The following is a 57,671-nucleotide window of genomic DNA, read 5'->3' on the forward strand; positions in this document are numbered from 1 at the left end:
AACCTGTAAAACAACTGGAAGCAAAACCTATAGAAGCAGTGAAAGAAGTGGTGCCGCAGGCGGCAGTAAAGAAGCCTGCTGCAAAACAACAGTGGAGCGAACAGGAAATGCTGGATGTAGTAGAAAAAATAAAAGCTGAAAAGGCTAGAACAGGAAGTAAGGCAACATGTATCCGCCTGCATCAATCGAGCAATAGTAATATCAGTAATGGCTTTTCCATTGCCAGCTACTTGCAGATGAATAATTTTTCCATTGCAGGCAGGTTAACTACAGCAAAAGCCACAACAGGTGTAGGTATTGATTTCACTGCTGATTGTATAGTAGTAACAATAGGAAATGTAGCACGTTAGAATTTCATGCTACTGCAGCAATTCATCTATCGCTTTTTGGTAATTATTAAATTGAAATGATGTGATCGCCTGCTTCATATTAGCCGCAATCTGTTCATTACACAAGTTACCAATGCTGCCTTCGTGCGTATGTTCCAGCTGGGTCGAATAAGTAAATTCTCCACCTTCTATTGCCAGTCCTACTTGTTTGTATGCATCCCTGAAAGGCACACCCTGCATCACCAGTTTATTTACTTCTTCTACGCTGAATAAATACTGATATTTTTTATCCTCCAACAGGTTTTGCTTCACCTCCATATTACTGATCATCAAACCTGCCATTTCTATACAATTGCGAAGTGTAGTGAACGCAGGAAACAAATGCTCTTTCAGCAATTGCAGATCGCGATGATAACCGGATGGAAGATTGGTTGTCATCATCATGATCTCGTTTGGTAAAGCCTTCAGCCTGTTGCAATGACTTCTTATCAGTTCAAACACATCAGGGTTCTTTTTGTGCGGCATGATAGATGAGCCGGTAGTAAGTTCAGCAGGGAAAGAGATAAGATCAAAGTTCTGGTTGAGGTACAGGCAAGCATCCATAGATAAACGTGCAATGGTATCGGCAACATTTGCCAAAGCACTTGCTACAATGCGTTCTGCTTTTCCTCTTCCCATTTGCGCATACACTACATTGTAGTTGAGGTCTGCAAAACCTAGTAATTGAGTGGTAAATGTTCTGTTGATAGGAAACGAAGAACCATAACCAGCAGCAGAGCCAAGTGGATTTTTATTCACCACATCATATGCTGCTTTGATTGTGATGATATCATCAACCAAACCTTCTGCATAAGCGCCAAGCCATAAACCAAATGATGATGGCATTGCAAGTTGCAGGTGCGTGTAACCTGGTAATAGATGTGCTTTCAGTTCTTCGCTTCTTGTATTCAGCAGGTGAAAAAATTCTTCAATAGCGACAACAGTTTTTTCTATTTCAGCGCGTAAAAAAAGTTTTATATCAACCAGCACCTGGTCGTTACGGCTGCGTGCAGAATGTATCTTTTTCCCTACATCACCCAGCTCTTGCGTAAGCTGGTATTCCACCTGCGAATGAACATCTTCAATACCTTCCTGTATAGCAAAAGAACCAGCCAACACCTGCTCATAAATTTTCCTTAGTTCTGCTACTAACTGATCCGCCTCTTCATTGGTAAGTAATCCAACTGTAGCAAGCATTTTCGCATGTGCAATATTTCCCAGTACATCGTATGGTGCCAGTTGCAGGTCAAAGTCACGATCGTTGCCTACAGTAAAACGTTCTACTTGTTTGGCAACATCAGAAGCACCGGCAGTATCTTTTTGCCACAGTTTCATATTCGTTCAGGTTGGTTTTTGTAAATGAGATGAAGTATGCTTAATCACTACAGCACCTTCTCCAGCATTTTTATATATCCTTCTATACCGTCTTTTATTTCGTGCAGGTAAATGAATTCATCAGCTGTATGACTACGTGCACTATCACCTGGTCCACACTTAAGCGAAGGAAAAGGCATAAGCGCTTTATCGCTGCTGGTAGGTGAGCCATAACAAGTTTTACCTAATGCTATTCCTGCCTGTACTATAGGATGTGTAACATCAATAGCAGTAGAACGCAGGCGCATACTTCTCGGCCTGATCTCGCTTTGTACATGCTGGCTGATAATGCCAAAAACTTCTTCGTGTGTATACGCATCTGTTACCCGCACATCCACTACATACCTGCACTGCGATGGAACTATATTGTGTGCCTTGTTCTCTGTTTCTATCACCGTCACATTCATCTTCACTGGTCCCATCCATTCACTAATTTTTTCAAACTTGTAACTGCTGAACCATTCAATATCTTTCATTGCTTTATACAGTGCATTGTCTCCTTCTTCTCTTGCTGCATGACCAGCACGGCCATGTGCAATGCAGTCAAGCACCATCAAGCCTTTTTCTGCAACTGCAAGGTTCATCAAAGTAGGTTCGCCTACTATGGCAAATGCAGGTTCATTATCACCCATTGTTGCTTTGAAATCTTTATTCCCTAAAAGTGCTTCAATACCATTATAACCACTTATTTCCTCTTCGGCTGTAGCTGCTAGCAACAGGTTGTGAGAAAGGTTCGGGTGATCATAAAAATGAAGGAAAGCAGCGATTAAACTAACCAGGCAACCACCTGCATCGTTGCTGCCTAATCCATACAGCTTTTCATTTTCTACAGCAGGTTCAAAGGGATCCTTCGTGTATTGTTTATTTGGATGCACCGTATCGTGGTGAGAGTTGAGCAGTATAGTAGGCTTTGCAGGATCAAAATATTTATTGACAGCCCATACATTGTTCAGGTTGCGGTTTGAAGCAATCCCATGCTGCTCAAGAAATGATGCAATAGCGTCAGCAGTAGCTTCTTCATATTTAGAATAAGAAGGAATACTGATGAGTTGCTTCAGCAAGAGAACAGCTTGTTCATATAGTTGTTCAATGGTCATTATGCAGTTATCAAAGTGCCTGTTGTATTATCAGAAGTATTTGCCACAAGATCATTCGCATCTCCTATCAACACTTCCTGTACACCTGCGTCTATGGCTGCAAATGCATTTTCAAGTTTTGGAAGAATGCCTTCAAAAAGTTTCTGCTCATCCAGCAATTGTTGATACTTCTGCTTGTTGATGTGCGTGATAACAGAGGTCTCATCATCTACATTTTCAAGCACACCTTTCTTTTCAAAACAATACAGCAATCGCACATCATATTCTTTAGAAAGTGCCACAGCAAGTGATGAAGCTATGGTATCAGCATTAGTGTTGAGTATATGTCCCTCACCATCGTGCGTAAGTGGAGCGAACACAGGAGTTAGCCCTATATCTACAAACAGTGTTACCCATTCAAAGTGAACATCGTCGGCTGTTACATCGCCTACCCATCCAAAATCAACTTCTTTTACCGGTCGCTTTTTCGCAGGAATAATATTGGCATCAGCACCTGTAAGACCGATAGCATTTACACCTTTGGCTTGCAGTGCAGCAGTGATCTTTTTGTTCACCAATCCTCCATACACCATGGTTACAAGATCAATGGTTGCATCATCTGTTATCCTTCTGCCATCAACGTAGTTGGGCTGAATATCTAATTGCTCACCAATCTTGGTTGCTATTTTACCACCACCATGAATGAGAATACTAGCCGCATGTACACCAGCAGAATGTTGCGACTTTAGAACCGATGCATATAGTTCAAGGAAATGATCTAGCCTGGCTGCATCATCTATGATGTTGCCACCAATTTTTATGATGAATAATTTTCTTCTTGCTGCTTCAGTTTGCTTTTCCATATTTCTGCTGTGGGCTAATGTTGATAGTGTAAGTGGTAAAAATTACCTGCTTAATATTTCGCTTATTACAGCCTGTGCTGCCCATACACGGTTGCTTGCCTGCTGCGTTACAATGCTGTTGCTGCTATCCAATACTTCATCGCTCAGCTCTACATTTCGGCGAACAGGAAGGCAATGCATTACACGTGCATTATTGGTAAGTTGTAAATGTTCTTCAGTAAGCATCCAGCGCGGATCATTCTCATAAATCTTTCCATAATCGTTGAAGGTGCTCCAATTCTTTACGTATACAAAATCAGCTCCTTCAAGCGCTTTCTTTTGATCGTGCATGATTGTAGCTCCCTTGGTAAACTGTTCATCCAGTTCGTAATCTTCAGGATGCGCAATCACAAAGTCTACCTTACCCCACGCTGTCATCCATTGCGAAAATGAATTGGCAACACATTGCGGCAATGGCTTTACATGCGGCGCCCATGTTAGTACCACTTTAGGCCGGTTAGCAATAGATGCTTCAGCCGCTCCGTGCATTTGCTCTTGTATAGTGATAACATCAGTAAGTGACTGCAATGGATGAAGAGTGGCACTTTCTAAACTTATAACAGGTACACCTGCATACTTTATAAATTGGCTGATGAACATTTCGCTGTAGTCATCTTCCCTGTTTTTAAGTGAAGGAAAAGTACGTATAGCCAGTATGTCAAAATAATTCCCAAGTATGGGTGCAGCGTCTTTTACATGCTCAACAGTACTGCCACTCATTATGGCGCCTTCTTCAAATTCAAGTGCCCAACCTTCTTTATCTACATTAAAAACGATCGGTTCCATGCCCAAGTTTTGCGCCGCTACCTGTGTGCTTAATCGTGTTCGCAAACTTGGATTTAAAAACAACAAGCCAATGCGTTTGTTAGCACCCAGCTGCTTATCGGCAAAAGGGTTGGCTTTGTAATGAAGTGCCTTTTGTACCAGCGCTTCTATATCTGTTACATCGTGTACAGAAAGAAAGTTGTTCTTAATAATGTTTGACATGTAGTGGTAGTAAAGAAGCTTTTGATTTAGGAAATGTGTGCTGCGGGTGTGGGTTGAAGTGAAGCAATGGCTGTTTTTAATCCTTCTAGAAACTGGTCAGCTTCATTTCTTGTAAGTGCAAGTGAAGGCAATAATCTTATGACGTTTGGCTTTGCTTCACCCGTAAATATATGTTGTTGTTGAAGGAGTATTTTCTTCAGATCTTTTATCTCTTCTGGTACATCAAATCCAATCATCAAACCTTTACCTCTTACATTTTGTATGGCTGGTATTTGCCTAAGTTGATCCAGCAGGTAATCACCGGTTTCTATTGCATTTGAAATCAAATCTTCCTGTGCTATCACTTCTAGTACAGCCAGCGCAGCCGCACATGCTAAATGGTTTCCACCAAAGGTGGTACCGAGCAGAAAGTGCTTTGGTTGTATGTGCGGGGCTATTAGAATACCTCCAATCGGAAATCCATTGCCCATGCCCTTTGCCATGCTATATACATCAGCCTGCACACCGGCAAGATCGTGTGCAAAAAAAGAACCGCTACGACCAAAACCATCCTGCACACTATCGGCTATAAATACTGCATTGTATTGATCGCACAACCTTCTTATTGCTTGTAAGAATTCATCTGTTGCTACCACTATTCCTCCTACACCCTGGATGGCTTCCAGTATAACAGCACATACTTCTTGTCCATGCTCAGCAAAGCATTGCTCTAGTGCAGTTACATCATTGTAAGGAAGAAAAATAATGTTGTCGGTTTCATTGATAGGAGCCACTATGTTCTTGTTGTCGGTAGCGGCTACAGCAAGCGATGTACGACCATGAAATGCTTTGGTAAAAGCAATGGCTTTTCTCTTGCTAGTATAAAAAGATGCAAGCTTCAGTGCATTTTCATTTGCTTCTGCACCACTATTCACCAGGAACAACTGGTAGTCATTTTTACCGGAAACTTCAGCCAGCTTATCAGCCAGTTGTTGTTGTATGGGAATTTTTATGGAATTGGAATAAAAAGCAATTTTATGTAGCTGCTCCTCTATCCGCTTCACCCAGTGTGGATGCGTGTGGCCGATGCTGATCACTGCATGACCACCATACATGTCAAGATACTGTTCATTATTTTCATCCCAGACAAAAGAGCCTTGCGCTTTTGTGATGGTGATGTTGTTGAGCGGGTATACGTCGAAGAGAGTCATTGGTGGAATTGTATAAGTTGTGAGTTGTAGGTTGATAGTTGTAAGTAGGAATCAATGGCAGTCTTTATTTATAGGTGATATAAGCATTGCTTTTATCTCATTTTATTATTGGTTAAGCAGGTCTTATAATTATGCATCTCTACTATAGACTCATAACTTGTTACCTACTACTTCCAACTTGCTAAAAGAAATTCGCCTTTAATCGCAATCCTGCTTTTTCATCTAATCCAAACATCAGGTTCATGTTTTGGACAGCCTGTCCTGAAGCTCCTTTTAATAAATTATCTATGATAGAATGCACAACGAGTTTTGTTCCTACTTTCTCTAATTGAATAAAGCATTTGTTGGTGTTTACCACTTGCTTTAAAAAAATAGGCTCATTGCTGACAAACGTGAATGGATGCTCTGCATAATATTCTTCAAACAGTTCATGCACCTCTTGCTGAGTAAGAGGGCAGTTGAGTTGTGAGCTGATAAAGATGCCTCTTGTAAAATCACCTCTCCATGGAACAAAGCTGATGTCAACATCTTGCTTTACCTGCAGCTGGTGAAGTGACTGGCTGATCTCTCCAAGATGCTGGTGCGAAAGCGTTTTATAAGCCTGTACATTATTTGCTCTCCAGCTAAAATGGCTGGTAGCAGATAATCCTTGTCCTGCACCAGTGGAGCCGGTTATGCCTGTAGTGTATACCTCTGTTACCAATCCTGCTTTAGCCAAAGGCAACAACCCAAGTTGTATAGCTGTAGCAAAACAACCCGGATTGGCTACATTGGTTGCTGATATTATTTCTTGTTTATTCAATTCAGGAAGGCCATATACAAAACTCCTTTCTTCATTGAATGCTGCGTTTGCACTAAGCCTGAAATCATTTGAAAGATCAATGATCCTGGCACTTTTAAATGCATCAATATTTTCCTGCAAAAACTTCTTCGCATCACCATGACCCAGGCAAAGAAATACTACATCTACATTATCAGTAAAGGTGGAAGAAAATGCAACAGATGTTTCACCAACCAGGTCGCCATGCACAGCATGTACAGCTTTGCCTGCATTGCTTTTACTATGTACATAAGTAAGTTCAGCATTAGGATGATTGATCAATAGCCTGATCAATTCCCCTCCGGTATAGCCGGCACCACCTATGATACCTACCTTAATCTTTTGCATCTAAACTATCTTTTACCTGGTAATAAATCGATGTCTGGTTGCCAAAGATCTTGCTGAAGCCTCTTACGTCTTCACCTGTCCAGCCATTGTTCATTTCACCATAGCTACCAAACTGGCTGTTCATCAGGTCATAGTCAGATTCTATTCCAAGCACCACAAAGCGATAAGGCATCAAGCGAACAAATACATCGCCCGTTACATGTAATTGTGCGTGCTCAAAAAATGCTTCTATATCTCTCATTACCGGGTCAAGTATCTGGCCTTCGTGCAACCAGTTGCCATAGAACAAAGCAAGTTGATCTTTCCAGTTCAATTGCCATTTGGTAAGCACATGCTTCTCTAACGTGTGGTGAGCTTTGATGATTATCATAGGTGCAGCAGCTTCAAAACCTACACGACCTTTGATGCCTATTATAGTATCACCCACGTGTACATCTCTGCCTATACCATAAGGTGCTGCTATACTTTGCAAATATTGTATAGCATGAACAGGTTGTTCAAATTCCTGGTCATCCACACCTTTCAGCTCACCTTTTACAAAGTGTAGTTTAATATCTTGTTCCGTGCTGGCAGTTACCTGCGTAGGCCATGCTTCTTCAGGCAACATGCCATTGGATTTCAGCGTTTCTTTTCCACCAACACTTGTGCCCCACAAGCCTTTGTTGATAGAGTACATCGACTTCTCGAAGTTCATTTCCACATTACGGCTCTTCAGGTATTCTATCTCTTCTTCACGGCTTAGTTTCAGGTCGCGGATAGGCGTGATGATCTTAATGCCGGGGATCATAATGTTGAAGATCATATCGAAGCGTACCTGGTCGTTGCCGGCACCAGTGCTTCCGTGTGCTACGGCATCTGCCTGCATCGTTTCTACATGATCTGAAATATGCAGTGCCTGTATCAGTCGCTCTGCACTTACACTCAGTGGGTAAGTATTATTTTTTAAAACATTGCCAAATACCAGGTACTTGATAATGGTATTGTAATAGCTTTCTACCGCATCAACAGCAGTATGTGTTTTTACGCCCAGGTCATAGGCATGCGTTTCTATTTGCTTCAGTTCATCTTTGGTGAAGCCACCCGTATTTACAATGATGCTATGCACATCATAGCCAGTTTCGGTTAAGTACTTCACGCAAAATGAAGTATCTAAACCACCACTAAAACCAAGGACAACAGAAGGTGATGGAGTTGACATTTTATCGATTAAGATTTTTTAGTGTAAAAGGCCAAGCAAAAAGTTGAACAAAGATATTTTTCCTGGCTTACGATTGCCAGTAGGATCTTTTTTGCGCAAAGCCTTCAATAGGCGGCTCTGCTTTATTTTCATGAAACGCTCATACAGCTTAGAGTGCTTCTTAAAATCAGCTGCGGTTTCTTCTGGCTCATAATGATCTTTAGGATCGTACAACATACCGGTGCACAGGCAGTTCTTCCTGTCTTTGCTCATCAGTATGTCGTAGTTCACACAAGCTTTACAGCCTTTCCAGAATTCCTCGTCGTCTGTTAGCTCAGAATAGGTAACGGGTTCATAGCCTAACTCGCTGTTGATCTTCATAACAGCAAGCCCGGTAGTAAGACCGAATATTTTTGCCTCAGGATATTTTTCGCGTGAAAGATCGAAGATGCGTTTTTTGATGCTTTTAGCTACGCCGCTCTTCCTGAAAGCAGGACTAACAATTAAACCACTGTTAGCCACAAACTTCTCATGGCCCCACGCCTCTATATAGCAGAAGCCAACCCAGGTACCGTCTGCGGTATGTGCTATCACGGCTTTGCCCTCAGTCATTTTCATGGCTACATAATCCGGGCTGCGTTTTGCAATACCAGTACCACGTGCTTTTGCCGAAGCTTCCATTTCGTCTGTAATGGTACTTGCGTAATGCACATCGCCACTATTGGCTACCCTTATTATAATTTCCTGCTCCACTTATGTCTAGATATAATAATTAGAAAGAAAGGTTAGAAAGCAGGTGCAATAAACCTGCCAATGGGAATGATGGGTTTTCCCTCTATCAGATACGTGGTCGTCGGATCAGGTAAAAGAAATTTTCGTTAGCCATTGTAGTTAAACGGCCAGCCAGCGTAGGGTGACTGATGATAGCGTGATATGTAAGATTGTGGTTCAACGTATCAATGAAAATTACCTGTTGTAGTAATGGGTGTAAAAGTAAGTGGTTGTAAAAACAATGAAGTTTAAATTTTTTTAAAATTCTGTTGATGAGTGTCTTTCATATATAGAAGTAGGAGATCTGCATCGAGGTAAAGGGATGTAGAACGTTCGGATATCTTTTGCTACAAAAGCAAACAGCAGGCTTTTAACCTGCTGCTACTTTTTTGCTTATTGGTTATATGGCTATTGCATTATTCTTATCTGCCTGTTTGCTCCCCTAGGTATCATATTCATAGGAAACGGCGTCTGCTGTTGCTGCCCTTTAAAAGCTCGCAGGTTGTAGGTAAACGACAACATGAAATAGCGCTGCAATACCTGTGTTCTTACATCCTCAATATAGTTCTGGTTCACATTGCGGGTAATGCTCTTGTTTTGGTTCAGCAGGTCAAACACCGTCAGTTTTATTTCGCCTTGCTTGTTCTTCAGGAACATCCTGCCGATGCTGGCGGTCCACAAAGGAATGGTTTGGTTGAAACCTTCGCTTTGGCCGCGGTTGATAGTATAATCAAAATCACTGGTTACTACCCAACCATTCTTAGTAGTGTATGTAGGCTCTACTGAAAATATCTGGGTGAAGAAATCGCCATTCGTTTGCTGTTGCCTTTCGGTGGCAGCTGTCTGGCTATAGCGGGCCATGGTAAAAGTAGATGTGCTTGCAAAATTCAGGTCGAGGCGCTCTTTCAGGTTGAGCGTGTAGCGTACCGTTTCACCAATCACGTAATTCCTGGTAAAACTTCTCACGTTATTTATCAGGTTCACGTCGCGGCTGTGTGCCAGGTTGGTGGTCAGGTTAATGTTTGAGCGTGGCTTTTTCACCGGGAAACCATAGTTGATAAAGCCAGAGATGTTGTAGGCGCCATCGATATTAACCGGGCGTGTAAACTGTGCCAGCGGTGCCAATACTACATCCTGGCTAATGATAACAGGCGCATTGGTGCTGTTGATATAGTAGGCATTACCAATCTTATTATTGATAAAACTTCCGTTGATGCTCGCTACAAAGTTCTTGAACGTAAAGATGTCGATATTGGTGAAGAACAGGCTAAGGCTGTGCTGGAACTCCTGCTCCAGCGCCGCATTACCGGTAGTGATGTTCAGTGGGTTGCTGTTGTCGATCACTTCCTGCAACTGGTTGATGCCTGGTTGGCGGGTGCTGCCCCTGTAGTTGATCCGAAGGTTCTTCGTTCTGTTCTTACTATACTGCAGCATTACAGTTGGGAAGAAATTGTTGAACGTTTGGCTGAGTGTAGTGCCCCTAGTAAGGTTGTCGCTTTCTAAAGTAGCACGTTGAACAGCCATACCTAAAGTGTAATTCCACTCTTTGCTTACCTGCCTGCGGTAGTTTATGCCAATCCTGTGCGAGTTGTTACTATTCTCAAATGAGTTGGTGAGGATACTGTCCAAGCGGTCGTATTTGCCAGACCCTTCGTTCATGCGCCTGGTTTCCTGCTGCGAATTGTTGTTGTTGAAACTCGCATTGTAGCTCATTTCTAGATGGCCTTTTGTGCCTATTGGTTCGGTAAATGAAACATTAGCGCCCAAGGCTCTGCCATTCCTGTCTATGGTGCTCACTTGGTCAATAGTGTCGCGGCGGGCGCCTGCGCCAAAATAGGTGGTGGTATAGTTAAGGGTGTGCCTGTCGGTGTGGCTGTTGTTGAAGGCCTGTGTCAGGTTTAGTGACAGCGACCGACCTCTTTTACCAAAGCGGCGACGGTACAAGATGCTGTTGTTGAAGTTGTAGCCATTAATCTGGCTATTGTTCAAGCTCTGTGCTTCATTTTGATTTATGGTTTTGCCACGTGTAGAGAATGTACGCGATTCTCTAAAGTTGTCGCTTTCCTGCAAGCTGATCGATGGCCTGATCAGCAGCGAGTTCATCGAGTCCAGCTTCTGGTCGATCTCGAAGTTGAAGCGGTGGTTTAGGTTCTTGTTATTCGAAAAACTGGTGTTGTTTCTAAATATGGATGAGTCGTTGGGGGTGAAGTTTTCGGTAAATCGTTCCTGGCTGTTCAGTGTATTCATACTATTCACAAAATAGCTTCCGCTTACAGACGTCTTTTTGCTCCAGGCGTCGTTGTAGTTAAGTCCAGCCGCCCACGTGGTAGCTATACCAGGTGAAGTTCCGCCAATAAAATTTCCAATATTGGCCATACTACGACCCAATTGCATGCCGCCGCCACGGTTTCCACCACCGCCGCCGCCACCAGAATTCATAGTTCCTAAAATATCCTGGATACTAAAGTTTTGGTTGTTGGTATTGTTGCCCTGTCCAATAAAAGAGATCTGCTGGCTGCCATTGAATTTGTTGAAGTTCAAATTGGCAGCATAACGATCATTGTCACCGGCACCTACGGTTGCTTTTCCAAACATGCCTTTGCGGCGGTCTTTGCGGGTTACAATGTTTATGGTTTTTTCGCGGTTACCATCATCAAAGCCACTAAAGGCACTCTGATCGCTTTGCGCATCATATACCTGTATCTTATCAATCATGTCGGTGGGCAGGTTGCGCGTGGCGGTTTTTGGATCATCGCCAAAAAAGCGTTTTCCATCTACCAGTACCCGGCGCACATTTTCGCCCTGTGCCTTCACCGTACCATCTTTTTCTACTTCCACCCCTGGCAATTTTTTCAGCAGGTCTTCGGCTGTAGCATTGGGTTTGGTTTTAAAATGACCTGCATTGAACTCTGTGGTATCACCTTTAATAGTTATGGGAGAGGTTTTTACCGTTACCTCCTGCAGCTCAATCGGCAGTGGAGCCAGGTGTAGCACACCAGCATTGAATCCTGTTTTTTCTTTAGTTACTACAAAAGGACGTCGTACTTCTTTATACCCCTGGAAGCTGATAAGCAGCTGGTAACTTCCAAAAGGGATATTTTCTACTGCAAAACTACCATCAGCTTTACTTAGTCCGTAAACGACCAAAGCAGAATCAGCCGCATCGAGTATGGAAATGGTGGCGTCTTTCAATTCCTGGTTGCTGACTGAGTCAATCAACCGGCCAGAAACCGATCCGGAGCTGCGCGATTGGCCAAACGAAACAAGGCTGAAAAAAGCAAAAACGAAAAGAAGGGTAGAGTGTTTCATGTAATATGTCGTAAGCAGCAAAGAAAACCTGTTACTTCATCTGAGAGGTAGATTTTCTATAAAAAAGGCAAAATAGCCGGAGAAGAGGGTGAGAACTAATTAATTATAAAGGCAGCTCTACTTTTTCAACCAGTTTCTCGTCAATTACCTGTTATTTTATTCAATCCTAAATTTTTGCATGCCTCTCATTCATTTAACCACTTTCATAGAAGCGCCTGTTGATCTTGTATTCGATTTAAGTAGAAGTGTTGACCTGCATACCGCCTCGATGAAGGATACCGATGAAGTAGCAATTGGTGGCACAACCACAGGCTTACTTAAAAAGGGTGACCATGTAGTGTGGCAGGCGAAGCACTTGTTCAAGCGGAGGCAATTGGAGATCTCTATTACTGAAATGCGTACAAGCAGCATGTTTATAGACGAAATGACAAGAGGCGATTTCAAGTTCATGAAACACGAGCACCATTTTAAAGAGGTGCAGAATGGAACCATCATGATCGACCTATTTTCTTTTGAATCACCTTTTGGTGGTCTTGGAAAGCTGTTGAACTATCTTTTTCTGACCCGCTATATGCGCCAATTGCTTGTGCAGCGCAACACTCATATAAAACAATATGCAGAAGGGAACGGATGGAAGGCAATATTGAAAGCACCTGCAAATATCAAAGGCGCTGTAAACGAGAAATGAACATGATGAAATTACTCTCACTGGTAATCTGCTTGTTCCTGCTGTTATCATGTAGTAGAAAAACTGTAGAATCAGGCAAGGCTTCTTATTATGCAGATAAGTTTAATGGCAGGCCAACCGCCAGTGGCGAAATCTTTAGGCAATCTAAAAGAACAGCAGCACATCGCACCTTACCTTTTGGCACCCGCGTAATCGTGGTAAACCAGTCAAATGGAAAAAGAGTAAAAGTTCGCATCAACGATCGTGGACCTTTTGTAAGTGGTAGGATAATAGACTTAAGCCGCAAAGCAGCCAGGAAGCTTGGCATGATACAACAAGGTGTTGTTCCTGTTGAAATTAAGTATCGGTATAAAAATTGATAACAATAATCAGCAGTAAAAAAAGGCCCCCACAGACGTGGTAGGCCGAGTAGATAAACCCCCAATAAAATTTTTACTGTAAAACAGTGTAGATGCAATATATGGAGCGTCCGCTGTACAAGTTTTTCCAATTTTGTCCATAAAACATTCTGTTCTAGCAATACATCTTTAAACGAATTTCATGGCGCTTCATGAAGTCAGGGAGCTAGTCTCCAGGAAATTTGGAAAGAAAGTTAGCAGCCATTACGATGTACTGCAACTGCAGGAGGCCATTGTAGCCGAATGCGGTAAACGGATCTCTTCGCAAACGATAAAACGTTTTTTCGGTTTAATCAAGTCAGACTCCAAACCCGACCCTGCTACTTTAGATACTTTAGCTGCCTATCTCCATTTTTCTTCATATAATGACCTGGAGAACTGGCGGCAGGTAGCCAAAACCAATGGACAGGAGACGCATGCAGATCAATGGGCAGGCGAAATAGTGCTGCAGATTATAAAAGATATAAAGCCCGAGCACCTGCACGAAAAGGGGCTGATGCAGATTATCAAGAACCTGTTTATATTAATTGAACGGCACCCGGAGTTGCCGTCAATCATTTACCCGCGGCTTGCCGCTTCAGAGTTTGGACGGCGCTACTTCTTCGACCAGTTCATACATTATGATGCGCTGGCTTTCCATTATGGAAATGGACTGGAACACTACCTGATGTACGAAACCAGCCGTGAGCACAGGGTGCTTGCGTACAACCAGCTTGTATTGCGCGGCTTTCTTACCGGCAATTTTGAGGCATGCCGGTATTATTTCACCAAACTTTCTTCGTTTTCAACTGTGGAAATTGAGCGTTTCCACCCGTTTATTGTGGGGAGATATTACGCCACTAAATTATATATGAACGCCATAGAAGGCGATAATGTAGTGGAGTATGTAAATGAACAGTTAGAGAAGTTATTAGAAGTAGATCGGCCTGCTCATGATCACTTCAATGGCTACCCTTGTGCAGAGGTGGTGTTTGGAGAAGCATTGATACTCACAGGCCATTTCAAACACGCCTACCAGTTGCTAAACAAAAAAAGGATTAGGCACTACAACCACCCACCATCCGTTGACCCTGCACACAAAACGCACCTTGAAGTTTTGCGGCTAGTTGGTGCAGTTTTTTCAGATTCTTTAACAGAAGATAAGATAGATGGGGAGTTGCAATGGATTCAGGGGCTACCGGTTTATTTCCTTGGTGTAAACTATATAAACTGGTTGGTGCACCTGGTAAAGTTAAAGGCAGGGAAGAACCCACGACAGAATTTTAAAAAGGTACACGACTACATTTCCCATCTTGGATTTATAATGCCACCTGCCTTCACTGGTATATTAAACTACAGGTGATGGCTAAGGAGTTCGATCAATTTAGAAAAAGCTTTTTATCAGGCAGAATTTCAGTGACAATAACTTAATAAACGCTATAAATAGTTATATGTTAAGGGCTTATTAATGACATCGTTCTCGGGAACGATTGCGTAAATAAAGGCTTTTACGTCATAAAAATTGAAAGAAAATAATGATAGCATTGTTATCGGATTAGGCTTAAAAAATTGCTTGCTGTTCTGTAGATAAACCTGTTTTTATCTTATTTCAACTCTACTAACTCCAGGTAGTTTATTATTCAAGCCGGGTGTTTTCACCTCCAGATAAAGAATCAACTGTTTTATTAATTCGAACTCAAAATTGCTTGTTATGCTCAAAAGGATTTTCCTTGCGATTCTATTGGTGCAGCTAAGCGTTCTTTTTGCTAGTGCGCAAACTCTGCGTATCACTGGTCAAATTGTAGACGATAGTACCAAAGCCCCAATTTCCAATGTATCAGTCGTAGTTACCGAAACCAAGAAAGGTGTAAGTACAGACGCTGAAGGAAGATTTACCCTTACTGTTACGGGAAGATCATCCGCAACTTTATTGATCTCATCAGTTGGCTACAGACCAGTTACCATCACTACCGATGGAAGAACACCTGTGAATGTATCGCTGATGAAAGAACAAACACAACTGGATGAGGTTGTAGTTGTTGGTTATCAAACTGTTCGCCGCCGCGACCTTACAGGTTCGGTTTCTTCGGTTTCATCCCGCCAGCTCCGCGACATCCCGGTTAACTCCGCTGCCGACGCGCTTGCCGGCCGACTTGCTGGTGTACAGATCACCAGTTCAGAAGGTTCGCCAAATGCTGAAGCTGTAATACGTGTTCGTGGTGGTGGTTCTATCACCCAAAATGCATCTCCTATTTACATCATTGATGGAGTACAGGTAGAAGATGGTTTGAATGTGATTTCTCCACAAGACATTGAATCTGTAGACGTTTTGAAAGATGCGTCTACTACCGCTATTTATGGTGCCCGTGGTGCCAATGGTGTTGTTATCATCACCACTAAAGGCGGTCGTAACACACGTACCTCAATCAATTACAATGGTTTTACTGGTGTGAGAAAGCTGGCGCGTAAGCTGCCTGTTATGAACCCTTACGATTTTGTAATGTACCAGTACGAAAGAACAAGAGGTAGTTCTTCTGACAGTTCAAACTTTGCACGTACCTATGGTACTACCTGGGATACATTGCAGAACTATAAGAACGTTCCAATGGTTGACTGGCAGGATGAAATGTTTGGCCGCAACGCCATCATGCAAACGCATAACCTGAGCTTATCAGGTGGTAATGCCGCTACTACTTACAACTTAAGCCTTACCTATAATAAAGAGCAGGGAACTATGTTGCTATCTGATTTCGAAAGAAAGCTGGTAAGCTTCAAGTTCGACCACACCTTTAATAAGAACATTAAGGTTGGCTTCAATACACGTTATAATAATACATTGGTAAACGGTGCAGGAACATCAAATGAAGGTTCTTCTGCTACTAACCGTTTGCGTCATAGCATCAGGTACAGGCCGTTCCTGGTAAGAGAAAGAGATCTTACTGATTACGATCCTGACTATGATGATGAGACAAATGCTGCTGGTTTACGTCTAATCAATCCATTGCTAATGAACGCGGCGGAATACCGCAGGAACGTTACCAATGTAATGAACATGACTGGTTACGTACAGTATACTTACAATAAGTACCTGAGCTTGAGAAGCACGATTGGTATTGATATGAACAACCAGCGCAGAAATGCTTTTGATGATACACTGACTTCTGCATCAAGACAAAGAAGTGCAGCTATGCCGCTGGCATCTATCAGAACCATTGGCCGTAATACATTAAACCTTTCTAATGTACTTACCTTCAACTTTGATAAGTCTAAAACAAGGTTTAGCGAAAACAACTCACTTTCAATCATTGCAGGACAAGAGATCTATGAGCAGCGCTTCAACAACATGTTCATTGAAACCTTGTACTTCCCGGTTGGTATTACACCAAACCGCGCATTGGCCAATATGAACCTTGGAACCGGTCCGCAGGGTCAACCACAGCCACGTCCTACCACTTTTGAAGTAGAAAGCCGTATTGCTTCTTTCTTCAGCCGTGTGAACTATTCTTACAAAGACAGGTACTTACTGAATGTTTCTGTAAGGGCTGACGGTTCTACCAAATTTGCTCCTGGAAATCGTTGGGGATATTTTCCTTCAGGAACTTTTGCATGGAGAGTCTCTAAAGAGAAATTCATGGAGAACGTTAACTGGATCAGCGACCTGAAGTTCCGTGCTGGTTACGGTGAAGCTGGTAACAACAGGATTGACGATTTCCTTTACCTGACATCTTTTGGTACCAACACACAGTACAACCTGAACAATGCTTTGACAACAGGTTACCTTTCTCAAGCACTTTCTAATAACAATCTTGTTTGGGAAGAGAATGTTTCAAGAAACGTAGGTGTGGATGCGAGTTTCTTAAGAAACAAACTAACTGTGTCAGTAGACCTTTACAAGAATAACTCAAACAACCTGTTGGTAGAAGTTGCTGTTCCTCAAAACAGTGGTTACCAAAGGCAGATACAAAATGTGGGAGCACTTTCTAATAAGGGTGTGGAAATACAGTTGAATGCTATCCCGGTTTCTACTAAAAACTTCAACTACAACATCAACTTCAATGCATCGTTCAACAAGAACAACATTGAGAGCCTGGGTGCTTTCCAAAAATCCTTCCTGCAGAGTTCAGGATGGGCTGGTGGAAACCAACCTGCTGATTACATCGTGAAGGTGGGCAGCCCGGTAGGTGCTATCTGGGGATTGGTAACTGAAGGTTTTTACAGAGTAGAAGATTTCGATTTCAACCCAACTACCAATGCTTATACACTTAAGCCAACTGTTGCAAGCAATCAATCTGTTACTTCTATTGTTCCTCAACCAGGAACCATCAGGTTCAGAGATATCAACGGTGATGGTATAGTAAACGACCTTGATCGTACTATCATTGGTGATGCTACTCCAAAAGTATTTGGTGGATTGAACCAACAGCTATCTTACAAGAACTGGGATCTGAGCTTGTTCATCAATTACCAGTTTGGAAATGATGTTTTGAACGCAAGCAAACTTGAATTTACAAGTGGTTACACACCAAACTCTAACCTGCTGGCTGATATGAACAACCGTTGGAGAACAGTGAATGCACAGGGCGAGGTAGTAAGAGATCCACAGGCTCTTGCAGCACTTAATGCTAATGCTACCATCTGGAGACCAATCACCAGTGCAAGTGCATTCAACGTGCATTCATGGGCTGTAGAAGACGCATCTTTTGTTAGGATCAACAATTTAACTATAGGTTATAATCTTCCAGTGGAATTTGCGAAGCGTGCAAGAATGCAGAGAGCACGCCTGTATGTAACTTTGAACAACCTTGCGGTTATCACCAGTTACTCAGGATTTGACCCAGAAGTAAGTACTAGAAGAAACTTCGGTACTACACCAGGTGTTGATTACTCAGCTTATCCTCGCAGCCGTTCTTACATATTTGGTGTTAACGTAACATTCTAATTAAAGCGATTATGAAAAAGTTGTCATATAAATATTTAGCTGTCCTTTTAGTTGCAACTACCACACTGGCTACTTCGTGTAGGAAATACCTTGACGAAGTACAACCAGAATCTACTTTTGGTCCTGAATACGTTTTTGATAATGTAGATAATGCTACAAGAGCTATTCTGGGAACTTACGCAGCAATGACCGGCGATAACGGTTATGGTATCCGTATCAGCATGTACTACCCTTATGATGATGATATCATGATGGGACAAGGTGGTGCACCTGGCGATAACGAAAGAAGAGATATTGCCCGTTACAACGTGCAGCCAAGTAACACACAGTTGCTGCAGCCGTACAGCCAGTTATATTCTGGTGTAGAGCGTGCTAACCTTTGTATCTACTACATTCCAAGAATGGAGCAGTACATATCTGGTACCGATCAGCAGAAAAGAGACCTGAGAAGGCTTCATGGTGAAGCGTTGACGCTGAGAGCGCAGTACTACTTTGAACTCGTAAGAAACTGGGGAGATGTGCCTGCACAATGGCAGCCTTCAGCTTTCGAGACAGATCTATTTAAGCCTAAAACAAACAGGGATAGCATCTACGACAGGATTCTAAGTGACCTTGAGCTGGCTGCTACTATGGTGCCTTGGAGAACTGAAGTTGGTGGTACTAGTGAAAGAATTACCCAGGGTGCTGTAAGAGGTTTGCGTGCACGTATTGCTCTTTTCCGCGGTGGTTATGCACTACGCAGCGACAGAACAATGCGCCGCCCTGCTAACTACAAAGAGTACTACCAGATAGCACGCGACGAATGTGCTGCTATCATGGCAAGACCTGGTGATCATAGCTTGAATCCAAGCTTCCGTGCAATTTGGAAAGACAATATTCTTGCGCACCGCATAGAGCCAAATGGCGAGGTGTTATTTGAAGTGGCTATGGCCGGTGGCGGTAGTGCTTTGGGAGATAGCAAGCTAGGATACTACAATGGTCCTCGTTATGGTTCTTTTGGAAACTCTGCGCTGATTATTCTTCCTACTTACTTCTACATGTTCGATCCTGCCGATACAAGGCGCGATGTAACCGCTGCTCCATACGATTTCAACGCAAGTGGTTTTGTGGTAGCTACAGCTGCTAACGCCATTCGTGATGGTAAGTTCCGCAGAGACTGGATCACCAATCCTGTAGTATTAAGTTCAAACGCACAATACTTTGGTATCAACTGGCCGATGATCCGTTTTTCTGATGTATTGCTGATGTTTGCAGAAGCAGATAACGAAATCAACAACGGACCTTCTGCTGCAGCAAGAGCCGCTTTTGAGCGTGTAAGATTAAGAGCGTTCAATAACAATGCTGCGCTTATCGGTACTACTCCTTCTGATTACACTGGTTTCTTCAATGCCATTGTAAAAGAAAGAGCACTAGAACTTGGTGGTGAAGGTATCCGTAAGTACGACCTGATCCGTTGGAATATCCTGGGTCAGAAAATGGCAGAAACAAAGGCTGAGTTAGAAGCATTGGCTACTAATCCACTTCCTGCTCCTTACACCAACTTGCCACGTACTATGACGTATAAAACGAACTCTACTACACTTGAGTACCTGAATTCGTTCTATGCACCTAATCCAAACACCACAGCGCCAGCAGGATATGCAAACGTAAACTGGGTTGGACAAAGTAACATCAGGTCTTCACTGTTAGTTACCAGTGCAGGTGTACCTGTATACGGTGGATACTTCCAGCAGAATAAGAACGAGTTGTTGCCTTTCCCACAGGCTGCAATAGATGCTAATCCTCGCCTGGTTCAGAATCCTGGATATTAATAGAAAGTGATTTCTTATACATAAATTGTAAGGCTGCTTTATTAAGGCAGCCTTACTTTTTTCAAAGCTTCCATATGAAATTGATTGGCATAATGGCCTTGTTTTGCATGGTCTCTTGCACGCAAAAGATTGCTTCGTCAGGTGCAGCTACAGCAAATAGACCTATCGCTTTTCCTGGTGCTGAGGGTTTTGGAAAATATACAACTGGTGGCAGGGGTGGTAAAGTAGTAATAGTAAATAACCTGAACGACAACGGCGAGGGAAGCCTGCGGCAGGCACTAAAAAGTAGCCAACCAAAGATCATCGTATTCGAAGTTTCAGGAACCATTCATCTTCTTTCTCCTTTAGAGATTTCCGCTAATACCACTATTGCAGGTCATTCTGCACCTGGTGATGGAATATGCCTGGCCGATCACCCCGTGGTTTTGGATGGTGACAATATTATCGTCCGCTATATGCGCTTCAGGATGGGCGACCGTTACCAGGACAATGGTATGGTGCACGGCAGTGGCGATGATGATGCCTTCAGCGGTCAAAGGCGGAAGCATATCATTGTTGATCATTGCTCAATGAGCTGGAGTACTGATGAAGTCTGCACCGTGTACAATGGTGATAGCACCACGCTTCAATGGAACATCATTTCTGAGCCCCTCGATTATTCTTATCATTTTGAAACAGGTGATAAAGATTGGGAGCACCATGGGTTTGGTGGTATCTGGGGTGGAAGGCATTTGTCCGGGCATCACAATCTTTTCGCCCATTGCAACAATCGGACGCCACGTTTCAATGGTATTCGCCACCTGCCCGAGGAGTTCGTTGATTTCAGGAACAACGTGATATACAACTGGGGTAGCAACAATGTGTACGCTGGCGAAGGAGGCACCTACAATATTGTAAATAACTACTACAAACATGGCCCTTCTACCAATGAGCGCGTTCGCTTCCGGGTTTTAACCCCTTACAAGACCGCCACTATTCCTTATGGAAATTTCCATTTATCTGGCAATTATGTAGATGGTTCTGAAGAAGTAAGTGAAGACAACTGGAAAGGCGTGGTGATGAATGATGGTGGTCCGCAGGATGCAATCCAGGCAAAAGTGCCAACTCCTTTTTCCTCAGTATTTATAAATACAGAAAAAGCCACATTAGCCTACGAGCATGTGCTAAATTCTGCTGGCGCTAGTTTTAGACGAGACACGCTTGATGAGCGTATCGTAAAAGATGTTCGCAACCGTACAGGCAAAATTATCGATGTGCAGGGTGGACTTCCGCATGGCACACCTTACGAGAAGTCGAAGCATGCCTGGCCAACGCTAAGGCAGTTAGCTGCACCTGCCGATACAGACCGTGATGGAATGCCTGACACATGGGAAAAACAGCAAGGACTTAATCCTGCTGATCCATCAGATGCATCTTCCTATAAATTATCTTCAGCATATACTAATATAGAAGTATACCTAAACAGCTTAATAAAATAAAAACCTATGGATAGAAGCACCTTCATCAAAAATAGCACGCTGGCATCTGCAGGAATACTCCTTGCAAAGTCGCCCCTGACAGCTTTCGCCAACAAGCCTGCTGCAAAAAAGAGAATAGTTATGGTTGGTACCGGTCACCGTGGTATCGGGTTTTGGGGCAAACCGGTAGTAGACAATTATGGTGATGTAGTAGAATTTGTAGGCCTTTGCGACAATAACCCAGGCAGACTAGCTTTTGCTAAAGATAGAATGGGCGTTACTTGTCCAACCTTCACAGATTTTACTACCATGATGCGTACGGTGAAGCCAGAGGTGGTAATTGTAACCACAGTTGACTCCACCCACGATGAATTCATCATCAAGGCAATGGAAATGGGTGCCGATGTTATTACCGAAAAACCCATGACAACCGATGAGAAAAAATGCAAGGCCATTTTAGCTGCGGAAAAAAGAACAGGTAAAAAGGTAATGGTTGCTTTTAATTACAGGCATGGTCCGCACATGATGAAGATCAAGGAACTCTTGGCTGCCAACCGCATAGGTAATGTTACCTCTGTAGATTTCAACTGGATGCTGAATGTATACCATGGTGCAGATTACTTCCGTCGGTGGCATGGACTAATGCGTAAGAGCGGCTCGCTTTGGGTTCACAAATCAACCCACCACTTCGACTTAGTAAACTGGTGGCTAAATAGCGAACCTGTAGAGGTAACGGCTTATGGTGAATTAGAACATTATGGCAAGAACAATCCTTTCAGGGGTGTGCGCTGCCAGGGCTGCGGTCATAAAGACTACTGTAAGTTCTACCGCGATATCACCAAAGAAGATTGGCTGAACAATCTTTATGTAAAGAATGAACATCATGACGGCTACTTCCGCGACCAGTGTGTGTGGCGTAAAGAAATAGACATTTACGATAAAATGAGTGCCCAGATAAAGTATGCGAATGGCGTTACAGTGAACTATAGCCTTACTACCTACTCTCCGTACGAAGGTTGGCGCATAGCTTTCAACGGCTTTAATGGCCGCATGGAAACCTGGCAGGACATACCGTACCAGGATGATAACGCGCTGAACCAGGAACAAAGGCATGCAGTAGAGATGTCGCAGGATAAGGAAGCTATACCTGGCAAGTTCAGGGAGATCATGGTGATGGATAACTTCAACAAAGAGCACGAGATAATAAAAGTGCCGCAATACGCAGGCGGCCATGGTGGTGGTGATAAGCGGATGCACAACCGTATTTTCCGCGACCCGTCAGACAACCCGTACAACATTCTAGCTGGAACAAGAGATGGCGCAATGTCCATTTTGATAGGAATAGCTGCAAACAAAAGTATTCAGTTAAAGCGTCCGGTAAAGATCAGCGAACTGACTGACCTGAAGCCGATGGCGAAGCGGCATGCTTAACTGAAGCCAAAGAATAGAACCAAATTTTCTTACCTCAATTATGACTTTAGTTGTAGTTGAGGTTTTTAATTTATTTGAATATCCGACCTGCACACTCTTGTTTATGATAATGGTCGCGAACAGGAAAGTATCACCAGCAAAAAAACAGTACTAACCACAACAGAAATCTTGCAAGCTTCTCTTCTAATTAAATGTTGAATTGCCAATAAGTATAATACATGATTTCAAACAGTAAATACTTTGATTGTTATCATGCAGCAGGCTAGGGGCAGCGGGTATGTTTGCACTTCAATTGCAGCTGGTCCTTTAAGAAGTAGGTTTCGTTGTGGAAATTCTGTAAACGAGAATAATGAACCCCCAATTTTTTTGACCAAGCTCGTTTGAATATTTTCCAACCAAAGCTGCCAGATTGCTGAACCATTAATGACAGTGCAGGATCTAACTGTTGTTTGCCATTATTTCCATTAGCAGCTTTTCTATAGTTGCAGGATACACCTCGTGCTCCAGGGCATGTATCTTTTGCGCAAGAGAAGCTTCTGTTTCACCAGCCTCTACAGTGCAGGTTGCTTGCTGTATGATATCTCCATTATCGTAATGCCCGTCTACATAATGGATGGTGATGCCACTTTCTTTTTCGCCGGCAGCTATTACGGCTTTATGAACGAGTGCGCCATACATTCCCTTGCCGCCGTACTTCGGCAGTAAGGCAGGGTGTATGTTCACGATCTTATCAGGATAAGCATCTATCAATGTAGCAGGCACCTTCCAAAGAAATCCTGCCAGGACAATGAAATCAACCTTCGCTTCCTTCAAAACATCCAAATAAGCATCCCCGCTAAAAAACCTTTCTTTTTCTATTAAAAGTGCAGGTATGTTTTCTTCTTTAGCCACTTCTAAAACTCCTGCCCCAGGCTTATTACATACTACAAGTGCTACATGTATAGTATTATGCTGCTCAAAATGTTGAATGATTTTTTTAGCATTTGATCCGGCACCGGAAGCAAAAATGGCAATGTTCATAGAGCTTCCAGTTTTATGTTGTAAAGGGGATGAATTCAAAGCAGGTAATTTTTATTTACTTACTAAAGCTTTAAATGCGTTGTCTTATTTAATCATACAATTTAATGAACGAGATCTTTCTGTACATAAACAATATGTAATAAGAATTATTTATTTGAACAACGCAATCAAGCTCAAAGCAATTTAAAAGGGTGTAAAAATGGGTTTAAAGTCCTTGTCATAAACAGCCTTATAATCAATAGGATTAGGTTGCTTTTTTGCGTTACAAAACAATGACAATTTATTTTCATTTAGCATCAAAATCCTCCGAAACCCTTGCTACACAAGGGAAAATTTTTTTTCACCATGTTGATATATTGTCAATATCGTGACCTATTTTTGCAGCCGTTTACGGAGATTTTTCCACATCAAAGCACTACTTTTTGTGTATGACCAAGCACCGACGCATTGCCAAAACAATAGTATCAAGTGTAACATTCGCTTTATTCTTTTTATTTACCACCAATATATATGCGCAGCCTAACGGACAAGCCTTGTTCTCGAGCAATTGTGCTTCCTGTCACGCTGTTCATAAAGATCTGACCGGTCCTAAACTGGCAGGTGTAGAAGAAAGATGGGGCAACCAGGAAAACTTGTATAAGTGGATCAAGAACAGTTCGGCTTACCTGAAGACTGGTGATCAATATGCGGTTAGTCTTTGGGAGAAGTGGAACAGGACAAACATGCCTGCTTTCAACCTGAGCGATGAAGAAATAGGTGCTATCCTTACTTACATCAATTCAGTTCCTGACCCGGCACTTGCACAACCAGTGCCCGGTGTTACTGGTGCACAAGGTGGCGGCGAAGGAGATAATACGTTGTTGTATGGTATCCTTACACTTGTTCTTGCTATCGTTGTTTTGATCTTGTTGCAGGTTAACTCAAGTCTTAGAAAACTATCTGCTGAAAAACAAGGAGAGCCTGTACTGGAGCCAGTTCCCTTCTGGCGCAACAAAGTTTACATTGCTACTTTCACTATCATTTTATTCTGCATAGGTGGTTACCTTACTGTAACCGGTGCTATTGGTTTAGGTCGTTCTCAAAATTACCAGCCTGAGCAACCAATCTACTACTCACACAAGGTACACGCAGGTACCAACCAGATCAGCTGTTTGTACTGCCATGGTGGTGCACAGGAAGGTAAGCATGCAAATATCCCTTCACTAAACATTTGTATGAACTGTCACATGGCAGTGAACGAATACACTGGCACAGATAAACTCTACAAAGAAGACGGTACAGAAGTTAACGGTACTGCAGAAATACAGAAGCTTTATAAAATGGCTGGATATGAGCCAGGCAAACCTTGGGATCCATCAAAAGGAAAACCAATTGAGTGGGTAAAAATTCACAACCTGCCTGACCACGTTTATTTCAACCACGCACAACACGTAACAGCTGGTAAAGTAGCATGTCAAACTTGTCACGGAGAGATCCAGAATATGGACGAGGTAAAACAGTTTGCTGACCTAAGCATGGGCTGGTGCGTTAACTGTCACAGGGAAACAAAAGTTCAGTTCCAGGATAATGGTTTCTACAGCATCTATCAGAAATTCCATGATGATCTGAAGAATGGAAAGATTGATAGCGCAAGAGGTATCACTGTTGAAAAGATAGGTGGAACCGAGTGTCAAAAATGTCACTACTAATCATCATTCTAACTCACTATTCAAGCATTATAAATAATAGAAAGCGGGTACTGGCAATAGTCAACTACCAACTATCAACTGAAATAATATGGAGCAAAAAAAGTACTGGCAAAGTTTTGGAGAGCTGAACCAATCTAACGCTAATCAATCCGCTGGTGAAGACGAGTTCCAGGAAGATCTGCCACTAGAGGTAGACGACAAAGGTTTATTAGACGCAAAAACTCCGCGCAGAGATTTTCTTAAATTCATGGGTTTTAGTACTGCTGCTGCTGCTGTAGCTGCCAGTTGCGAAATGCCAGTGAAAAAGGCAATTCCTTTTGTAAACAAACCGCAGGAAATAACACCAGGTGTAGCAAACTATTATGCTACTACTTACGTGCAGGATAATGAGGTGGTAAGTGCGATAGCCAAAGTGAGAGATGGCCGCCCGATCAAAATAGAGGGTAACGAACTTTCAACTATATACCAAGGTGGTACATCTGCAAGAATGCAGGCATCTGTACTTGACCTTTATGATACAAGCAGGCTTACTGTACCTAAAGCAAATAACAAAGAAGTAAGCACATTTGATGCTTTTGATAAAATGGTAATGGCTGAGCTTGATCAACTTGGTGGAAGACCAGTTGTAGTGCTTACTAACACCATCACTTCTCCTACTACACGCGATGCTATCACCCAGTTCTTAGGAAGATACCCTGGCCGTCATGTACAGTACGATGCTATCAGCTACAGCGGCATGCTGCAGGCTAACGAAGCATCTTACGGCAGAAGAACTATTCCTTCTTACAATTTTGCAGCAGCAAGAGTAATTGTAAGCTTGAATGCTGACTTCCTGGGTACATGGTTGAGCCCGGTTGAATTCAACAAGCAATACGCGGAAACAAGAAGATTAAATAATACAGATCTGCAAATGAGCCGTCACATCCAGTTTGAACCTGTGATGACCATGACCGGTGCAAATGCTGATGAAAGATATAACCACCGCCCATCTGAAACAGGTGCTATAGCACTTGCTTTATATGCAGCAGTTGGTGGAGCTGTTACTGCTCCTGCATTACCTGCCAACCTGCAGCAAGCAGTGGCTCGTACTGCAAAAGCACTACAAGATGCTCGTGGAGCTGCAGTAGTGGTAGCAGGTAGCAACGATGTAAACATCCAGACCATTGTAAATGGTATCAACGATGCTATTGGTGCAAATGGTTCAACCATTGACTGGGGTACCACCTACAATACCTACCAGGGTATTGATACAGACATGGTACAACTGGTGAATGACATGAATTCTGGTGCGATCGGTGCATTGCTTATCTACAATGTAAACCCAGCCTACAACTACTTCGACCAACAGAAGTTTGTAGAGGGTATGAAGCGTGTGAAGTTTGCTGTTTCTTTCAACCAGAAAATGGATGAGACGAGCCAGCTTTGTAAATATGTTATTCCTGATCATCACTACCTGGAAAGCTGGGGTGATGTAGAGCCTAAAACAGGTTATTTCTCCCTGCTTCAGCCTACCATTCACCCGCTGTTTAAAACACGCCAGTGGCAAGACAGCCTGTTAAGGTGGAGTGGAGCAACCACAGACTACCTGGGCGCTTTACGAACATACTGGATCGGCAGGTTGGGAAGCGAAAGCCGTTGGGATAAAGCTATTCAAGATGGTGTTGTTTCTCCTGCTGCAGCAACCAGCGTAAATTCTACAAGAACTGCTGCTACTAGCAGTGCACCTGATACTTTAAGAAGCACACAAACCCCTACAGGCGGATTGCTTACAGCTTTGGCTGCAGGTGGTACAACAGCTCGTGGTGCTAGCTTCAATAGTGGTGGTGTTGCGCAGGCAGCAGCTACTATTACTGCAGCACAATCTTCTGGTACCGAGGTGGTATTGTATCAAAAAGTAACAATGGGTATTGGCTCACAAGCTAACAACCCTTGGCTACAGGAAACGCCTGATCCAATCACTAAAGCTACCTGGGATAACTACGCTATCATTTCGCCAGCAATGGCATTGAACATCTTTGGCATTGACCTGACAAAGAATGGCGATAGCGATGCATACGAAGTACATTCTGAAAAGCCTGTTCTAAAAATAACAGCTAACGGAAAAACTATAGAGCTTCCAATCATCATTGTTCCTGGAACAAATCAGAACACCGTAGGTATAGCAGTAGGTTACGGACGTGGTACCAACGCGGTATACGATGGTGAAAATGCAACACGTGATGATAATGCAATGGAAAGAGCACGTGTGAATATCGGTAAAGCAGGTGGGGGTGTAGGTAAAAACGTATTCCCGCTTGTTACTTTCAACGGAAGAAACCGTGACTACTACATATACAAAGCTGAGGTTGCCAAAGCTGGATACAAAGCTTCTGTAGCACAAAACCAGGTTTCAAATAGCCACCATGGTCGTACCGAGGTTGTTATTGAAACATCACTTGCAAGTCTTAAGGCTAACCCTGAAATAATCCTGGGAAGGCGTAAGCACATGCACGAAGACTTTGCTCCTAAAACAGGCAATTTCGAAAAAGAAGCTACACTTTACCCGCTGTTTCCTAAGCCGGGTATTAAGTGGGGCATGAGCATAGACATGAATACCTGTACAGGTTGCCACGCATGTGTGGTAGCATGTACTGCAGAAAATAATGTGGCTGTGGTAGGTAAGAGCGAAGTAGCTCGTCACCACGACATGCACTGGCTGCGTATTGACCGCTACTTTAGCGGCGATTTGGATAATCCAAACGTAGTATTCCAGCCGATGCTGTGCCAGCACTGTGATAACGCTCCTTGTGAGAACGTTTGCCCGGTAGCTGCTACCAACCACAACAGTGAAGGTATCAACCAAATGATCTATAACCGTTGTATCGGTACAAGGTATTGCGGTAACAACTGTCCTTATAAAGTACGTCGTTTCAACTGGGCTGATTATATGGGTGCTGATAGCTTCCCTAACAACCAGCATGGCACCAACTCTATGACTGATGCCTCTCGTATGATGAACGATGACCTGACAAGAATGGTACTGAACCCTGATGTAACTGTTCGTAGCCGTGGTGTTATCGAAAAATGTTCTTTCTGTGTTCAGCGTTTGCAAGATGGTAAGCTAAAAGCTAAGAAAGAAAGCCGTCCATTGCGTACAGGTGCTGAAGGATACGATGTGAAGACTGCTTGTCAGCAAGCTTGTCCTGCAGATGCGATCATATTTGGTAATGTGAACGATGAACAGAGTGATGTATTCCAACACAGGGCTAACAACCAGAACCGTCTGTTCTATGTGCTGGAAATGATACACACGCTGCCTAACGTAAGCTACCTGGCTAAAGTGAGAAATGTAGATGCACTGATGCCTGTAGGTAAAAAAGAACAAGCTACTGTAGGTGGAGAAGCAGAACAGGATAACACAACTCGTGACCAAAAGCACTAGTAAGTAGCAGAAAAGGCAAGGGGAGTAGAGTAGTGAGAAGGCAGCTGAAGTGAGTGACACAACGATGTTGAATAGAGATATAAAGTTCATTACATAAAATATTTATAGAAGTAAGCATTTAGCAGGAAAGGGAGAATTGGAAAACCAGCCACTAATGTTTACGACTTAATTAAGCCAAACCAGATGCATTTAAAGTACGAATCACAAATCAGGGAACCACTGGTAGATGGTAACAAAGACTATCACCAGGTAACGGAAGACATTATTCGTCCGATAGAGGCCAAGCCGAGCAGGCTGTGGTATATAGGTTTCTTTATTTCAGTAGCCCTGTTGTTGTTTGGTGTTTACAGCGTGTACCGCGAGGTAACTTACGGTATAGGTGAGTGGAACCTGAACAAAACAATTGGCTGGGGTTGGGATATCACCAACTTCGTATGGTGGGTAGGTATTGGTCACGCGGGTACGCTTATCTCGGCTATCTTGTTGCTCTTTAGACAAGGCTGGAGAACAGGTGTAAACCGTGCGGCTGAGGCGATGACGATCTTTGCGGTAATGTGTGCGGGCCAGTTCCCGATCTTCCACATGGGTCGAGTTTGGATGGCGTTCTTTGTACTTCCTTATCCTAACACACGTGGTCCGCTGTGGGTAAACTTTGCTTCTCCACTATTATGGGACGTGTTCGCGATCTCTACTTACTTTACTGTATCACTGTTGTTCTGGTACTCTGGTTTGTTGCCTGACTTTGCAACAGTACGTGACCGTGCTAAAACTAAACTTCGTAAACTATTATACGGTGTAGCTGCATTTGGTTGGAACGGTAGTACAAAACACTGGCAGCGCCACGAGAGTTTGTCTCTTGTACTTGCTGGTTTGAGTACGCCACTGGTACTTTCGGTACACACGATCGTATCTTTTGACTTCGCCACTTCAGTTATTCCAGGATGGCACACTACCATCTTCCCTCCATACTTCGTTGCTGGTGCGATATTCTCAGGATTTGCAATGGTGCAAACGCTGATGATCGTAGTTCGTAAAGTGTTGAACCTGCAGGATTATATCACCATCGGCCACATTGAAGCTATGAACAAGGTAATCGTGTTGACTGGTTCTATTGTGGGTGTTGCTTACCTGACTGAGTTATTCATTGGTTGGTATAGTATGAACGACTACGAGCAGTATACCTTCTTCTATAGCCGTGGTAACCTGTTTAGCCCTTATGGCTGGAGCTACTATGGAATGATGTTCTGTAACGTTGTATCTCCACAGTTCTTCTGGTTCCGCAAGCTGCGTCGCAATATTGCTTTCACTTTCTTTATGAGTGTGCTGGTAAACGTAGGTATGTGGTTCGAGCGCTTTGTGATCATCGTTACTTCTCTATACCGCGACTACCTGCCAAGTAGCTGGAGCTATTACTATAGCCCTACCATTTGGGAGATCGGTTTCTACCTAGGTACTTTCGGATTGTTCTTTACATGTTTCTTCTTGTTTGCTAAGTACTTCCCAACCATTGCGGTGGCTGAGATCAAATATGTACTGAAAACAAGTGGTGAAAACTATAAGGATAGAATGACACCAATAGAAACACAGAAGGTGGATGAGTTTGTGCATGAGCACGCTCACTAGTTGAAATGGTGTGATTTGGAGATGTAGGATTGAGGGATGTTGGGATTATAAAATTTGAATTTTTTAAGCTTAATATATGGCGCTAAAAAGATTTGTTGTTGGATGCTTTGATGATGAAGCAGTTTTATTTCCAGCTGTGAAGAAAGTTCGCAATGCAGGTTATAAGATCCAGGATGTTTATACACCTTTTCCTGTGCATGGTTTGGATCATGCATTAGGTATGCGTGAAACAAGTTTGCACACTGCTGGTTTCATCTATGGCATTACCGGTACCACTACTGCATTGAGCTGCATGAGTTGGATATTTACCAAGGATTGGCCTTTGAACATTGGTGGTAAGCCAAACCTTCCATTACCTGCTTTCATTCCTATCACTTTCGAGTTGACAGTATTGTTTGCAGCGGTAGGTATGGTACTTACTTTCTGCTACCTATGCCAGTTAGCTCCATTTGTTAAGCGTCATCACTTTCACCCACGTGCTACCGACGATCTTTTCGTAATGGCCATTGAGTGTACAGAAAGAACCAATATTGATGATCTGAAAGGATTTTTAACCAGTGCCGGCGCTGTAGAAGTAGATTTCCAGGTGGCTGAGACCGGATGGTGGTTTGGCAGGTACGATAAAGAACAGAAACTATACGCCGAGGAACAAGCGATCGCAGGTTAAAACCAGATAAGAACAAACACAATGAAGAAAATATTTTTTATATCAACAGTTTCGTTAGCAGCCATAGTAATGGTAAGCTGCGGCGATGATGTAAAGCGTACACCAGGAAAAGATTATATGCCGGACATGCGTATGAGCCGCGCATACGAAACTTATGCTGATCACAGCAACCTGGCTGATAAAGGGATCAACTACAAACCAGAGCCTGTTGTAGGTACAGTATCAAGAGGTGAGGAATTACCTTATCACCTGCAAAACAATGAGGAAGGCTATGCGCAAAGTGCTGCAGTTACCAACCCTCTTCCTGATCTTACAGAATTGGAAATGACCGAGACTGACAGGTTGTACCAGATAAACTGTGCTATCTGTCACGGTGCTAAGCTGGATGGTAACGGCCCGCTGTACAAAGGTGGTGCAGGTCCATATGCAGCAAAACCAGCTACACTGGTTGGCGATCCAAATATTGAAAAACTATCAGAAGGTACTTACTTCCATGTGATGACCTACGGAAAAGGTGTTATGGGAAGTTATGCTTCGCAGCTTACCCGTAAGCAACGCTGGATGGTGGCTAAATATATCAAGGCTAAGCAAGCTGGTGCAGCTACACCAGCAGCAGGCGGCACAAATGCAGCTGATAGCGCAGCAGCAGGTGGAGCAACAACAGCAACAACACCCAGTAAATAATAAGAACAAACTGCAATCAAAATAATTTACGATGGCATCTACTATAAGAGAGCATTTTGAAGTAACAGGAAAGATGAAGACTTGGTCGTACGGTCTGATGGCGATTGGTCTGCTAGCATTTATCATTGGGCTTGTAACCAAGGGCATGAGCCACGATCCGCATGAGCAAGGAATTTTCTGGGGTACATTATTATACAACAGTGTATTCTTCCTGTTGATCACCAATGCCAGCATGTTCTTTATCTGTGTAACCACGCTTGCTCATGGTGGATGGCAGGTTGCTTTCCGCAGGGTGCCTGAGGCTATCTCTGCTATTGTTCCAATTTTCGGTCTTATTACCTTTTTGATATTGATGTTCATCCTGTTTGGCTTGGGTCACGGAGATCATCATCCAATTTACCATTGGCTACACCCTGAAGGAGATGAAATACTGATGGGTAAATCAGGATTTTTGAACGTAACATTCTTTGTTATCTGGAGTTTCTTGTCAATAGCTGGTTGGTCTTTCCTGGGTTACAGGATGCGTAAGCTGAGCTATGACACTGACAATGCTCCATTAAACTTAGAGCAAGGTAAAAAATGGGTGTGGAATAACACTGTTCGCGGTTCTATGTTCCTGGTATGGTTTGGTCTTACAGTGGGTTCTACTACGCCATGGTTGTGGTTGATGAGTATAGATGCACACTGGTACAGTACCATGTATAGCTGGTATACTTTCGCTAGCTCATTCGTTGCTGGTATGTCATTGATAGCTCTGTGGGTAATCTTTATGAAAAACAGGGGCTACCTGGAGTATACAACTAATGAGCACCTGCACGATATCGGTAAGTTCATGTTTGCGTTCTCTATCTTCTGGACATACCTATGGTTTAGCCAGTACATGCTTATCTGGTATTCTAACATGCCGGAAGAAACTCTATACTTCAAGCACAGGGTACAAGGTCCGTGGAAAGGAATATTTTTTCTAAACCTTATCATCAACTTCATCGCTCCGTTACTAATTTTGATGAAGCGTAGCGCTAAGAGAAACTATACCCTGGTTACCTTCATGGCAGTTCTTATCATCTTTGGACACTGGATCGATTTCAACCAGATGGTAATGGCCAGTGTATCGCAGGATCATGTAACGCTCGGCTGGCTTGACTTTGGTATCCTTGCCCTATTTGCAGGCATGATCATCTTCTTTGTTGGTAGAGCACTTACTAAGGCGCCGGTTGTTGCAAAGAACCACCCGTTCCTAAAAGAAAGTATCATTCACCACACCTAATAACTAACTACTGCTAATTATTACGAATAGAAAATATTAGAATAAAATGTCAATGTATTTCACCATCGCCGTCATAGTTTTAGTGTTTGTGGTCATCTTCCAGATAGCCAAAGCCAGTGAATATGTAGGTATACTGAAGGGAGAAGAAAAAACCAGGAAGCAGGCTAATAAGATCAATGGTTTCCTGATGGTGGCTTTCCTTGTGCTGGGCCTGTTGGGCGTATACTATTGTGATGTGGCACTAAGAGGTAAAATACTAGGTGAAAGTGCATCAGTAGAAGGTGAGAAAGTAGACGAGATGCTTTACCTTACCATTGCTGTTACAGGTATCGTTTTCCTCATCACACAAGTTCTACTGTTCTGGTTCAGTTATAAATACCAGGAAAAAGAAAACAACAAAGCATTCTTCTTCCCACACAATAACAAGCTGGAAGTTATCTGGACTGTAATACCGGCAATCGTTCTTACTGTACTTGTAGTAATTGGTTTAAGAAACTGGTTCATCTTCACAGGCGAAGCTCCTAAGAATGCTTTGGTTGTAGAGGTTACTGGTAAGCAATTCGGCTGGATATTCAGGTACCCGGGTAAAGACCAGGAGTTTGGTAAGAAGTACTTCAGGAATATTGAAGAAGGAACGAACTCTATCGGTTTGATCTGGGAAGACAATCCACAGGCAAACCAGAAAGCCGATCCATATGCTTTTGATGATATCGTAATGGAGCAAAAGGTTTACATCGTTAAAGGACGTCCGGTTAAGTTCATCATTGGCTCAAGAGATGTTATTCATGATGTGGGTCTTGCACACTTCAGAATGAAGATGGACGCTGTTCCTGGAACGCCTACTACACTTTGGTTTACGCCTAAGTATACCACTGAAGAAATGAAAGAGATCACTGGTAACTCCAACTTTGTATACGAGATCAGCTGCGACCAGATGTGCGGAAACGGGCACTACTCTATGAAGGGTACGATAGAAGTGGTAACGCAGGAACAGTTTGATACATGGATGGCAGGACAAAAACCTTATTACTTCGCAGCGTTCCCAGAAAAGGATCCGGCAGCAGCAGCTCCAGCAGGTGCACCAGCAGCTCCTGCAGCACCAGCAGCTGGCGCTGATACCACCGCAACTGCTTCTTTGAAAAAAAGCGGTGGCAACCAAAACAAACTGAAGTAATCAAACATTAGAAATTATCTGCCCTAACAGGCAAAAATTAATAGGTATGAGTAACGAGCAGGCTTTACACGCACACACTACCACAGGCCACGATGCACATCACGACGAGCATCATGGTGACCACCATCATCATAAAGAGACTTTCATTTCAAAGTATATCTTTAGCCAGGACCACAAAATGATTGCAAAGCAGTTCCTGGTAACAGGTATGGTTTGGGCAATTTTGGGTGGTTTTATGTCAGTAGTGTTCAGGATCCAACTTGGATATCCTGACCAGTCTTTCCCTTGGATGGAAGCTATACTGGGTAAATGGGCGCCAGGTGGTCGTATAACTGCTGACGCTTATTATGCATTGGTAACTACACACGGAACTGTACTTGTATTCTTCGTATTGACCGCGGGTCTGAGTGGAACCTTTGCCAACTTCTTAATTCCGTTGCAAATTGGTGCAAGAGACATGGCTTCGCCTTTTATGAACATGCTTAGCTATTGGTTCTTCTTTGCTGCAGGTATTGTAATGCTTTCTTCAGTTTTCGTAGAAACTGGTCCTTTTAGTGGTGGATGGACAGCTTATCCTCCTTTGAGTGCTTTAGGTTCTACATCGCCTGGTTCTAAAACAGGTATGGATCTATGGTTGATGAGTATGGCCTTGTTCGTTGTTAGTAGCTTGTTGGGTGGTTTGAACTATATCGCTACCATCCTGAATATGCGTACAAAAGGTATGACCATGACGCGTCTGCCTCTTACGATCTGGGCCTTGTTCTTTACAGCAGTTTTGGGTGTACTTTCTTTCCCTGTACTTTTTGCAGGTTTCATCCTGCTGATCTTCGATCGTAATTTTGGTACTAGCTTTTACCTGAGTGATATATATGTAAATGGTGTAGGGGCTCTTTCTAACGAAGGTGGTAGCGCAATCCTTTACCAACACTTGTTCTGGTTCCTTGGCCACCCTGAGGTTTACATTATCTTGTTACCTGCCATGGGTATGGCTTCAGAAATATTGAGTACCAATGCACGTAAACCGATCTTTGGTTATATGGCCATGCTTGGTTCTATGTTCGCCATTGCGGTACTAGCATTCCTTGTATGGGCGCACCACATGTTTGTATCAGGACTAAATCCTTTCCTTGGTTCATTCTTCGTACTACTTACATTGTTGATCGCCGTACCATCAGCTATCAAAGTATTTAACTGGCTTACTACTTTGTGGAGAGGTAATATCAGGTTCACACCTGGTATGCTGTTCTCTATAGGATTTGTAAGCTTATTCATTTCAGGTGGTCTTACAGGTATCTTCCTTGGTAACTCTGCCCTGGACATTCACCTGCATGATACCTATTTCGTAATCGCTCACTTCCACATTGTAATGGGTGTGGCTAGTATGTTCGGAATGTTCGCAGGTATCTATCACTGGTATCCTAAGATGTTCGGTCGCTTTATGAACAACACGCTTAGTTATATCCATTTCTGGATAACTATGGCTGGTGCTTACCTGATCTTCTGGCCAATGCACTACGAAGGTTTAGCTGGTATGCCACGTCGTTACTACGACTATAGCGTATGGGAAAGCTTCAAACAGTTCACTGAGTTGAATAAGTTCATCACCATAGTAGCTATCATCGTTTTTGCGGTTCAATTCCTGTTCTTGTTCAACTTCTTCTATTCTATCTGGAAAGGTAGAAAAGTAACTACTCAAAATCCTTGGGGTTCAAATACACTGGAGTGGACCACACCTATCAATCCTGGTCATGGTAACTGGGTAGGCGAAATTCCGGAAGTACACCGTTGGGCATATGACTACGGTAAAGATGGTAGAGAATTTATTTCTCAAGTAGAACCAGTAGGGGCAGACGAGAGTAAACACTAATAAAAAGCTGCTTGCACTTTATGTATAGCAGAAAGAATAAAAGTAAATGCCCTGATCAACTCAGGGCATTGGCTTAAAGAATATGTGCGCTTGCAATGATGAGTAAGACAGAAAATATATCAGCCAGTTTGACCTTGGCAACTAAAGTGAAAGACTACTTTCAGTTGATCAAGTTTACGCTCAGCTTCACAGTTGTATTTTCTTGTGTGGTTTGTTATCTGCTTGCTCCGGGTGTTACATATGATCTAAAAATGGTGCTCTTGCTTTTTATAGCAGGGATGCTGGTTACAGGCAGTGCAAATGCCATAAACCAGGCTGTGGAAAAGGATACAGATGCCATGATGAAGCGTACAGGAAAACGTCCTGTTGCCGACGGAAGAATGAGCCAGCAAGAGGCTTATACATTTGCCTTTATTGCAGGGCTGCTGGGGGTGTTCATGATGTGGTATTTCTTCAACATGGCCTCCGCTATCATTTCTGCATTCAGTTTGTTCTTATATGCTTTTATATATACACCACTAAAAAAGGTGAATTCAATAGCAGTATTGGTGGGAGCTTTTCCTGGTGCCTTACCTTGTTTGATAGGTTGGGTAGCAGGCTTTTCTCCTGATGAGCCTATTTGGTGGACGGGCGGTTTAATACTTTTCAGTATCCAGTTTCTTTGGCAGTTCCCGCATTTTTGGGCTATTGCCTGGGTAGCACATACTGATTATAGTAAAGCTGGTTTCAAATTATTGCCGGCAGATAAAGGACCAACAAAATTTACAGCGCTGCAAGCAGTAATGTACTCGGTGCTGATGATACCTGTAGGACTACTGCCTAAGTATATTGGTATAACAGGAATGGTTAGTTTGTGGATAGTGTTAGCAGCGAATATTTTCATGGTTGTGCAGTGTGTAAGGCTTTACCTGGAGATGGATGTAAAAGCAGCAAGAAGAGTAATGTTCAGTAGTTATATCTATTTGCCTATTGTTTTACTGGCTTTGTTGGCAGATAAAATCAGTTACTAAGGCTTAGTTAGCCAGTAATAGATGGTTACTATAAATGAGAGAAACTTACCTGCCGAAAGGCTGGTTGTGATGATGGAAATTGGTGGTTAGAATTTAAAAGTTTTTAATGATGATGGCAACGTATAGTCAAGAACAAAGAAAGAAGTTACACCCGCATAAGTTCACATTGCTAATAGCGATGGGAAGCATCATTATGATGTTTGCGGGATTAACAAGCGCTTATATAGTAAAGAGCAACCAGGTTAACTGGCTACAGTTTCCGATGCCGCCGATGTTTTGGTATTCTACAGTAGTTATTTTAATCAGCAGCTTAACCATTCACCTTGCGTCTAAAGCATTTAGTGCACGTGAAATGTCAAGGTATCGCACGCTGATAACTATTACAGCTGCTTTAGGAGTTGCTTTTGTTGTACTACAATGGTTGGGCTTTCAATGGTTGCAGGATAATGGCGTACAGATATTGGGAGCAGGAAGTAATGCAGCTGCTTCATTCATAGGGGTAATTACAGGCATACATATAGTGCATGTGCTTGGAGGTGTAGTAGCATTGTTGTTTCTTTTCTTTAGGGCGTTTAGCCGTACAAGAAAGAACTACAGCAGTACAGGAATAGAAATGGCTGCTATTTACTGGCATTTTGTAGATGGATTATGGATTTATCTTTTCCTGTTTTACATGTATGTAAGCGGGTAAACGAAGGTTTTAAATAAATAGATTTTTATACGGTGGATATAGCATCCACAATAAATTTGCATACCAAACTTAAACAGAACACATGGCGACAACTACAATTTCAACAGAGCCAAAATGGTGGAGCGGAGGGAAAAGTCCATTTAATGTAGAGTATGGAAAACTGATGATGTGGTACTTCCTGATGAGTGATGCCTTCACTTTTGGAGCATTCCTTATTGCTTATGGTACAGTCCGTTTTGCCAGCAATGGATGGCCTGACCCTAACGAAGTATTCCAGTCATTTCCTGGATTAGGTAGTGGTCTACCACTGTTGTTCGTGAGTTTGATGACCTTTATCCTGATCGTAAGTTCAGTAACTATGGTGCTTGCTGTAAAAGCAGGTCATGAGCGTAACAAAGCTGCTGTAATAAAATACCTGGTTTGGACAATTGTTGGTGGTATTGCCTTCCTTGCATGCCAGGCATGGGAATGGACACACTTACATCACGAGGGAGCATGGTGGGGTAGCAATCCTTTTCCTAACGCAGATGGATCTGCAGCTACAGCTAACTTCTCTAACTTCTTTTTTACCATTACCGGTTTCCATGGTTTCCACGTTCTTTCTGGTGTTGTCATCAACATTGTGATGCTGATAATGACCATGAACAACGTGTTTGAAAAGAAGGGACACTACCTGATGATCGAGAAGGCTGGATTGTACTGGCACTTTGTAGACCTTGTTTGGGTATTTGTATTCACTTGCTTTTACCTAATCTAATCACGAACCTCTATACAACTACTAACGTATAACTTATTAATATGGCACAAGTATCACAAACATCCCATATAGGGGAGCACAAAGAAAATAAGAATGAGGTTCGTAATGTTACCATCATTCTGTCGGTGCTAACCATCGTAGAATTGATTTTAGGCTATTGGATGTATGTAGCCGGTTTACAAGGTTTCCTTCAAATTTTTATTAAGGGCGTTATCATCATCTTGATGTTGGCTAAAGCCTTCTATATCGTTACATATTTTATGCACCTTGGCCACGAGATCAAGAATTTGATCATGACCATAGTTGTTCCTCTTGCACTGTTCATTTGGTTTATTATAGCTTTCTTGTACGATGGCAATAGCTATAAAAACCTGCGCAACCAGTACGACAGGCACCACTACGAGGAGAGCAACAAGACTTATAACACTCCGCAAAATGATGAAAAAGCGCATGGCCAGAGTGATAAGGCTGTTGAGAAAGGTAAAAAGCCACAAGAACACTAGATTGAATTACCGGATCATTTCGCATTATAATTTTATTGAACCATCGTCAATAGGCGATGGTTTTGTTTTAAATGTTTTTTGATGAATAAGAAAGCAGCCCTGGCGCTGGCAATAGCAATCCTTATCCCGCTTACTTGCTACCTGGTGATAAAGTTTGCCAGCGATGAAAGCATTGCGATGCCGCCCCGTTACTTCGCAGATTCTGTGATAACAAAAACGGTAGATGGCAAAACAACCACTGATACTGTATGGCACAAAGTGGGGGATATAACACTGGTAAACCAATTAGGTGATACAGTTAGCCTGTACGACATAAAAGGCAAAATGATCGTAGCTGATTTTTTCTTTACACGCTGCCCATCCATTTGCCCTACTATGACAAGGCATATGGCTAAAATGCAGCAATCCTTCTCGCACATGCGCGAGGGGCGAAGAGTTATTGACTCTACGGTTGTCAATTTTCTTTCGTTTAGTGTAGATCCTGAAAGAGACTCGGTACCGCAATTAAAACAATATGCAGACCGCTTTGGCGTAAACCATGACAACTGGTGGATGCTTACCGGCCCTAAGAAAGAAATCTATGATTTTGCGCTTAATGAACTAAAGCTTGGATTGCAGGATGGTGAAGGTGTGGACAGTTCCTTTATCCATTCTTCTAAGTTTGTTCTTATAGATCGTGATTACGTGGTGCGTGGATATTATAATGGTCTTGACACCACCTCCCTCAAGAAACTTTCTGCAGATATTGGTTTGCTCATGCTGGAAAAAGACAAGAAAAAGAAGCGTAACCTCTTCCGTAAATAAACCTTTGTACGAATAAATCGTTTTGTTTAAAACCCCGATCTAAATGTTAGAAGCAAGGATTCAGAAGAATGATAAGAAGGCCTATTGGCTAATATGTATTTTCTCAGTTGTAGTTTTTACCGTTATTACTTTTTTAGGAAGAATAGAACTTGATGTAGAGCCAGGTTTCGACATCCACATATTTGCCAAGATCAATGCGTTGACCAATACTGCTGTTGCCGTGCTACTGGTATGGGCATTGGTTGCGGTAAAAAACAAGAACTACGCTCTGCATCGCAACGTTATGTATGGTGCAATGCTACTTTCCATTGTGTTCCTGGTGTCGTATATAGCTCACCACCTGCTTGCGGGTGAAGCACGATTTGGCGATCTTGATCATGATGGCGTAGTAAGCGCAGAAGAAAAATTACAGGCCGGCTCCATTCGTATCGTTTACCTGGTATTATTGATCACACATATCATTCTTGCCGCTTTCATTCTTCCTATCATTCTGCTTACCGCCTACAGGGCTATGACTGGTGAGTGGCAGCGACACAGGAAGCTGGCAAAATATACATGGCCTCTATGGTTTTATGTAGCCGTTACAGGACCTATTATTTACTTGATGATCAGTCCTTACTATAAGTAGAACCGGGATTAAGAACCACGTTTACAAGCCATATTGAAAGAAGCAGGATATAAAACATCTTCCTTTTCCACCCGGTCATTCCAGATCCAGGACATCGTGGTTCTACAACTCTTCAACGGGTAGCCATAGGTGGATTTTAAAATCAACTATGGTATCATTCTCTACCTGAAGACCTTCCTGCTGCAGCAGTTCCTGCATTAAGGTTGGTGTAGAAAAATGTGCTTTTCCGGACAATATGCCATTGCGGTTTACAACTCTTTGCGCTGGTACAGGCGGTTGAACATAGTGTGCCTGGTTCATAGCCCAGCCTACCATTCGTGCAGATGAGCGGGCGCCTAAATATTCTGCAATTGCTCCGTACGTGGTTACACGGCCAGCAGGTATTTGCCGCACCACATCCCAAACATTCTCAAAAAAAGTATAATGACGGGAAGCATCACCTATGGGAAGTTTACCTGCATCATTCTTTTTTTTCATGAAGGGCGCTTAATGTTTTATAGGAGACTTTTCCCTGGTGGATAACAAATCAGTGCGACGTGGCTCGGGTACATTTATAAAGTTATAAGGGCAGTGCCTGCAGCCATTGCCACAGCAGCTTCCGCGTTCCAGGTGGTACTTCTCAGTAAGAACCATATAACCTGAAACATCATAATAAAAGTCTTCACCTTCCACCAGCTTCTTCTTCACTCAGTACTTTTTTAAGTTGTTCTTCGGCGTCAGCAGGTAAGCCTTCACCCAAAGAAAATTTCAGGTAATGGATGCGATTGCTCTGCGCTATATCCAGCTGCTCGTAATGGGTTTTTATCTTCAATTCTTCTGAAATGCCTGCCTGGGCATATACATCATCATAATCTTCTAAAAGGTTCAGCGAAAAGAGATTGATCACCTTTTTCGTGAATTCGTACAGGTTCGGGCTGTCCGTTTTTAAATGTATGACACCACCTTTAGCCAGCACCTGCTGGTAACGCAGCAGGAAGCGTGGATGAGTCAATCGTTTTTTGGCTTTACCTGGTGTAAGTTGCGGGTCGGGAAAAGTGATCCAGATCTCAGATACTTCACCTTGAGTAAAATATTCTTCCAGCTTTTGAATTTGCGTACGTAAAAAAGCCGCGTTAGCAAGGTTTCCTTCCAACGCTTTCTTTGCGCCAACCCAAATACGGTTTCCTTTAATGTCAACTCCGATAAAGTTTTTCAGGGGATACATTTTAGAAAGACCCACTGTGTATTCTCCTTTGCCGCATGCCAGTTCCAGCACCACAGGGTTATTGTTGCCAAAATGCTCCGCCCATTTTCCCTTAATATCCTGCGGGTACTCCAGCACATTATTGAATGTTTTGATCGCTGCAAACCGCACTAATTTTTTCTGACCCATAAGGCGGCAAAAGTAGGAAATAGCAACTGCATGCACAGCCAGCTTATTGAGGATAAAAAAAGCGCCCCGTTAGAAGCGCTTTTCGTGATCTTACATATTCACATTTGGATTTCCACTGCTATAATCACGGTCGTTACCGCGGTTCCTTTCTATTACTTTTAGCCTGTTCTCTACGTTTTTTACTCCCATAACCATGTCTGCCAGGTCTTCTGCACGTCGCTTTATATACCGGCTGTTGACCGTCCCGGTTAGAACTACTTCTGCATTTTCTACGGTCACTTCTATATCTGAAGCATCTACATATGGGTCGTCCATCAGGCGGTCGCTAACATCATCTTTTATCTTACTGTCGCTGCGTGTGTAGCCTTTCGGGCCTTTCCCCCTGAAGTTGTCTCTTACTTCATCCATCTTCCTGCGCTTTTCGGCTTCCTCATCGCCAAAGAACGCATACATTTCATCTACTGTTTTATCCCACCAGTTGCGGTTGTTGTTTTCATCAAAGCTCCTGTCGTACCTGCCATAATTGCTACCTGCATAGCCCGGATTAGGACGCATGTTTCCACTCCTTCCATAGCCGCGGTCACTATCGTCGCGGCTGTGTAAGTATTGGCCGCTGCCACGGTTAACACCCGTACTATTGCCATACACGCCGCGCTGGTAGTTATTATCATTGTCAAACTGGTTACGCTCCGGATCCATATGGTCATATTGATTGCGCTGGTCATTTACCTGACGTTGATTGCCATTGCTCCCATAGCGTTGCCACCTGTCTTCGTATCGCCTGCTGCGCGAGTTCGTGTTTTCGTTATTGTCTTCAATGTAGTCCCTGCCATAGCGGCTATCATTAATGCGATTATGTGCCATAAGCTGATTTTTAGTGTAAAGAATTACCCGGAAGGGCTGAAAAAACTATACCTTCTGCTTCAGCAGAAACAACTATTGTGATAGTGCTTCAGGAATATTGTAGAGCAATATTTAGAAAACGCTATATCATAAATGTTTCGTTTCTACTCCTTTAAAAACAGCTATTCTAGTATGGGAACGTTTGCGTAGAAAGATTTTTAAGCCATCCTCCTTAGCGTTTACATTTACCAGAGCATGGCATAGATGTTATGCTTTTGCTAAATACACTTGCTTAAAACTTGCCTGATGAAATTGAAATCTACCCTGTTTTCTTTCACCATATTATTTCTCTTAACGCAATCACAGGCTCAGCAAATTTCATTTCCTGGAGCTGAGGGCGCTGGCAGATTTACCAGCGGCGGCAGAGGTACACCGACAGTTCCGACTACCATTTATGAAGTAACCACGCTTGCCGATGGAACTGATAACACCGTAGGTACTTTTCGTTGGGCGGTAAGAAATAACAGCCCGGCCGCTGCTCATCGTACTGTTATTTTTAGGGTTTCAGGAACCATTCGTCTTACTTCTCCGCTTACAATAAACAGGTCGAATACTACTATTGCTGGACAGACTGCACCTGGCGATGGTATCTGTATCGCCGATTACCCAGTAACCATTAGTGCCGACAACCTCATCATCCGGTACATAAGGTTCAGGCTAGGCGACAGGCACCAGCAAGCAAGGTCGGGTGGCGACGATGCATTGGGTGGTACAGGAAGAAAAAATATAATCATTGACCATTGCACCTTTAGCTGGAGCAACGATGAACTCCTAAGTGTATACACGGGTGACAGTACAACGCTCCAGTGGAATATGCTGAGTGAGCCATTGGACTCTTCGTACCACGTTGAAGGTGGTCCGGTACAGCGTCATGGTTATGGCGGTATCTGGGGTGGCAGAAGAGCTTCTTTTCACCATAATCTTTTTGCTCATTTACGAGGTCGTGCACCACGGTTTGATGGTAGCCGCAACCTGCCTAATTCTTCCAGCCCTGTGGTAGGAAGTGAGAATGCAGACTATAGGAATAATGTTATTTACAACTGGGCAGACTACAACGTGAATGGTGGTGAAGGTGGTAAATATAACATTGTAAACAACTATTACAAGTGGGGGCCGAATACACCTACTTCCAATACAGGTGGTGTAAGCCGCAGAAACCTGGTGCTAAATCCATCACGTCAAAGTTCTCCTGCACTTCCTTACGGAAAGTTTTACCTGGAAGGAAACTTTGTAGAAAATTCTGCTGCCGTAACAGCAAGAAACTGGTTGGGTGTAGCCATGAGTGGAGGTACACAGGCAGATACCAATCAATCTAAAGTAGAAGTTCCTTTTAATATTGCTCCTGTAACCACACAGTCAGCGCAGGATGCATACATCTCAGTGCTAAATGGTGCGGGTGCTATATTGCCTAAACGTGATACACTTGACCAGCGGATTGTAAATGATGTAATTAACCGCACCGGCCGTTTGATCAATGTGCAGGGTGGCCATCCCTGGGGAACTCCTTTTTCTAGTTCAGAGTCTGCATGGCCAACGCTGGTTCAATTACCTGCCCCAACCGATACCGACAAAGACGGTATGCCTGATGCATGGGAGTTGAGAAGAGGGCTGAACCCATCTAACGCTGCAGACAGGAATGGCTACAACACCAATGGATATACCAACCTGGAGAACTACCTGAATGGCGACAGCATTGTTGCCTTTGGTACAAACAATACCTGCATTACAGGTAAAACAATTGTTACAAATGGTTCTGGTGATTGGCGCCATGCTACCGATACTACTTATTCAACGGTTAGTTCTACCGATACTTTAAATGCTATTGCTTCTATTCTTGATAATGGTAACACCGGCAACTTTACAGTCTCTTACTACACAACTAACAGCACACGTTTTTTAAATAGCAAACCTTACCTCAACAGGAACATAACAATTACACCATCTGATCCATCGGCTATTAGTACACCGCTAACCGTTCGTCTTTATATTTCGCAGCAGGAATTTGCTGAATTGCAGGCTGCCGACAATACCATCGCATCTGTAAGCGATCTGAAGGTGGTGAAGACATCGGATAACAATTGCCCAAACAGCTTAACTGGCAACTACGAGATGATAACTCCTACCGCAACCGGTGTGTTTGGAACTTATGCTAACGGATATTATATAGAATTTCAAACAGCTTCCTTCAGCACTTTCTTCATCGGTAGCCAATCGCTTGCCCTGCCGCTACATCTTGTTTCATTTGCAGGATCGTACAATGGATCGAAAGTGAACCTGCAATGGAGAACGCAGAACGAGGTAAATACTGCCACTTTTGAAATCGAAAAAAGTAAGGATGCAGTTAGCTTTTCTACCATCGGCACGGTAGCAGCTGCAGGTAATTCTAGCAGCCGTCAATATGGATTTACAGAGCCAGAACTGCTGCAGGGAAAAGCATATTACAGGTTGAAAATGATAGATATCGATGGACGATTTACATATAGCCAGGTTATCAGCTTTAGTCAAAGTAAAAGCCAGGCATTTGTAGTAAATCCAAATCCTGCCAGCAGCAATATCATCATTAATCATCCTAAAGCAATTGCTGGCGCTTCTTTACAAGTTGTTTCACTGGAAGGAAAGCGGCTGTTGAATCATACGCTTACAGCAGGCGCTTTACAAACTTCCCTTTACATAGGTCATCTTGCTCCCGGCATTTACCTGGTGGTATTGAACAATGGCGGAGAAAGGATGACACAAAGAATAATCAAGAATTAGTTTTTATATCACCCTCTAATCATTTAAAGTTTGCTTATGAATTATTTCACCAGGAGTAGCAGGAGCATATTGCTCATGTTGCTAGTGATGCTCGGTGCTGCAACTTACTCACAGGCGCAAGACCTTGTAGTTGCACAAGATGGAAGTGGAAACTACAGAACCGTGCAGGCAGCTATCGATGCAGCACCCACCAATCGAACTACGCCGTTTGTCATCTACATAAAAAACGGCAGGTACAAGGAAAAGATCAACATTCCTTCTAACAAACCTTTCCTGCAACTAAAAGGGGAGAACGTTGCCAAAGTGATCCTTACATTCGACGATTATTCTGGTAAAGCAATGCCAGGCGGAGGTACTTTTGGTACAGCCAATTCAGCTTCGGTTACTGTGAATGCAAATGATTTCACAGCTATAGATATCACCTTTGAAAACACAACAGGGGAATCTCCACAAGCACTTGCTATTAATGTAAACGGAGACCGTGCAGCTTTTAAGAACTGCCGCTTCCTGGGTGGGCAAGATACTTTGCTTACTAACGGTGCAGGTAAAAGACAATACTACAGGAACTGCTATATAGATGGTACAGTAGACTTCATTTTTGGAAGTGCTATCGCCATTTTCGACTCATGTGTTGTATACGCCAAAACACGTGCTACTGCAGGTAATTCTTACATCACAGCTGCAAATACACCTAATACGCAGCAATACGGCTATGTGTTTCGCGACTGCGAATTCCCGGCTAATAGAGGTGGTACAGTGTATTTCCTGGGAAGACCATGGCAAAATTCAGAAGGCTTCGCTCCGGTTAGCTGGCCAAAAACAGTTTTGATCAACAGCATACTTAGCAGCACCATCAGACCCGAGGGCTGGAGCGTGTGGAATGCTGGTACTAAAACAGACTCTATCACTTACGCTGAGTACAAGAGTAAATATTATAACGGCACATTGGTAGATACCACGCAACGTGTTTCATGGTCGCACCAGCTAACAGATGCAGAAGCTGCTGCTTATACTTTTGGTAATGTATTCGGAACATGGGATCCATGTACAGCAGCTCCTGGATTTTGCACTGCTACACCAGAGCCGATTGCTATATCTAATTTTAGGGGAGTGAAAGGCGCTTCCGTTTCCACTTTTAACTGGAACATTTCGTGGCCTATCAGCCAGCTGCAATACGAGTTGATGCGCTCTAGCGACAGGATCAATTTTACGCCGGTAGCACAGGTTACTGCACAAACGGATACTGCAGTGAATTTTCAACTTACTGATCCTATTCCGCCATCAGGAAGTATTTACTACTATTTCATTAGGGCATCTAAGGCAGGCGTTGGTAGCCAAACCTCAGATACTATAAGCATTTCAAGCGCTCCAACCATTCATATTAGTGGCGCACCGGGAGCATTTTACCAGGTTTTAGGTCAGCCGTCACCTACCCAGTCTTATACTGTTTCTGGTACTGATCTTACTTCAGACATTGTTATTACTCCACCAGCTAATTACGAAGTGAGTGCCAACAATGGAACAAACTGGTACACAAATTCATCTCCGCTAACAGTTACACGTACTGGTGCAACGGTTCCTTCTACTACCATTTTGGTTCGTTTGAATGCAACTACACAAGGTACTTATGCAGGTAATATTGTTCATACCAGCACGAATGCGGAAACAGTAACAGTAGCGGTAACAGGTACGGCAGTGAATGCACCTACCAAAAGCTCTACCACCTTGCAATATTGGCCGCTAACGCAAAATGCACAAGATAGTGCTGCAGCTCGTGCTGCTGGTGTGCAGCCAAGCGCACCTACTTTAAACAGGCTATACCTGTCGAATGGTACTACGGTAGCAGCAATACCAGCTTATTCAGCGTTACGTGGACAGGCGTTTGGTGCTTCTGCCAATGGAGATGGTACATGGACAACAACATCAGGAGGACCGGGTGGTACACTAAACAGGAACTACTACGAACAGTTTACAGTTTCTCCGGCTACTGACTATACTATTCGATTAGATTCAATCATCCTCAATTCTGTATTCTACAATACAAGCTCTAATACCAACCTTGCTATTGTTTATTCACTTTCAGGTTTTACCAATAATGACTCTACAGCCATAACCGGTGGTACTGGTCCTACTGGTGGAGCGGTAACAGGATCTTTTGCTGCACCAATTCCTTTGGCTAACCAAACCTCCGGCAACACCAATACGTACCGCCTTGCCTTAAATGGAACAGAAGGCGTTACCATACCTGCCGGCGGCACCTTAAGCATACGCCTGTACTATAGCTGCGGTAGTGGAAGTCCGGGCCGTTATGCATTGCTAAAAGATGTACATGTAAAGGGAGAAACCTTCAGTTCATTACCAGTTACGCTGGTGAATTTTACAGCTAAGCAGGAAGGCCAGAATGCCCAACTATCATGGAGTACAAAGAATGAGTACGACATGCATCGCTATGTTGTAGAAAGGAGTACAAATGGTACAAACTACAAGACCCAGGGAACAGTTATTGCAAGCAACAACATCAGCAGCATCTACAATTTTACAGATGTAATGCCTGCTACTGTTGCCAGCTTCTATTACCGTTTGAAAATGGTGAATAAGGATGGCAGCTTTGCTTACAGCCCTGTTGCTCGATTGATATTGAGGAAGAATGGCAGCCTGAGCGTTTATCCAAATCCTGTAGCAAATGCATTGACAATAGTTCATGCACCGGTTACAGAAGGACAGGTAGAAATTTATTCTTTAGATGGAAAAAAAGTTCTGACAGCTATAGCTGAAAAGAACAGTTCTCAGACAACTCTGGATGTTTCTAGATTGGCGAAAGGAACTTACGTGTTGCGGATGTTTGCAGATGGACAAACAGTGCAACACGAGTTTTTGAAACTGTAAAAAGATTATCCCTGATCGTTTCCGAAGGTTTTCTTCGGAAACGATCAGGGATAGTAACTGATGAACCAGTTATTATCCTGATTAAAAAAATAAATCACAACGATTTTTAATAACAATTATCAAACTCAAATTTAGCTGTATGAAAAAGATTTTTACGCTTACCATCTTATTCTTCTTCGCTATTACGGGTAGTACCGTATTGGCACAACAGGCCACAGTGTATGCCACTGTTAATTCAGGCTCATGGGGCTCTTCTGCCATTTGGGAGACCTTCTCTAGTTATACGGCAGCAATGGCTGCTACTCCCGGATCAGGCTCACCTGCTAGTTCTGTTCCTTCTGGAACACACAACGTGCTTATCCGTAACGGTCATACAGTGACCATGGGAGCATCTAACAGGGGTTGTAAAAGCATCATTATTGCCAATGGTGGTAAACTTTGGGCAAATGAAACCACCGCTAGACGTTTACAATTAGGTGCCGGTGGAACAGGATTCACTTACCCACTAGTAGATACTGTACAAGTTGATGGTGCTTTGGGTGGTGCCAGTGATGGTTTGTTTATTGAGTCAGGTACTAATGCACAGCATATCAAGATCTTTGGATCAGGTACCATCGATATTCAAAGAATAAGGACCATTGGTGGATCAGGCGCAACAGATGCTACCACCCCAGGTGTTTTAATGGTAGATATAGATGCAAACATCAACCTGTGGCAAGCCAGCAACTATGCTTTGTCTTTGGTATACAATCCTGCCACAACAGACAATTATACACTTACGATCTTCCCAAATAGAACAGTGACCGTTAAAGAGCCTACAGCTTATGCTCACAACAGCCAGAACTCAACCAACTACGGTAGGTATACCTACAATATAAAAGGTACTCTTGATCTGACTGCCTCAACTGCAAATAACAACTACATCGTTCCTGCACCAGCTACATCTCGCTTAACTGTGAACGTAGATGGTGGCAACTGGAAGCTTGGTACCAATTTCAGAGCTGATACTTCTCAAACATCTCCTGTAAGTGCTGGTATTTTGCAATTGAGCCTTACAAACAATGGCCGTGTAGATGCTACTATGACCACTAATTTTAATGTAGGTAAGACTTTCGATGGAAGTGGAAATGTTCGTGACCTTGTTTTTGGTACAGATGGTACCAGCTTCATCAGGCGCACAGCGGGTACTTCAGAGGTTAATTTCCCTGTAGGTGTTACCGGACCTAACACTCCAAACGATGTGAACATCGTTAACACAGGAACTCCTGACCAATTTGAAGTATCTGTAAAGAGTACATTTGACGTGCCAGTTCCTGATCCGTCCAGGACTTTAAACAGGCAGTGGACAATTAATGAAACAGTACCTGGTGGAAGCGTAGCTACCGTAAGACTTGCATGGGTTGCTGCTGACCAACCAGCATCCTTCAACCCAAATGGCCAGGTGTACATTCTTCGTTACAACGGAACTAACTGGAACGAAAGCTATCCTGCAACTGTTACAGGTACAGGTACAGCAAACGACCCATACGTAGCAACAGCTACTGGTATCACGTTATTTTCACCATTTACAGTATCTAATTCAAGTGTATTACCGCTAAATCTGGTTTCCTTCAATGCTAAGAATGATGGTACAGGTAACAAGTTAACCTGGACTACAACTAATGAGCAGAACGTAAGTCATTTTGAAGTTGAGACCAGCGTAGATGGAAGAGACTTTAGAAAAATAGGTTCGGTAACAGCAAGAAACACAGGAGCCAATAGTTCATATGACTTTGCACATGCAGTTCGTGTAGCAGGTACTGTTTACTACAGGCTTAAAATGGTGGATAAAGACGGCACCTTTACTTATAGCTCTGTTGTAAAAATTACTACATCTACTAAAGGAGATTTCACTATCTCTCCAAATCCTGTAAAAGGTGGAGTAGCCAATCTTCAACTAGCTAACCTGGAAAAAGGTACTTATACAATCAGCCTATTCAACAGCATTGGCCAGGTTGTTCTTAACAGAACAATTGATTTCAATGGTGGAGTTACTTCATTCCCGCTGCAACTGCCAGGTGGTACCAAATCTGGTATTTATAACCTGCAACTGCGCAATGGTGCTGAGGTTATTACTAAAAAAGTAATTGTAGAATAATTTTTCAGACCTGATGTCATTTCAAGGAGGAACGGAAGTTCCTCCTTTTTTTTGCACTTAACCCTTCAGCTATATAGTACAATTCATTGGGGCATACTTCAATTCAGCCTCTTACGCTCCAACGTGTATGTCTTTTTCCTACTAGAAATAAGGGAAGTGTTTTCTCACTGTACAAAGGAAATACGCCCAAACTTTTATTCACTTGAGAGTACATGATCCTGTCCAAAAGCATCTTCGGAAACGTTTGCGTAGATAATCTTCCCTTAACATTCAATGCTTTATAGCAAAAGTTTAAATTAGAGATCAAATCTAAATTGTTTGTTTATGAAAAGAATGTTACTAAAATCATTGTTTGCTTTATCATGCGCGCTTGCTGTTAAGGCTGCTGAAGCCCAGAATGATGTTTACTGGCGTGAAGGGTTTGATGGATCTGATATTTCCACAACAAATCCAGGAAACCAAGGAGGTGCACAACCTTTTTATGCCGAAGGTTCAAGTTCTGGAACCTGGTATTTGTATGGCGCTTACCGTACCACTGGACAAGCATGTCCTTCTCCATATGGCCCTGGCCATATTCGCTTTAGGGGAGGTTCAATTGCAGGAGGAGCTCTACAGCAACTTATAACTCCTATCGTAAATCATGGAGTTAATGAGGTTCATTTTACCAGCACAAGATCATCAAGGACATTCAATTTTTACTGGACAGCAGATACCGCTGCCACTACCGCAAATTGGAACGCGGCGGGTACATCTAGCCCATCAACTCTTTGTGTTGACAATACGATTACGATCAACCAGCCAACCGCAAGAAGGATCAAAATAGAATCAAATGGAGATTCTGACATTGACAGTATTTGGTTAACCAGCGTATCTCCTCTTCCTGTTACTTTTGGCGGAGTTTCTGCTGCAGAAGTATCTGGTAGGGTACGTGTAACATGGAAAATTTTCACAGAAGATAACACTGCTCGATATGAAATTGAACGCTCTTCTGACGGCAGAAATTTCGCTTCAGTTGGAACTGTTGGCGCAACTCAAGCTGGAAATTATTCTTGGTTAGATGCCAGCCCAATAAAAGGAACAAGCTTCTATCGCATCAAGGCAATTGATAGAGATGGCGCTTCTATGTATAGCGGAATACTTCGTATTCTAACAGGTAGTAAAGGAGATGTTTCAATCTCTCCAAACCCTGTTAAAGGCGGTGCTGTCAATCTACAGGTATCAAATCTTGACAGAGGTACTTACACAGTTTCTGTTTTCAATGGAATTGGCCAGGTAGTTCTTACAAGGACAATAGAATTTAACGGTGGTGTTTCTTCATTCCCGCTGCAACTGCCAGGAGGTACCAAAGCTGGTATCTACAACCTGCAACTGCGTAATGGAGCTGAGGTGATCACTAAGAAAGTAATTGTAGAATAATCTACATCTTATAAAGCTCTCTCAAGGGAGGAACTTCTGTTCCTCCCTTTTATTTTGATGTTAAAACGAATTACCAGCAGCAGGTGATTTCAATATCAGTTATAGATTGTGCTGCTGTTCCAAAGCTCATAAAACGCTAACATGAAAAAACCTAAGACATTTCTACTATCTGCTTCTATTTTAGCCATAATGGCTTTTACTGCCCCTGTTAAAAAAACAACGGTATGGCTGGTAGGTGATTCTACCATTGCCATCAAGGAAACAAGAAGGTACCCTGAAACAGGATGGGGTATGCCTTTCGTCCACTTTTTTGACTCAACAGTGCAAATAGAAAACAGGGCAAAGAATGGCCGCAGTACCCGCACCTTTATTTCCGAAAAACTTTGGCAGCCAGTTTCTGAAGGAATGAAAGAAGGAGATTACCTGTTCATACAATTTGGCCACAACGACGAGTCGAAAGAAAAAACAGACCGTTATACCACACCGGAAGATTATAAAGCAAATATTACAAGGTTTGTAAATGAGGCGCGCCAGAAGAAGGCACAGCCAGTGCTCATAACTCCTGTTAGCCGCCGCAAGTTCAAAGATGGTAAGCAGGTACCAACGCATGAAGTTTATTCGCAGCTGGTAAAGGAATTGGCTGCTGAGCTGAAAGTTCCTTTGATAGACCTGGATGCAAAAAGCCAGGCGCTGTACCAGAAGTTAGGAGAAGAGCCTTCTAAACTTTTGTTCTTACAACTAGCTGCCAATGAGCATCCGAATTATCCTGAAGGAAAGAATGACAATACCCACTTTAGCGAGCTAGGTGCACGCTTAGTAGCACAACTTGTATTGCAGGAAATAAAAGCGCTTAACCTTGATCTTGCTAATAAAGTAGTGAAACCAGTAAAGAAGTAATTTAAGTTATAGCTGATTAGAAGCTCATCCTGACGGATGGGCTTTTCTGTTTAATCAAATGCAGTTTCCATAAAGAGCCAATTCAGGATTAACAATTGACTACTGACAAATGACACTTCACAATTGCCTATTGACAATTCACTATTTTCTCAGAAACTAACTCCATTCCTTTTCTTTCTCTTCTTCCTGTTTCATGGCGCGGCGCGAAACGACAATGCTGAACTGGTAAAGGAAAAATAGCGGGATGAAAACTAACATCTGGCTCGTCCAGTCAGGACTAGGTGTAATAACAGCTGCCAATACAAGTATCACTACAATTGCATATTTGCGGTAAGCCTTCAGGAACATTGGAGTTATCAACCCCATTTTGGTAAGCGCATATGCCAGTACAGGCAATTCAAAAGCTATCCCACAACCTAGTACCAGGTTTACCAGGTTCTCAAGGTAATCATCCAGGGTTGGCCGCGTTTCCATTATTTGGCTGGAACCAAGCGTATAGTTAGATAAGAAATTGAAGGTAAACGGTCCAAGAAGGAAATATCCAAAACCAGCCCCGAGAAAGAAAAAGAACGATACATAGAAGATACTACCCCTGGTATTTTTTACTTCTCCCGGTGTAAGTGCAGGTTTTATAAAACGCCAGAATTCCCAGAAAACATAAGGAAAGGCAGCAATAAAACCACCTACAAAAGCAATGGTTATACTACTCATAAACTGGCTGCTAAATCCAATTGCCTGCATCTTTACATTGATGGCAGGCATACACAAAGCATCGCCTATATGAAGCCAATGGCTTAGCCGGCACAGCTGAACATAAGTAACAAAATCTGGTTGTAAAGGCCCGGTAATAATGCGATCAAAAACCCAATCGATGTGAAGAAAAATAGCAATAGCGAAAATCAATATGGCCACCAGCGAACGCACAATATGCCACCGTAAAACTTCCAGGTGATCTATAAAGGTCATCTCTGCCTGCTCATCTGTCGTTTTGAATGGTAACCGCTTTAGTATACTCGCCATGAAGTTCTGCTCTGTGTTAAGTCTTTTTTAGGAAGTGCGGCAAAGTTAATTGTAATAGCAACACTTGTATAGAGATATATACTGGATATACAACCAAATGGTTTTCTGTGGCCCAATTACTACTTGCCTTCCGATTTCAATCTTTTCCTGATCTTGTTGAAAACGTCCAGTTTAAACTTGATATTACCATCTTCACCTGGCTGACCGCGAACAAACACACTTGGTCCGGCCTTGGCGTCAGCACCTATATTTTCAGGCTTGTAATCTTCGGCTCGCTTCTTCAGGTTGCTTAGTGGGATTTGAATGCTGATGTCAGTATTGCCATGCAGGCTGTATACACCTTGTACAAAAAGGGTAAGTGCCGAAGATTGTATCTCCATCCGGTTGATGATAAATTCCCGGTCCTTGATATCGATCCTGTTCTTCAATTCTGCAAATCGCAGGTCAGCAAAATTTCTTTTTTTGAAAACAAACACCTGCAGTTTTTGAAGTGGCTCATAGTCAATTAGAGCACCATTTTTCAGGGAAAAATCAATATAACCTTTCAGGTTGCTGGGATTGGCAGCCATCTGCCTGTCAATATTCATACTTACTACCACACGGGTAGTAAGTTTACCTACTATGTTTTGGCTTGTTAGCGCGTCTTGTTGAAAATCATTGAAAGCATACAGCACTTTTTGGATGTCTACATCGCGCATGTTCACATCTACTGCAGCTGCATATTGCCGTGCGTCCTGTTCTTTGAGCGCGCCTGTTAATTTCATCCATCCGTTGGCATGCCTTAGGCTCACGTCGTTCAGGTGCCAGTCTTCATCCACCATATCGATGGCTGCCGTTACATCGGTAGCTACAAAGCGCTTGAACAGTAGCTTGTTTGTCTTTACATCGAGCTTGATGTTTGACTGGTTAAGCATTTCATCAATGCTTACTGCCACATGGCGCAGCTTACCTTTTTGTGCAGTTGTTCTTCGGGCTACCGTGTTTCTTTTCTGTAGCAATGGTAAGAAAGACTCCAGGTTCAGGCTGGGAGCTGTTACATGCCAGTCAAGAGATATTTTACCAGGATTTGTTTTAATAAGCGAAAGAATATTCCTGGCAGAGCCATTCATCGTAAGGTTGTTGTCTTTGATGCTGCTTTTAAAGCTTTGGACAAAAACATCGGAGTTCTTAAAGACGATACTTCCGCTGCAGCGGTCCATGGTGATGCCGCGGGGTCTGTACAATACCCGGCCGTTGTTAAAGTTCAGGCTGCCATTGATAAAAGTATTCCTATTGGAATTTTCTACCATGGGTCCATGGTAAGTAATATCCAGTGAACCATCTCCTTCCACCAGGTTTACCGTCTGGCTCTCCAACAGGTTGTTCAGCGTATTCAGTTTAAACTTCGACCTGAGGTCGCAGGTGATCACCGGGTGCAACAGGTCGTTTATGGTAGCTTTTTTAGATTGAATGGGCATACCTTCCCAGCTACCACTAAAGTTGTTGATGTAAATACGGGAATTCGGATCGGCGCGAGGAAGTCCTTTAACCACTTCATTGGTATAACCGCCTGTAAAGCTTGCGTTGGCAACATTGAAGAAAATTGATTCTATATCATTTTTCTTCGTCTGCCAGGTTACATTCACCAGAGGTTCTCCCGGTTCAAGAGTTCCTTCTATTGTAGCCTGTGCATCTACTGGCTTTTTTACATTTACTACAGAAAGGGCCTTACCAATGGCTTGCGAAAGCAGAGATTTTGCAAAAGAATAATCCACCTGTTTTGTGCTAACAGAAAATTTATATCGCTTCAATCCTGCTAGTTCAAAGCTTCCTGAAAAAAGGAAAGGATGGCCTTTTAGTGAAACATCAATATCTGTGAAGTGTAGTCGCTTCTGATTTTTATCGAACAACAGGTCGAAGTCGCTTTCAAACCTGGCACCGGTACCAAAACTTCCTTTTTTAGTATTGAAAGCCAGTTGATGAATAATGGACTCTTTTTTAACCCGCATTAGTAAAACACTATCTGTGGTACTGATAGCACAGCGTGCAGACTGAACTTCTATATCATAATGTTTAAATCTTCTTTGATTTTCCATTACAAAACGGAAGTTGTCAAGCCTTACTGTCCGCAGCACATTTCCATTACTTTTCTTCTTTACCGTATCGGCCTTGTTGATTTTAGGTGTAAAAAGATAGGAAGTAGTGTAGCCTGCAGTATCGGTGTAGATGTACATGGAGCCATCCGAAATGCGGATACCACTTAGTGGCTCTTTGCGAAGTGCAACATTCACCATGTTGATGTGGGCGTACAGTTTGTTTGCCTGGAAGAATGTATGCTGGTGCTGGTGATAAAGACTATCACGTATAGATACATCTCTGAACAGAACGGATATCTGCGGGAAATTTGAAAAAAAGCTGATGTCAACATCGCCTATTGCAATGGTTCCATTCAGCTTTTCTTTTATTTCAGTGTTAACCATATCTATAATCTGCTGCCTGTTGAAGGTGATATAGATATAGGCTATGGTATACAAGAGAATGATGATCCCTATGAATACGGCTACTCCTCTTAATAGATATTTTACTGGCTTTTTCACTCCTGACTAGGTCTGCGGGTGAAAATATTATGCCACTACTACTGCAGCATCTAAAACCGGCTTCCCAAAATATACGGTAACATCTTTCGCCAGGTAGGCCATTCATGAGGAATGTCTGTTCCCCATATGTCCAGGTCGTACCAGATACCCTTATCGTACAATACGCCGGCAAACCTGCGTGCAGCTTCAGGGTCTTCATAATCGCCACTGCCAGAGAAAATATGAATATGATGACTTGACCTGATCTTGTCTAAGTACCATGAATCGTGCAGGTTAGGCAGGTAATGCTGAGGGCTGTTGTAATACACCTGTTCGTCCCAGTATCCTTTGGTGTACTCGGTAAGGTCGTACACGCCGCTCATGCTTATTACACCATTGATGATGTCGGGGCGTTTCAAAAACAGGTTCATTGCATGGAGTGCTCCAAACGATGCGCCGCAGGTATAGATCATCGTTTCCTGGCTGGTAGCATTACGTATAAAAGGCACCACCTCGTTGTACACATACTCGTTGAACTGGTTGTGGCGAATTGCCTTATGTTCAGGAAGCATGTCATTATTCATCCAGCTTTCACGGTTCATACTGTCAATGCTAAAAACGCGAATCATCCCACTTTCAATAAATGGAGCGATGGAGTCTATTAGTTGAAACCGTTCATACTCCAGGTAATCTGCGGCAGCAGTAGGAATGAGTAAAAGCGCAAAGCCGTAGTGGCCGTAACTAACTATGGGCATTTCCTTGCCAATGGCCGGGCTATACCACGAGGTAACATCTCTGTTCATGCAGGAGTTGGTTTATTGGTGATTGTTACAGCGAACTGCACTAACTAAGGCAGGTCTTTTTGATTTCTTTCCAAAGATCTCTAAAACATTGCGCCGCAT

45 protein-coding genes (2 of these 45 only partly in view) are annotated in these 57,671 nt (G+C 42.9%); 27 read left to right on the forward strand and 18 right to left on the reverse strand.

Features of this window, described 5'->3' with window-relative positions; all coding sequences use genetic code 11:
- Positions 1 to 350, forward strand: partial view of a J domain-containing protein gene (locus tag J4N22_RS20170; RefSeq protein WP_207497258.1) — the 3' portion only. It extends 580 nt beyond the left edge of the window; 350 of the gene's 930 nt are visible here — the last part of the coding sequence; its start codon lies beyond the left edge, outside the window; it ends in the stop codon at positions 348 to 350.
- Positions 351 to 359: 9 nt separating this feature from the next.
- Here J4N22_RS20170 and argH read toward each other — a convergent pair whose 3' ends face one another.
- From argH to J4N22_RS19555, 9 genes are all read right to left on the reverse strand, one after another.
- Entirely contained in the window at positions 360 to 1,703 is a 1,344-nt protein-coding gene (gene argH / locus J4N22_RS19515; protein ID WP_207497259.1) for an argininosuccinate lyase, read from the reverse strand.
- A 47-nt stretch (positions 1,704 to 1,750) separates the two neighbouring features.
- Positions 1,751 to 2,839, reverse strand: a complete 1,089-nt coding sequence (locus J4N22_RS19520) for a M20 family metallo-hydrolase (RefSeq protein WP_207497260.1) — start codon at positions 2,837 to 2,839, stop codon at positions 1,751 to 1,753.
- A complete protein-coding gene (argB, locus tag J4N22_RS19525; RefSeq protein WP_207497261.1) occupies positions 2,839 to 3,681 on the reverse strand; it encodes an acetylglutamate kinase in 843 nt (280 codons plus the stop codon). The genes J4N22_RS19520 and argB overlap by 1 nt, the downstream gene beginning before the upstream one ends.
- A gap of 42 nt (positions 3,682 to 3,723) precedes the next feature.
- Positions 3,724 to 4,707, reverse strand: a complete 984-nt coding sequence (locus J4N22_RS19530; RefSeq protein ID WP_207497262.1) for an N-acetylornithine carbamoyltransferase — start codon at positions 4,705 to 4,707, stop codon at positions 3,724 to 3,726.
- Positions 4,708 to 4,733: 26 nt separating this feature from the next.
- Positions 4,734 to 5,897 carry an aspartate aminotransferase family protein gene (locus J4N22_RS19535; protein ID WP_207497263.1) on the reverse strand — a complete coding sequence of 388 codons (1,164 nt, stop codon included), beginning with the start codon at positions 5,895 to 5,897 and terminating at the stop codon, positions 4,734 to 4,736.
- Positions 5,898 to 6,078: 181 nt separating this feature from the next.
- On the reverse strand, positions 6,079 to 7,065 hold the full coding sequence (gene argC, locus J4N22_RS19540; protein ID WP_207497264.1) for an N-acetyl-gamma-glutamyl-phosphate reductase: 987 nt from the start codon (positions 7,063 to 7,065) through the stop codon (positions 6,079 to 6,081).
- On the reverse strand, positions 7,052 to 8,263 hold the full coding sequence (locus tag J4N22_RS19545; protein WP_207497265.1) for an argininosuccinate synthase: 1,212 nt from the start codon (positions 8,261 to 8,263) through the stop codon (positions 7,052 to 7,054). The genes argC and J4N22_RS19545 overlap by 14 nt, the downstream gene beginning before the upstream one ends.
- An 18-nt stretch (positions 8,264 to 8,281) precedes the next feature.
- Positions 8,282 to 8,995 carry a GNAT family N-acetyltransferase gene (locus J4N22_RS19550; protein ID WP_207497266.1) on the reverse strand — a complete coding sequence of 238 codons (714 nt, stop codon included), beginning with the start codon at positions 8,993 to 8,995 and terminating at the stop codon, positions 8,282 to 8,284.
- A gap of 426 nt (positions 8,996 to 9,421) precedes the next feature.
- Positions 9,422 to 12,322, reverse strand: coding sequence for an outer membrane beta-barrel protein (locus tag J4N22_RS19555; protein ID WP_207497267.1), 2,901 nt, complete (start codon positions 12,320 to 12,322; stop codon positions 9,422 to 9,424).
- A gap of 178 nt (positions 12,323 to 12,500) precedes the next feature.
- Here J4N22_RS19555 and J4N22_RS19560 point away from each other — a divergent pair, with 178 nt between their 5' ends.
- The 7 genes from J4N22_RS19560 to J4N22_RS19590 all read left to right on the forward strand — a co-directional run bounded on the left by J4N22_RS19560 (position 12,501) and on the right by J4N22_RS19590 (position 23,025).
- Positions 12,501 to 13,010: an SRPBCC family protein gene (locus J4N22_RS19560; RefSeq protein WP_207497268.1), complete on the forward strand. Its 510-nt coding sequence runs from the start codon at positions 12,501 to 12,503 to the stop codon at positions 13,008 to 13,010.
- Between the two features lie 2 nt (positions 13,011 to 13,012).
- The gene (locus tag J4N22_RS19565) at positions 13,013 to 13,369 is read left to right on the forward strand and encodes a septal ring lytic transglycosylase RlpA family protein (protein ID WP_242692306.1); all 357 of its coding nucleotides are present in this window, start codon (positions 13,013 to 13,015) and stop codon (positions 13,367 to 13,369) included.
- A gap of 181 nt (positions 13,370 to 13,550) precedes the next feature.
- The gene (locus tag J4N22_RS19570) at positions 13,551 to 14,750 is read left to right on the forward strand and encodes a hypothetical protein (protein WP_207497270.1); all 1,200 of its coding nucleotides are present in this window, start codon (positions 13,551 to 13,553) and stop codon (positions 14,748 to 14,750) included.
- Between the two features lie 348 nt (positions 14,751 to 15,098).
- Positions 15,099 to 18,326 (forward strand): SusC/RagA family TonB-linked outer membrane protein, encoded by a 3,228-nt coding sequence (locus J4N22_RS19575; protein ID WP_207497271.1) that lies wholly within the window; start codon positions 15,099 to 15,101, stop codon positions 18,324 to 18,326.
- Positions 18,327 to 18,337: 11 nt separating this feature from the next.
- Positions 18,338 to 20,137, forward strand: coding sequence for a RagB/SusD family nutrient uptake outer membrane protein (locus tag J4N22_RS19580; RefSeq protein ID WP_207497272.1), 1,800 nt, complete (start codon positions 18,338 to 18,340; stop codon positions 20,135 to 20,137).
- Positions 20,138 to 20,211: 74 nt separating this feature from the next.
- Positions 20,212 to 21,615: a pectate lyase family protein gene (locus J4N22_RS19585; RefSeq protein WP_207497273.1), complete on the forward strand. Its 1,404-nt coding sequence runs from the start codon at positions 20,212 to 20,214 to the stop codon at positions 21,613 to 21,615.
- Positions 21,616 to 21,621: 6 nt separating this feature from the next.
- Positions 21,622 to 23,025, forward strand: a complete 1,404-nt coding sequence (locus tag J4N22_RS19590; protein ID WP_207497274.1) for a Gfo/Idh/MocA family oxidoreductase — start codon at positions 21,622 to 21,624, stop codon at positions 23,023 to 23,025.
- Between the two features lie 438 nt (positions 23,026 to 23,463).
- On the opposite strand, the gene purN is transcribed toward J4N22_RS19590, so the two are convergent.
- Positions 23,464 to 24,045: a phosphoribosylglycinamide formyltransferase gene (gene purN / locus J4N22_RS19595; RefSeq protein ID WP_207497275.1), complete on the reverse strand. Its 582-nt coding sequence runs from the start codon at positions 24,043 to 24,045 to the stop codon at positions 23,464 to 23,466.
- Between the two features lie 428 nt (positions 24,046 to 24,473).
- Between purN and J4N22_RS19600 the strand changes: the two genes are divergently transcribed.
- The 14 genes from J4N22_RS19600 (at position 24,474) to J4N22_RS19665 (ending at position 40,829) form a co-directional block, all read left to right on the forward strand.
- Positions 24,474 to 25,733, forward strand: coding sequence for a c-type cytochrome (locus J4N22_RS19600; protein WP_207497276.1), 1,260 nt, complete (start codon positions 24,474 to 24,476; stop codon positions 25,731 to 25,733).
- A gap of 88 nt (positions 25,734 to 25,821) precedes the next feature.
- On the forward strand, positions 25,822 to 29,154 hold the full coding sequence (locus J4N22_RS19605; protein WP_207497277.1) for a TAT-variant-translocated molybdopterin oxidoreductase: 3,333 nt from the start codon (positions 25,822 to 25,824) through the stop codon (positions 29,152 to 29,154).
- 183 nt (positions 29,155 to 29,337) lie between these two features.
- Positions 29,338 to 30,777 carry an NrfD/PsrC family molybdoenzyme membrane anchor subunit gene (nrfD, locus tag J4N22_RS19610; protein WP_207497278.1) on the forward strand — a complete coding sequence of 480 codons (1,440 nt, stop codon included), beginning with the start codon at positions 29,338 to 29,340 and terminating at the stop codon, positions 30,775 to 30,777.
- A 76-nt stretch (positions 30,778 to 30,853) separates the two neighbouring features.
- Positions 30,854 to 31,444 carry a DUF3341 domain-containing protein gene (locus tag J4N22_RS19615; RefSeq protein WP_207497279.1) on the forward strand — a complete coding sequence of 197 codons (591 nt, stop codon included), beginning with the start codon at positions 30,854 to 30,856 and terminating at the stop codon, positions 31,442 to 31,444.
- A gap of 21 nt (positions 31,445 to 31,465) precedes the next feature.
- Positions 31,466 to 32,128 (forward strand): c-type cytochrome, encoded by a 663-nt coding sequence (locus J4N22_RS19620; RefSeq protein ID WP_207497280.1) that lies wholly within the window; start codon positions 31,466 to 31,468, stop codon positions 32,126 to 32,128.
- A 31-nt stretch (positions 32,129 to 32,159) separates the two neighbouring features.
- A complete protein-coding gene (locus J4N22_RS19625; RefSeq protein ID WP_207497281.1) occupies positions 32,160 to 33,395 on the forward strand; it encodes a quinol:cytochrome C oxidoreductase in 1,236 nt (411 codons plus the stop codon).
- A gap of 46 nt (positions 33,396 to 33,441) precedes the next feature.
- Positions 33,442 to 34,569, forward strand: a complete 1,128-nt coding sequence (locus J4N22_RS19630) for a cytochrome c oxidase subunit II (protein WP_207497282.1) — start codon at positions 33,442 to 33,444, stop codon at positions 34,567 to 34,569.
- A 46-nt stretch (positions 34,570 to 34,615) separates the two neighbouring features.
- The gene (locus J4N22_RS19635; protein WP_207497283.1) at positions 34,616 to 36,436 is read left to right on the forward strand and encodes a cytochrome c oxidase subunit I; all 1,821 of its coding nucleotides are present in this window, start codon (positions 34,616 to 34,618) and stop codon (positions 36,434 to 36,436) included.
- 98 nt (positions 36,437 to 36,534) lie between these two features.
- Positions 36,535 to 37,446, forward strand: a complete 912-nt coding sequence (cyoE, locus tag J4N22_RS19640; RefSeq protein ID WP_207497284.1) for a heme o synthase — start codon at positions 36,535 to 36,537, stop codon at positions 37,444 to 37,446.
- Positions 37,447 to 37,552: 106 nt separating this feature from the next.
- Positions 37,553 to 38,137 (forward strand): cytochrome c oxidase subunit 3, encoded by a 585-nt coding sequence (locus J4N22_RS19645; protein WP_242692307.1) that lies wholly within the window; start codon positions 37,553 to 37,555, stop codon positions 38,135 to 38,137.
- A gap of 82 nt (positions 38,138 to 38,219) precedes the next feature.
- Complete coding sequence (locus J4N22_RS19650) at positions 38,220 to 38,894, forward strand: cytochrome c oxidase subunit 3 (protein ID WP_207497285.1); 675 nt, start codon at positions 38,220 to 38,222, stop codon at positions 38,892 to 38,894.
- A gap of 41 nt (positions 38,895 to 38,935) precedes the next feature.
- Positions 38,936 to 39,397: a cytochrome C oxidase subunit IV family protein gene (locus J4N22_RS19655; protein ID WP_207497286.1), complete on the forward strand. Its 462-nt coding sequence runs from the start codon at positions 38,936 to 38,938 to the stop codon at positions 39,395 to 39,397.
- Positions 39,398 to 39,478: 81 nt separating this feature from the next.
- The gene (locus J4N22_RS19660; protein WP_207497287.1) at positions 39,479 to 40,201 is read left to right on the forward strand and encodes an SCO family protein; all 723 of its coding nucleotides are present in this window, start codon (positions 39,479 to 39,481) and stop codon (positions 40,199 to 40,201) included.
- Between the two features lie 43 nt (positions 40,202 to 40,244).
- Entirely contained in the window at positions 40,245 to 40,829 is a 585-nt protein-coding gene (locus J4N22_RS19665) for a DUF420 domain-containing protein (RefSeq protein ID WP_207497288.1), read from the forward strand.
- 102 nt (positions 40,830 to 40,931) lie between these two features.
- Here the strand turns inward: J4N22_RS19665 and J4N22_RS19670 are convergent, their stop codons facing one another.
- From J4N22_RS19670 to J4N22_RS19685, 4 genes are all read right to left on the reverse strand, one after another.
- The gene (locus J4N22_RS19670) at positions 40,932 to 41,306 is read right to left on the reverse strand and encodes an MGMT family protein (protein WP_207497289.1); all 375 of its coding nucleotides are present in this window, start codon (positions 41,304 to 41,306) and stop codon (positions 40,932 to 40,934) included.
- A gap of 9 nt (positions 41,307 to 41,315) precedes the next feature.
- Entirely contained in the window at positions 41,316 to 41,516 is a 201-nt protein-coding gene (locus tag J4N22_RS19675; protein WP_207497290.1) for a DUF5522 domain-containing protein, read from the reverse strand.
- The gene (trmB, locus tag J4N22_RS19680; protein WP_207497291.1) at positions 41,491 to 42,201 is read right to left on the reverse strand and encodes a tRNA (guanosine(46)-N7)-methyltransferase TrmB; all 711 of its coding nucleotides are present in this window, start codon (positions 42,199 to 42,201) and stop codon (positions 41,491 to 41,493) included. The genes J4N22_RS19675 and trmB overlap by 26 nt, the downstream gene beginning before the upstream one ends.
- 90 nt (positions 42,202 to 42,291) lie before the next feature.
- Positions 42,292 to 43,065 carry a BON domain-containing protein gene (locus J4N22_RS19685; RefSeq protein ID WP_207497292.1) on the reverse strand — a complete coding sequence of 258 codons (774 nt, stop codon included), beginning with the start codon at positions 43,063 to 43,065 and terminating at the stop codon, positions 42,292 to 42,294.
- 285 nt (positions 43,066 to 43,350) lie between these two features.
- On the opposite strand from J4N22_RS19685, the gene J4N22_RS19690 reads away from it, so the two are divergent.
- The 5 genes from J4N22_RS19690 (at position 43,351) to J4N22_RS19710 (ending at position 53,194) form a co-directional block, all read left to right on the forward strand.
- On the forward strand, positions 43,351 to 45,858 hold the full coding sequence (locus tag J4N22_RS19690) for a T9SS type A sorting domain-containing protein (RefSeq protein WP_207497293.1): 2,508 nt from the start codon (positions 43,351 to 43,353) through the stop codon (positions 45,856 to 45,858).
- Positions 45,859 to 45,894: 36 nt separating this feature from the next.
- Positions 45,895 to 48,744 (forward strand): pectinesterase family protein, encoded by a 2,850-nt coding sequence (locus tag J4N22_RS19695; protein WP_207497294.1) that lies wholly within the window; start codon positions 45,895 to 45,897, stop codon positions 48,742 to 48,744.
- Between the two features lie 139 nt (positions 48,745 to 48,883).
- Positions 48,884 to 50,881 (forward strand): T9SS type A sorting domain-containing protein, encoded by a 1,998-nt coding sequence (locus tag J4N22_RS19700; protein WP_207497295.1) that lies wholly within the window; start codon positions 48,884 to 48,886, stop codon positions 50,879 to 50,881.
- Between the two features lie 324 nt (positions 50,882 to 51,205).
- Positions 51,206 to 52,297, forward strand: a complete 1,092-nt coding sequence (locus tag J4N22_RS19705) for a T9SS type A sorting domain-containing protein (RefSeq protein WP_207497296.1) — start codon at positions 51,206 to 51,208, stop codon at positions 52,295 to 52,297.
- A gap of 141 nt (positions 52,298 to 52,438) precedes the next feature.
- Positions 52,439 to 53,194 carry a rhamnogalacturonan acetylesterase gene (locus tag J4N22_RS19710; protein WP_207497297.1) on the forward strand — a complete coding sequence of 252 codons (756 nt, stop codon included), beginning with the start codon at positions 52,439 to 52,441 and terminating at the stop codon, positions 53,192 to 53,194.
- Between the two features lie 156 nt (positions 53,195 to 53,350).
- Here the strand turns inward: J4N22_RS19710 and tatC are convergent, their stop codons facing one another.
- From tatC to J4N22_RS19730, 4 genes are all read right to left on the reverse strand, one after another.
- Positions 53,351 to 54,214, reverse strand: a complete 864-nt coding sequence (tatC, locus tag J4N22_RS19715) for a twin-arginine translocase subunit TatC (RefSeq protein ID WP_207497298.1) — start codon at positions 54,212 to 54,214, stop codon at positions 53,351 to 53,353.
- A gap of 119 nt (positions 54,215 to 54,333) precedes the next feature.
- Positions 54,334 to 56,790, reverse strand: a complete 2,457-nt coding sequence (locus J4N22_RS20040; RefSeq protein ID WP_207497299.1) for an AsmA family protein — start codon at positions 56,788 to 56,790, stop codon at positions 54,334 to 54,336.
- Between the two features lie 50 nt (positions 56,791 to 56,840).
- On the reverse strand, positions 56,841 to 57,572 hold the full coding sequence (locus J4N22_RS19725; RefSeq protein ID WP_207497300.1) for an esterase family protein: 732 nt from the start codon (positions 57,570 to 57,572) through the stop codon (positions 56,841 to 56,843).
- A 40-nt stretch (positions 57,573 to 57,612) separates the two neighbouring features.
- On the reverse strand, positions 57,613 to 57,671 hold the end of the coding sequence (locus J4N22_RS19730; RefSeq protein ID WP_207497301.1) for a ParA family protein. It continues 682 nt past the right edge of the window; 59 of the gene's 741 nt are visible here — the last part of the coding sequence; its start codon lies off the right edge, out of view; it ends in the stop codon at positions 57,613 to 57,615.

It is taken from the genome of Aridibaculum aurantiacum (assembly GCF_017355875.1).
Lineage (GTDB): Bacteria > Bacteroidota > Bacteroidia > Chitinophagales > Chitinophagaceae > Segetibacter > Segetibacter aurantiacus.

Excerpts from the sequence above, each read along its gene's own strand:
- J4N22_RS19655 (WP_207497286.1), top strand. The coding sequence starts at position 38,936 with ATGGCACAAGTATCACAAACATCCCATATAGGGGAGCACAAAGAAAAT.
- J4N22_RS19695 (WP_207497294.1), top strand. The coding sequence starts at position 45,895 with ATGAATTATTTCACCAGGAGTAGCAGGAGCATATTGCTCATGTTGCTA.
- cyoE (WP_207497284.1), top strand. The coding sequence starts at position 36,535 with ATGAGTAAGACAGAAAATATATCAGCCAGTTTGACCTTGGCAACTAAA.
- argC (WP_207497264.1), bottom strand. The coding sequence starts at position 7,065 with ATGCAAAAGATTAAGGTAGGTATCATAGGTGGTGCCGGCTATACCGGA.
- nrfD (WP_207497278.1), top strand. The coding sequence starts at position 29,338 with ATGCATTTAAAGTACGAATCACAAATCAGGGAACCACTGGTAGATGGT.
- J4N22_RS19670 (WP_207497289.1), bottom strand. The coding sequence starts at position 41,306 with ATGAAAAAAAAGAATGATGCAGGTAAACTTCCCATAGGTGATGCTTCC.
- J4N22_RS19660 (WP_207497287.1), top strand. The coding sequence starts at position 39,479 with ATGAATAAGAAAGCAGCCCTGGCGCTGGCAATAGCAATCCTTATCCCG.
- argH (WP_207497259.1), bottom strand. The coding sequence starts at position 1,703 with ATGAAACTGTGGCAAAAAGATACTGCCGGTGCTTCTGATGTTGCCAAA.
- J4N22_RS19585 (WP_207497273.1), top strand. The coding sequence starts at position 20,212 with ATGAAATTGATTGGCATAATGGCCTTGTTTTGCATGGTCTCTTGCACG.
- J4N22_RS19535 (WP_207497263.1), bottom strand. The coding sequence starts at position 5,897 with ATGACTCTCTTCGACGTATACCCGCTCAACAACATCACCATCACAAAA.
- J4N22_RS19545 (WP_207497265.1), bottom strand. The coding sequence starts at position 8,263 with ATGTCAACTCCATCACCTTCTGTTGTCCTTGGTTTTAGTGGTGGTTTA.
- J4N22_RS19690 (WP_207497293.1), top strand. The coding sequence starts at position 43,351 with ATGAAATTGAAATCTACCCTGTTTTCTTTCACCATATTATTTCTCTTA.
- trmB (WP_207497291.1), bottom strand. The coding sequence starts at position 42,201 with ATGGGTCAGAAAAAATTAGTGCGGTTTGCAGCGATCAAAACATTCAAT.
- J4N22_RS19560 (WP_207497268.1), top strand. The coding sequence starts at position 12,501 with ATGCCTCTCATTCATTTAACCACTTTCATAGAAGCGCCTGTTGATCTT.
- J4N22_RS19580 (WP_207497272.1), top strand. The coding sequence starts at position 18,338 with ATGAAAAAGTTGTCATATAAATATTTAGCTGTCCTTTTAGTTGCAACT.
- tatC (WP_207497298.1), bottom strand. The coding sequence starts at position 54,214 with ATGGCGAGTATACTAAAGCGGTTACCATTCAAAACGACAGATGAGCAG.
- J4N22_RS19615 (WP_207497279.1), top strand. The coding sequence starts at position 30,854 with ATGGCGCTAAAAAGATTTGTTGTTGGATGCTTTGATGATGAAGCAGTT.
- J4N22_RS19700 (WP_207497295.1), top strand. The coding sequence starts at position 48,884 with ATGAAAAAGATTTTTACGCTTACCATCTTATTCTTCTTCGCTATTACG.
- J4N22_RS19635 (WP_207497283.1), top strand. The coding sequence starts at position 34,616 with ATGAGTAACGAGCAGGCTTTACACGCACACACTACCACAGGCCACGAT.
- J4N22_RS19710 (WP_207497297.1), top strand. The coding sequence starts at position 52,439 with ATGAAAAAACCTAAGACATTTCTACTATCTGCTTCTATTTTAGCCATA.
- J4N22_RS19570 (WP_207497270.1), top strand. The coding sequence starts at position 13,551 with ATGGCGCTTCATGAAGTCAGGGAGCTAGTCTCCAGGAAATTTGGAAAG.
- J4N22_RS19520 (WP_207497260.1), bottom strand. The coding sequence starts at position 2,839 with ATGACCATTGAACAACTATATGAACAAGCTGTTCTCTTGCTGAAGCAA.
- J4N22_RS19725 (WP_207497300.1), bottom strand. The coding sequence starts at position 57,572 with ATGAACAGAGATGTTACCTCGTGGTATAGCCCGGCCATTGGCAAGGAA.
- J4N22_RS19685 (WP_207497292.1), bottom strand. The coding sequence starts at position 43,065 with ATGGCACATAATCGCATTAATGATAGCCGCTATGGCAGGGACTACATT.
- J4N22_RS19575 (WP_207497271.1), top strand. The coding sequence starts at position 15,099 with ATGCTCAAAAGGATTTTCCTTGCGATTCTATTGGTGCAGCTAAGCGTT.
- J4N22_RS19705 (WP_207497296.1), top strand. The coding sequence starts at position 51,206 with ATGAAAAGAATGTTACTAAAATCATTGTTTGCTTTATCATGCGCGCTT.
- argB (WP_207497261.1), bottom strand. The coding sequence starts at position 3,681 with ATGGAAAAGCAAACTGAAGCAGCAAGAAGAAAATTATTCATCATAAAA.
- J4N22_RS19600 (WP_207497276.1), top strand. The coding sequence starts at position 24,474 with ATGACCAAGCACCGACGCATTGCCAAAACAATAGTATCAAGTGTAACA.
- J4N22_RS19650 (WP_207497285.1), top strand. The coding sequence starts at position 38,220 with ATGGCGACAACTACAATTTCAACAGAGCCAAAATGGTGGAGCGGAGGG.
- J4N22_RS19590 (WP_207497274.1), top strand. The coding sequence starts at position 21,622 with ATGGATAGAAGCACCTTCATCAAAAATAGCACGCTGGCATCTGCAGGA.
- J4N22_RS19620 (WP_207497280.1), top strand. The coding sequence starts at position 31,466 with ATGAAGAAAATATTTTTTATATCAACAGTTTCGTTAGCAGCCATAGTA.
- J4N22_RS19565 (WP_242692306.1), top strand. The coding sequence starts at position 13,013 with ATGATGAAATTACTCTCACTGGTAATCTGCTTGTTCCTGCTGTTATCA.
- J4N22_RS19645 (WP_242692307.1), top strand. The coding sequence starts at position 37,553 with ATGATGATGGCAACGTATAGTCAAGAACAAAGAAAGAAGTTACACCCG.
- J4N22_RS19665 (WP_207497288.1), top strand. The coding sequence starts at position 40,245 with ATGTTAGAAGCAAGGATTCAGAAGAATGATAAGAAGGCCTATTGGCTA.
- J4N22_RS19555 (WP_207497267.1), bottom strand. The coding sequence starts at position 12,322 with ATGAAACACTCTACCCTTCTTTTCGTTTTTGCTTTTTTCAGCCTTGTT.
- J4N22_RS19630 (WP_207497282.1), top strand. The coding sequence starts at position 33,442 with ATGTCAATGTATTTCACCATCGCCGTCATAGTTTTAGTGTTTGTGGTC.
- J4N22_RS19605 (WP_207497277.1), top strand. The coding sequence starts at position 25,822 with ATGGAGCAAAAAAAGTACTGGCAAAGTTTTGGAGAGCTGAACCAATCT.
- J4N22_RS19530 (WP_207497262.1), bottom strand. The coding sequence starts at position 4,707 with ATGTCAAACATTATTAAGAACAACTTTCTTTCTGTACACGATGTAACA.
- purN (WP_207497275.1), bottom strand. The coding sequence starts at position 24,045 with ATGAACATTGCCATTTTTGCTTCCGGTGCCGGATCAAATGCTAAAAAA.
- J4N22_RS19625 (WP_207497281.1), top strand. The coding sequence starts at position 32,160 with ATGGCATCTACTATAAGAGAGCATTTTGAAGTAACAGGAAAGATGAAG.